This is a genomic window from Microcoleus sp. POL10_C6 (assembly GCF_036701585.1).
Classification (GTDB): Bacteria; Cyanobacteriota; Cyanobacteriia; order Cyanobacteriales; family Microcoleaceae; genus Microcoleus.
Window position 1 is genome coordinate 13332 of sequence record NZ_JAUBRB010000045.1, and the last position, 43965, is coordinate 57296.

At 46.9% G+C, this 43965-nt stretch carries 33 protein-coding genes; 20 read left to right on the forward strand and 13 right to left on the reverse strand.

Annotation, left to right across the window (positions count from 1 at the left end):
- The 3 genes from QUA34_RS21890 to QUA34_RS21900 form a co-directional block, all read right to left on the reverse strand.
- Positions 1-1655, reverse strand: a 1655-nt coding sequence (locus tag QUA34_RS21890) for a DUF4347 domain-containing protein (RefSeq protein WP_333389223.1), incomplete at its 3' end; no start/stop codon positions are given.
- A gap of 205 nt (positions 1656-1860) precedes the next feature.
- Positions 1861-2553: a response regulator transcription factor gene (locus QUA34_RS21895; protein ID WP_333322695.1), complete on the reverse strand. Its 693-nt coding sequence runs from the start codon at positions 2551-2553 to the stop codon at positions 1861-1863.
- Positions 2550-3650 (reverse strand): HAMP domain-containing sensor histidine kinase, encoded by a 1101-nt coding sequence (locus QUA34_RS21900; protein ID WP_333322699.1) that lies wholly within the window; start codon positions 3648-3650, stop codon positions 2550-2552. Before QUA34_RS21900 ends, QUA34_RS21895 begins: the two co-directional genes overlap by 4 nt.
- A gap of 434 nt (positions 3651-4084) precedes the next feature.
- Here QUA34_RS21900 and kdpA point away from each other — a divergent pair, with 434 nt between their 5' ends.
- From kdpA to QUA34_RS21930, 6 genes are all read left to right on the forward strand, one after another.
- Positions 4085-5845 (forward strand): potassium-transporting ATPase subunit KdpA, encoded by a 1761-nt coding sequence (kdpA, locus tag QUA34_RS21905; RefSeq protein WP_333322700.1) that lies wholly within the window; start codon positions 4085-4087, stop codon positions 5843-5845.
- 69 nt (positions 5846-5914) lie between these two features.
- Entirely contained in the window at positions 5915-8008 is a 2094-nt protein-coding gene (gene kdpB, locus QUA34_RS21910; RefSeq protein ID WP_333322701.1) for a potassium-transporting ATPase subunit KdpB, read from the forward strand.
- A gap of 157 nt (positions 8009-8165) precedes the next feature.
- The gene (kdpF, locus tag QUA34_RS21915; RefSeq protein ID WP_333322702.1) at positions 8166-8435 is read left to right on the forward strand and encodes a K(+)-transporting ATPase subunit F; all 270 of its coding nucleotides are present in this window, start codon (positions 8166-8168) and stop codon (positions 8433-8435) included.
- Positions 8436-8476: 41 nt separating this feature from the next.
- Complete coding sequence (gene kdpC / locus QUA34_RS21920; RefSeq protein WP_333389224.1) at positions 8477-9106, forward strand: K(+)-transporting ATPase subunit C; 630 nt, start codon at positions 8477-8479, stop codon at positions 9104-9106.
- 174 nt (positions 9107-9280) lie between these two features.
- Positions 9281-10423 carry a universal stress protein gene (locus tag QUA34_RS21925; protein ID WP_333389225.1) on the forward strand — a complete coding sequence of 381 codons (1143 nt, stop codon included), beginning with the start codon at positions 9281-9283 and terminating at the stop codon, positions 10421-10423.
- A gap of 175 nt (positions 10424-10598) precedes the next feature.
- Entirely contained in the window at positions 10599-11837 is a 1239-nt protein-coding gene (locus QUA34_RS21930; protein WP_333322705.1) for a sodium:proton antiporter, read from the forward strand.
- A gap of 289 nt (positions 11838-12126) precedes the next feature.
- Here the strand turns inward: QUA34_RS21930 and QUA34_RS21935 are convergent, their stop codons facing one another.
- From QUA34_RS21935 to QUA34_RS21950, 4 genes are all read right to left on the reverse strand, one after another.
- A complete protein-coding gene (locus QUA34_RS21935; RefSeq protein WP_333322706.1) occupies positions 12127-15483 on the reverse strand; it encodes a Calx-beta domain-containing protein in 3357 nt (1118 codons plus the stop codon).
- A 351-nt stretch (positions 15484-15834) separates the two neighbouring features.
- A complete protein-coding gene (locus QUA34_RS21940) occupies positions 15835-16500 on the reverse strand; it encodes a class I SAM-dependent methyltransferase (RefSeq protein WP_333322707.1) in 666 nt (221 codons plus the stop codon).
- A gap of 6 nt (positions 16501-16506) precedes the next feature.
- Entirely contained in the window at positions 16507-16968 is a 462-nt protein-coding gene (locus QUA34_RS21945) for a cupin domain-containing protein (protein WP_333322708.1), read from the reverse strand.
- 45 nt (positions 16969-17013) lie between these two features.
- Positions 17014-17493 (reverse strand): hypothetical protein, encoded by a 480-nt coding sequence (locus tag QUA34_RS21950; protein WP_333322709.1) that lies wholly within the window; start codon positions 17491-17493, stop codon positions 17014-17016.
- 148 nt (positions 17494-17641) lie between these two features.
- Here QUA34_RS21950 and QUA34_RS21955 point away from each other — a divergent pair, with 148 nt between their 5' ends.
- From QUA34_RS21955 to QUA34_RS21965, 3 genes are all read left to right on the forward strand, one after another.
- The gene (locus QUA34_RS21955) at positions 17642-19096 is read left to right on the forward strand and encodes a folate/biopterin family MFS transporter (RefSeq protein ID WP_333322710.1); all 1455 of its coding nucleotides are present in this window, start codon (positions 17642-17644) and stop codon (positions 19094-19096) included.
- A 129-nt stretch (positions 19097-19225) separates the two neighbouring features.
- On the forward strand, positions 19226-20722 hold the full coding sequence (locus tag QUA34_RS21960; protein ID WP_333322711.1) for a carotenoid oxygenase family protein: 1497 nt from the start codon (positions 19226-19228) through the stop codon (positions 20720-20722).
- A gap of 231 nt (positions 20723-20953) precedes the next feature.
- Positions 20954-21853 carry a DUF4436 family protein gene (locus QUA34_RS21965; RefSeq protein ID WP_333389226.1) on the forward strand — a complete coding sequence of 300 codons (900 nt, stop codon included), beginning with the start codon at positions 20954-20956 and terminating at the stop codon, positions 21851-21853.
- Between the two features lie 116 nt (positions 21854-21969).
- Here QUA34_RS21965 and QUA34_RS21970 read toward each other — a convergent pair whose 3' ends face one another.
- Positions 21970-22824 carry an SGNH/GDSL hydrolase family protein gene (locus QUA34_RS21970; protein ID WP_333389227.1) on the reverse strand — a complete coding sequence of 285 codons (855 nt, stop codon included), beginning with the start codon at positions 22822-22824 and terminating at the stop codon, positions 21970-21972.
- Between the two features lie 361 nt (positions 22825-23185).
- Here QUA34_RS21970 and QUA34_RS21975 point away from each other — a divergent pair, with 361 nt between their 5' ends.
- The 8 genes from QUA34_RS21975 (at position 23186) to QUA34_RS22010 (ending at position 31698) form a co-directional block, all read left to right on the forward strand.
- Complete coding sequence (locus QUA34_RS21975) at positions 23186-23428, forward strand: DUF7219 family protein (RefSeq protein ID WP_190658612.1); 243 nt, start codon at positions 23186-23188, stop codon at positions 23426-23428.
- Between the two features lie 113 nt (positions 23429-23541).
- Complete coding sequence (locus QUA34_RS21980; protein ID WP_333081785.1) at positions 23542-24075, forward strand: RDD family protein; 534 nt, start codon at positions 23542-23544, stop codon at positions 24073-24075.
- A 38-nt stretch (positions 24076-24113) separates the two neighbouring features.
- Positions 24114-24302, forward strand: a complete 189-nt coding sequence (gene rpmG / locus QUA34_RS21985; protein ID WP_006631376.1) for a 50S ribosomal protein L33 — start codon at positions 24114-24116, stop codon at positions 24300-24302.
- A 168-nt stretch (positions 24303-24470) separates the two neighbouring features.
- Positions 24471-24686 (forward strand): 30S ribosomal protein S18, encoded by a 216-nt coding sequence (gene rpsR, locus QUA34_RS21990; protein ID WP_006631377.1) that lies wholly within the window; start codon positions 24471-24473, stop codon positions 24684-24686.
- Between the two features lie 313 nt (positions 24687-24999).
- Positions 25000-27006, forward strand: coding sequence for a ribonuclease R family protein (locus QUA34_RS21995; protein WP_333389228.1), 2007 nt, complete (start codon positions 25000-25002; stop codon positions 27004-27006).
- Between the two features lie 446 nt (positions 27007-27452).
- Complete coding sequence (locus QUA34_RS22000; RefSeq protein WP_333322715.1) at positions 27453-28895, forward strand: 1-acyl-sn-glycerol-3-phosphate acyltransferase; 1443 nt, start codon at positions 27453-27455, stop codon at positions 28893-28895.
- A 156-nt stretch (positions 28896-29051) separates the two neighbouring features.
- Positions 29052-29939, forward strand: a complete 888-nt coding sequence (locus QUA34_RS22005) for a histidine kinase dimerization/phospho-acceptor domain-containing protein (protein WP_333081781.1) — start codon at positions 29052-29054, stop codon at positions 29937-29939.
- A 298-nt stretch (positions 29940-30237) separates the two neighbouring features.
- Entirely contained in the window at positions 30238-31698 is a 1461-nt protein-coding gene (locus tag QUA34_RS22010; RefSeq protein ID WP_333322717.1) for an IctB family putative bicarbonate transporter, read from the forward strand.
- A gap of 286 nt (positions 31699-31984) precedes the next feature.
- Here QUA34_RS22010 and QUA34_RS22015 read toward each other — a convergent pair whose 3' ends face one another.
- Positions 31985-37633, reverse strand: a complete 5649-nt coding sequence (locus QUA34_RS22015; RefSeq protein ID WP_333389229.1) for an AAA family ATPase — start codon at positions 37631-37633, stop codon at positions 31985-31987.
- Between the two features lie 205 nt (positions 37634-37838).
- A complete protein-coding gene (locus QUA34_RS22020) occupies positions 37839-38582 on the reverse strand; it encodes a hypothetical protein (RefSeq protein WP_333322719.1) in 744 nt (247 codons plus the stop codon).
- A 736-nt stretch (positions 38583-39318) separates the two neighbouring features.
- Here QUA34_RS22020 and QUA34_RS22025 point away from each other — a divergent pair.
- Positions 39319-39489 (forward strand): hypothetical protein, encoded by a 171-nt coding sequence (locus tag QUA34_RS22025; protein WP_333081775.1) that lies wholly within the window; start codon positions 39319-39321, stop codon positions 39487-39489.
- 123 nt (positions 39490-39612) lie between these two features.
- Here QUA34_RS22025 and QUA34_RS22030 read toward each other — a convergent pair whose 3' ends face one another.
- The 3 genes from QUA34_RS22030 to smpB all read right to left on the reverse strand — a co-directional run bounded on the left by QUA34_RS22030 (position 39613) and on the right by smpB (position 41750).
- The gene (locus QUA34_RS22030; RefSeq protein ID WP_333081774.1) at positions 39613-39840 is read right to left on the reverse strand and encodes an Osc7112_2153 family protein; all 228 of its coding nucleotides are present in this window, start codon (positions 39838-39840) and stop codon (positions 39613-39615) included.
- On the reverse strand, positions 39837-40562 hold the full coding sequence (locus QUA34_RS22035; protein ID WP_333081773.1) for a tetratricopeptide repeat protein: 726 nt from the start codon (positions 40560-40562) through the stop codon (positions 39837-39839). Before QUA34_RS22035 ends, QUA34_RS22030 begins: the two co-directional genes overlap by 4 nt.
- A gap of 720 nt (positions 40563-41282) precedes the next feature.
- Positions 41283-41750 carry an SsrA-binding protein SmpB gene (smpB, locus tag QUA34_RS22040; RefSeq protein ID WP_006631384.1) on the reverse strand — a complete coding sequence of 156 codons (468 nt, stop codon included), beginning with the start codon at positions 41748-41750 and terminating at the stop codon, positions 41283-41285.
- A 127-nt stretch (positions 41751-41877) separates the two neighbouring features.
- On the opposite strand from smpB, the gene xrtO reads away from it, so the two are divergent.
- Both xrtO and QUA34_RS22050 read left to right on the forward strand, forming a co-directional pair.
- Positions 41878-43452, forward strand: coding sequence for an exosortase O (gene xrtO, locus QUA34_RS22045; protein WP_333389230.1), 1575 nt, complete (start codon positions 41878-41880; stop codon positions 43450-43452).
- Positions 43442-43924, forward strand: coding sequence for a hypothetical protein (locus QUA34_RS22050; RefSeq protein ID WP_333389231.1), 483 nt, complete (start codon positions 43442-43444; stop codon positions 43922-43924). Before xrtO ends, QUA34_RS22050 begins: the two co-directional genes overlap by 11 nt.
- The last annotated feature ends 41 nt before the right edge of the window (positions 43925-43965 follow it).

A 43965-nucleotide genomic window follows, 5' to 3' on the forward strand; every position in this document is an offset into this window, starting at 1 on the left:
AAGTCGCTGTCGGTGTCGTTGCTTAAGACTCCCGGAAATTGGCTGAGAACTTTATCGTGCAGAACCGTGTAGGTGTCAGGATTTGCTGTGGGCTGATTATTGGTAACGTTGATGTTCACCGTGGCGGGGACAGTTCTAGTATCAGTCCCATCGCTAACGGTGTAGGTGAAGCTATCAGTACCGACAAAGCCAGGGTTAGGAGTGTAAGTGAAGTCGCCGAGGGGGTTAAATATGATCGTACCTTTGGTTGGGCCTGTGACTAAAGTCGCACTCAGCGGGTCGCTGTTGGCGTCGGTGTCGTTGCTTAAGACTCCCGGAAATTGGCTGAGCACTTTGTCGTGCACGACGCTGTAGCTGTCATTGACGGCTACCGGGAAATTATTAACCGAGATGGGGCCGAGAGTAAAAGTGGCACTTGCTTGATCCGTGGCGTCGCCGAAAAATAAAAAGCTTGACTGGGTGTAGGGATTGAAGGGTAAAGCAGGCTGGCTGGTTGCTGGATTAAATGCTCCGTAGTTCCGCAGCGACTGATTTGTCAACAATGCTGTGCCGCCAGCAAACAGGCTGTAACTCGTGCCTTGAACCACCAGTTTGTAGTCGGTAGCATTGCTGATGTTAAAAGCTGCATTTTCCCCGCGAGTGAACAGGGGATTATCTTGCTGGGCAAAAATGCCTCCGTTAGGGCCGAGATTGCCGTTGGTGAAACCGAGTTCAATGCCTTTTGGAGCGTCGCTGCTAATAGCGATGATGCTGAAACCTGCTCGATCGTCACTACCACTGTTTTCCGCGGTAATTGCAACGTTGAAAGAGACGCTATAGCCGTTAGTAAGGTTGAGGGCCGGGAAAGTTGCGTTGACTGGAGTAAATGTTCCTGGCGCAGGAGTAGGAGTGTATCTGTAGTTGGTGTAGCCCGCATAGCCTGTAGTGTTATTGGCGGCGGTAACGCTAGCAGTATCAATGCCCGTGTTGGGCGAGAACGCACCAGTGGCAAGGGGAGCAGTACCCACTGGGGCAGGTAGAGGTATCTGCCCGTAAGCTAATTGAGTACCGGCTGCTGTCCCGATGCCTGGTGTGGTTGCTGATGTTGGTGGTAGTGGTGAATAGTTTGTGCCGTCGTAGAGGGTACGGCCGAAGGCAAATTGATAGGTGGCTCTTGTTGCTGGGTCGATCGCCAACCCAGATGACACCGCTCCCGTTGTATAATCTAATTCCCAATCTCCGCCTATAGCTGAACTGCCGATCGGCGATCTAGAAGCAGCAATTTTTGCGTTAGTTAGCTGACTCAGTTGCTGCACAAAGTTAGCGCCCTTTTCGCCCGCCGCTACATCGCACCCGTACAACAAAATCTCTCCACTGTCTGCCAGCGATCGCGACCAACGCTGCAATTGGTTAGCATAAGTTTTTAAATTTGTCAAGTTTAGATCGATCGCGCCTAGCAGCAAACTCGCGGGGCGACCGTGGGAGATGATATGAATACTTTTTATATTGCTGCGACTCGCTAGCGCTTCAGTAATTTGTGCTACTCCATCCCGGACCGCATCAAGGATAATTAATTCTGTCCCCGCTGCGATGCCGTTGCGGAGAGTTTGGGCATCTGGAACAGCAGAATCGAGAAAGGCGATCGAACTAAAAACTGAACTGGTAAAATTTTGCACAATTACACCTCTGGTTAGATGACCGTAGGAAAATTAAGATGTGTCGAGCTTAGCAAATTCACACATTAAATGTCATGAGTAAAATTAACAATCAAGACTGATATTAACTTTCCGTGAAGCTGCTACAGATTCATCTTGTAGAGGCGCGTTTAGCAAATAATTAATTATTTCAAAAACCGACAATCCCAGTACAAAAGTTGACCTTTTAGGGTTCGATCGCCAAAAGTTCTTCAGCAACCAATCCTTTCTGAATAGCGAGCACTGCTGCTTGAGTGCGATCGCGCACTTCTAACTTTTGCAAAATCGCGTGCACGTGAACTCGCACCGTCCCCGGAGCAATGCACAATATTTGTGCAATTTCCTGATTGCTTTTTCCCGCCGCAACTAAAGCTAATATTTCCTGTTCTCGCTTCGTCAGCGGATTCTCTAAAAGTTCCGATTTTAACCCATTTTTCACAGGTTCGGGATTAGCAAAAACCGCCCGAATTTCCGCAGTCGCGGCCTGATCCCACCACGAAGCGCCCGCCGCCACCGATCGAATTGCCAACACCAAAGTTTCCGCCGCAATTCCTTTGAGACAATAGCCCTGAGCACCCGCACCAATCAATCTTTCAATTAAGGATTTTTGCGAATGAGAAGTTAAGATTAAAACGGGAATTGCTGGATGTCGCTGTTTAATTTGGCGGCACGCTTCAATACCCCCAATTCCCGGCAAACCGACATCGAGAACCACTACATCGGGCAAGTGTTCCTGAGTCAGTTCTACTGCTGTTTCGCCATCTTCTGCCTCGGCAATTACTTGCAAGCAAATTTCTTGCTGCAACCGCGTTTGCAGCCCCAACCGAAACAGTTCGTCGTCTTCAACTAGGAGAATTCGCAATGGATAAGCTGGTTTCATTTCTCTGGGATAGCAGGGAGTCGGAATCCAAACAAAGCGCCGTGTGGCAATTTATTTTCTGCCCAAATTATACCGCCGTGCGCCTCAATAATTTGGCGAGATAAGTATAAGCCCAATCCCGATCCTTTGGCTTGCCGATCGCCGTTTCCTTGATAAAAACGTTCAAACAAGCGGGGCAGTTCCTCTGCAGTAATTCCTAACCCGCTGTCAATAACTTTCACCACCTGATAACTTGAATAAAATTCCATCACCACTTCTACTTTACCGCCGCGAGGAGAATGGTTAATTCCGTTTGTTAACAAATTAGCAAAAACGCGCTGAAGTTGCACTGCATCGCCGTTTACCCACAAAGAGCGGCGGAAATCTGACTCTCCGTAACTCATATTAATGTAAACCCGGCGCGCTGCCGATAAATCTATCAGGGTGGCAATTACTTCTTCTGCCAAAGCAACTAAATTTACGGGCGCAAGTTGCAGTTTTAAACCTTCGGCATCGTTGCGGTAAACATCCAGCAGCGTTTCTACTAATTGTAGAGACATTTTGTGCGATCGCGCCATTGTTTCGAGAACTTTTTGCTGACTGGCGGTGACATTCCCAAATTTTGCTGACTGAAAAGCTTTAATTGTTTCGATCGCCCCTAGCATCGGCGTTTTTAAGTCGTGACTCAAAGTAGAGACAAAATCTTCTCGGATGCTTGCTAGCTGCTGCTGCGACTGCAACTCAGCTTTAGCGATCGCGATCGCTTCTTGGTACTGGTGGTTGCGATCGCTCAAATATCCCGTCACCCCTAAAGCCATGACTGCGATCGATCTATTTGCAACTGTCGCTAGGGCGATCATTTCTCCAGGAGGAACACACAAATTTAACAGCGTCAAAGCTACTGCTACCAGCGTAATCTGTAACTTACCCAACCGACTCAAGCGCGAATTTGCCAGTAAAATCGGCCCTGTGTATAAATACCCAAACAGATACTCCGACGGCGTAGTAAATTCCAGCACTACAACGATCGCAAATAAACTTGCGATCGACCACATCCCCCGCAAATACTTCTCTTGAATTGCCTGGTTGTCTGTGATTTTCAATAAGCTGCTTAACATCCTTTATCCATCCATTTTATATTTTATATTTACACTCTACTCTCTGCCTTATTCCTGCGGTTTTTCATCGCCGAAATTTGGGGAGCATCTCAATGAAAGCAGCAAGATAAAAATTGGAGTTTTGAGGCTCTCTTGCTGCGAGGCAGGAGGGAAGAGTCAGAATTTAGGAGCCAGAAGAAGTGTTTTTACAAATATGAGATGCTCCCGAAATTTGTCTCTTTTGACGCAAAAACAAGCGTTTAGAGAACATCTATATCTGCCAGCATAGATACTGCTAAATAGTTAAACATTTGTCTGTCCGTAAAAATATATAGCAGCTAAGCATAACGGGTAAACGGCAACTTATACCTGCGGGCTGATTATCAAAAATCCTAATGGCAAGTATATTGATTTTTAAAAGCAGATTGCACTTTTAAGGAAGTATTGGCTCAGTTATGCTTGAAGGATTAATTCAAATCGCATTAACGCTAATCATTGTAGTAGCGATCGCCCCTATTTTTGGTAATTACCTGGCGCGGGTGTACATGGGAGAACCAACCATTTTAGACCCGGCTATTAAACCTCTAGAACAACTCATCTATAAATCCAGCAATATCCGGTCTATAGATTCGATGACAGGTTGGCAATATGCGCGATCGCTACTGTACAGCAATGCAGCAATGGGCATATTTGTTTTCCTAATTTTCATGCTTCAAGGAGTGCTGCCTTTAAATGCCACCGGCTTAACTGCCCCAACCTGGGATACTGCGCTGCACACAACTATTTCATTCCTTACCAATACCGACCAACAGCATTACTCCGGCGAGACAACATTCACTTATTTATCCCAGTTAACTCTGGGTTTTTTAATGTTTACCTCAGCCGCTACAGGTTTAGCAGTAGGGATTGCTTTTATCCGGGGATTAACCGGCCGTCCATTGGGCAACTTTTACATCGATTTAATTCAATCAATCACCCGAATCCTGCTACCCCTTTCTTTAATAAGTGCCTTACTTTTGCTAATGTCGGGAGTGCCAGAAACCCTAGCAGGGCCGGCGGTAGCTCGTACATTAGAAGGCGGCACGCAAATCATTGCTCGCGGCCCAGTAGCTCACTTTGAAAGCATCAAACAACTGGGAGAAAATGGCGGCGGATTTTTTGCCATTAACTCGGCTCATCCTTTTGAAAATCCCAACCCTTTTACAAACCTGCTGGAAACACTAGCAATGGTTTCTATACCAACAGCTATGATTCACACCTACGGGAGGTTTGCCAACAACAAAAAGCAGGGATGGCTGATTTTTTGGATGGTGTTTGGCATCTACGTTATCTTGATTGGGATTGCAGCATTTGGCGAGTACAGCGGCAACCCTGAAATTAATAATTTACTGGGCACACAACAACCAAATTTAGAAGGCAAAGAAGTTAGATTTGGCTGGGCAGAGACTGCACTGTGGGCTGTCACTACGACAGGGACAATGTGCGGCGCTGTCAACGGGATGCACGATTCTTTAATGCCTCCCGGTGGTTTTGCTACTCTGTTTAATTTGTTTCTGCAAATCGTTTGGGGCGGACAAGGAACGGGAACTGCTTACTTGTTTATTTACTCCATTTTGAGCGTGTTTCTCACCGGATTGATGGTGGGGAGAACGCCAGAATTTTTGGGACGCAAAATTGAAAAACGAGAAATTGTTTTAGCCAGCGTAGTTTTGTTAATTCACCCGATCGCAGTTTTAATCCCTGGTGCCATTTCCCTCGCATTTACCGACAGTTTGAGCGGCATCAGCAATCCGGGATTTCACGGCATTTCCCAGGTGATGTACGAATACGCTTCGGCTGCAGCCAACAACGGTTCTGGCTTGGAAGGATTGGCCGACTCTCAACCCGCAGCTACCGGACTTTGGTGGAATTTAAGCACCTGTTTTAGCCTGCTGTTGGGGCGCTACGTTCCGATTATTGCCCTACTGCTTTTAGCTGACAGCATGACGAACAAACAACTGGTTCCCGAAACAACGGGCACTCTCAGAACCGATTCAGTTTTGTTCACCGGCGTCACCGCAGGAGTAATTATAATTCTGGGCGCGCTGACATTTTTCCCAGTTCTAGCTTTAGGGCCAATTGCCGAAGGATATGAAATTAGCAGCGGCAAATTTGAACCGACACCGATAACTGCACCCACAACACCCTTAGCAACACCAACTCCTCCACCTCAGTAGCCAAAATTCTCAACCTCACTCTTCTCTTTCTCTGTGTTCTCTGTGGTTCATTAAAAATCCCCAATCGATATGACTTCTTCCCATACCCCTGATCCCCCAAAAAAACCTGCTAGAGGCTCTCGTGAGTCTCGCAAGCACACGCCAAAAGCAAATACAAAAGGTCTTTATCAAAGAGCTTTTAAACAAGCTTTTGTCAAGCTAAACCCACGGGTGATGCTGAAAAATCCGGTGATGTTTGTGGTGTGGGTTGGCACAATTGTGACTGCATTATTAACTATCGACCCGACGCTGTTCGGCCCGGTTCCCGGCGAAAATCAGAGAGTTTTCAACGGTTTAGTCACGTTTATTTTGTTCTTTACTTTGGTATTTGCTAATTTTGCCGAAGCGATAGCAGAAGGGCGGGGGAAAGCGCAAGCAGATGCACTGCGATCGACCAAAGCCGACACAACAGCCCGCAAACTCCTACCAGACGGTTCAATTCAAGAAGTTAGTTCGACATCTCTGAGACGCGGCGACCAAATTAAAGTGATCGCAGGCGATGTCATTCCTGCCGACGGCGAAGTGATCGCAGGTGTCGCGTCGGTGGATGAATCTGCGATCACTGGCGAATCCGCACCGGTGCTCAAGGAACCCGGATCGGACATCGCCAGTTCCGTTACCGGCGGGACGCGCATCCTTTCCGACGAACTGACGCTGCGGGTGATGGCAGATCCGGGTAAGGGGTTTTTGGACAGGATGATCGCGCTGGTAGAGGGCGCAGAACGCTCTAAAACGCCGAACGAGATCGCGCTGACGGTTCTGCTGGCGGTGCTGACTCTGGTGTTTTTGATTGTGGTTTCGACGATTCCGCCGATCGCAAATTATGTGAAAACTCCCGTGGGCGTGGTGACGCTGATTTCGCTGCTGGTGGCGCTGATTCCAACAACCATTGGAGGTTTGCTGAGCGCGATCGGCATTGCGGGCATGGATCGCGTCGCTCAGTTTAACGTGATAGCGACCTCTGGACGCGCTGTGGAGGCTTGCGGCGACGTGAATACGCTGATTTTGGACAAAACGGGGACGATCACGCTGGGGAACCGTTTAGCCGAAGAATTCATTCCGGTTAACGGTCACTCGCTGCAAGAAGTGGCGCAGGTAGCCTTGGATGGGAGCGTGTTTGACGATACTCCAGAGGGAAAGTCGATCGTCCGTTTGGCTCAGAATTTGGGCGCACAGGTGGATTTCGATCGCGCTAACGCCACTGGGCTGGATTTTTCTGCAAAAACGCGGATGTCTGGCACGGATTTGCCCGATGGGACGGAGCTTCGCAAGGGTGCGGTTGATGCGGTGAAGGGTTTTGTGCGATCGCGCGGCGGCAATTTCGGGCCGGATCTCGATGCAGCTTACGAGCGAGTTTCCCGCTTGGGAGGCACACCCTTAGCTGTTTGTCAAGGCAGCGACACCTACGGCATTATCTATTTAAAAGATGTCATCAAACCGGGAATTCGCGATCGATTTGACCAACTGCGAAAAATGGGAATTCGCACCATTATGCTCACCGGAGATAACCGAATTACAGCATCAGTAATTGCCGATGAAGCAGGGGTTGACGACTTCATTGCCGAAGCCACTCCCGAAGACAAAATCGACGTAATTCGCAAGCAACAAGCCGAAGGCAAATTAGTAGCAATGACAGGAGACGGAACCAACGACGCACCCGCACTAGCCCAGGCAAATGTAGGACTCGCGATGAATTCGGGAACCCAAGCAGCGAAGGAAGCAGCGAACATGGTGGACTTAGATTCAGACCCCACAAAACTAATTGATTTAGTTACAATTGGCAAACAATTGCTGATTACTCGCGGCGCGCTGACCACATTTTCCCTAGCCAACGATATCGCTAAATATTTTGCAATTATTCCGGCAATATTTTCCCCTGTTGGGGCTTTAAACGTCATGGGTTTAGCCAGCGGTCAATCCGCAGTTTTGTCGGCATTAATTTACAATGCTTTGATTATTCCCGCTTTGATTCCACTAGCATTAACTGGTGTAAAGTTTAGACCCTTGACTGCAAATCAACTGTTGCAGCGGAATATTTTAATCTACGGATTGGGCGGAGCAGTCGCGCCGTTTATCGCCATCAAAGTTATTGATGTTTTGATTACCGCCGTTGGGCTAGCATAGATCGGGAAAGCATGACAAGGATTTTGACACGGATACACGGATTAATCTCGTTCCCCGGCTCTGCCGGGCAACGCAGATCCAGAGGCTCTGCCTCGATTTTACCAAAAAAATCATCCAATAAAAAGACCGATATTTATTCCCAAAATCAGGAGAATTTATGAAACGAAATGATTTGCTAAAGGATGTTTTTCCCAGAGATTTCCAAGAAAATCTTGAGTTAACACAAAGGCTTTGGCAGCGCCACCCAATCCCGGTGCAGCTATTTCTAGTAATGTGTTTCAATGCTATAGTTGCCCCCGCTGTCTACGCTGCTGCGGGTGAAGATTTGACCCGAAAAGCTGTCTGGGGTTTAAGTCTCCTAGGTTTGGTGATTATCGCCCTTTCTATTTACTTGTTCGTAGTCATCTTTCAGCCGGAAAGATTTTAGTCAATAATTAACCCTTAGCAAATAACCGATCGAGGTAATTTATGAGAGAAATAATTAGAGCCATTCGCCTTACCCTGGTTTTGTGGGGAATTACAGCCCTTATTTACCCTTTAATCTTGCTAGTAATCGGCCAAATGGCCTTCAACTCCCAGGCAAACGGCAGCTTAATTACCAAGCAAGGAGTTGTAGTTGGCTCTGCTTTAATCGGTCAGCCTTTCTCCTCGGAAAGATATTTTTGGAGCCGTCCCAGCACCACCAATTACAGCAGCTTTGCGACAGAAAATTACGATCCGACAAAGGGAGAAAATGTTAGTCAAAGAACAGGCGTTTCCGGTGCTAGCAACCTTGCCCCCAGTAACTCGGTTTTGCTGAAGCGAGGCAATGAGAAAGATGGTTTTAAAGGGGTGCAAGTTGAATTAGATCGCCTTAACAAAGCTGGTATCAAACCAACTGCTGATTTAGTGTACACCTCTGGTTCTAGCCTCGATCCACACATTAGTGTAGAGGCAGCTCGCACGCAAATTCAGCGGATAGCAAAAGTACGATCGCTGAATTTAAATCAAGTAGAAATGTTGGTAGCCAAAAATACAGATGGCAGATTTCTCGGCATTTTCGGTGAACCGGGAGTTAACGTCCTGAAACTGAATTTGGCTCTCGATCGTTTACAATAGTTTACAGTCAATAGTCAGTAGTCCTTAGTCATTAGTCATTAGTCATTTGTTACTTGTTATTTATAGCAACCGCCAACTACCAACTGACAACCGCCAACTGACAACTGACAACCGACAACTGTCAACCGACAACTAACAACTGACAACTGACAACTCACAACTCACTACTCAGCTATGATTCACTCTAGCGAACTTACCAACAATCCAGACGCGGTTTACGCCCAACCGAACCGCACTTACGATCGCACTACCCGCCGGGGAAAGCACAAAATATTTATCGGCATGGCCCCCGGTGTCGGCAAAACTTTCCGAATGCTGGAAGAAGGACACAGGCTCAAATCTGAAGGCATTGATGTGGTAATTGGACTGTTAGAAACTCACGGCCGGAAAGAGACAGCAGCTAAAGCAGAAAGATTGGAGATAGTACCCAAAAAACCAATGCGGCGCGGCGAAAAAATGCTCACCGAAATGGATACAGATGCTGTCATCGAACGCCGTCCTCAATTAGCATTAATAGACGAACTGGCTCATACAAACATTCCGGGTTCTCTGAGAGAAAAACGATATCAAGATGTCGAACAAATTCTCAAGGCTGGAATTGATGTTTTCTCCACCCTCAACATTCAGCACATAGAAAGTCTCAACGATTTAGTAGCTCGAATTACCGGAGTTGTAGTGCGAGAGCGAGTGCCCGATCGCGTCCTCGAAGATGCTGACGAAATAGTCGTTGTCGATGTCACGCCGGAAACTTTAGAAGAAAGGTTGCTAGAAGGCAAAATTTATGCTCCAGAAAAAATTGAACAATCTTTAGAAAACTTTTTCCAGCGCCGTCATTTAATCGCTTTGCGAGAACTCGCCCTGCGAGAAGTCGCAGACAATGTGGAAGATGATGCTGCAACTTTAAAAGGTCAATCTTGCAACATTCACGAACGAGTTTTAGTGTGCATCTCAACTTATCCGAACTCCTTGCAACTGCTGCGGCGGGGCGCGAGGATTGCTAGCTACATGAATGCTCCATTTTATGCTGTGTTTGTCAACGATCCAGACCGATTTTTAACAAAAGCAGAAAGCTTGCACGTTGAAACTTGTGAGAAACTATGTCAAGAATTTAAGGGGCAATTTTTGCGGGTAAACGGGACTAATATAGCCAAAGTGATTTCGGAGGTAGCTAAACAGTATCGCATTACTCAAATTGTGATCGGCGAAAGCCAGCAATCCCGCTGGCATTTGCTGCTGCGGGGTTCTTTGACTCAACAGTTAGTGCGATCGCTCAAACACGTAGATTTGCACATCATCGCTACCGAAAAAAGTCAGTAGTCATTAGTTATTAGTCAGCAGTCAGTAGTCAGTAGTTGTGAGTTGTGAGTTGTTAGTCATTTAGCATAAAAACTGCAACTTTCGGAGGATAGCTGAATCTAGCGGGCGGTGGATGCGCCCGAAGATTTTACGTGCCAGAATCGCACTTAGTAACCTGATTAAAAATGCAATCGCTATGGTGGATGATTACATTCTCAACTTGCTAGTTATTGGCATCCTCCTGCTTACCGTTACCTTGGGTTCCGGCTGGATTTCGCGATTGCCTGTATCTTATGCCTTAATTTATCTAATTGTCGGTATCGGATTGGGACCCTACGGCGTCAAGCTGATTGACTTGCGTCCCGAAGCTGAATTTTTAGAAAGGCTTACAGAATTTGTAGTTATTGTTTCTCTGTTCAGTTGCGGCTTAAAAATGAATCGCCCGCTGCAATTTTGGGCTTGGAATTCCACAGTGCGGCTGATCGGTTTTTTAATGCCGATTTCTATTTTTGCAGTGGCCGCTATCGGTCATTGGTTTGTAAAATTAGATTGGGGCCCGGCGATTTTACTGGGAGCAATTCTCGCTCCCACCGATCCAGTTTTGGCCTCAGAAGTTCAGTTAGCTCATCTAGACGATCGCGATGAATTGCGCTTTGGTTTAACATCGGAAGGCGGTTTGAACGATGCTTTAGCTTTTCCCTTTGTTTATTTCGGCATTTATTCGCTAAAAGATAACAACTGGTCGAACTGGTTTGCGCAGTGGGTAGCAGTTGACTTGATTTGGGCGATCGCCGCAGGTATCGTTATGGGTATTTTAGTAGCTAAAGCCGTCACCTGGATCGATCGGCAACTCCAACACTATAGACCGGCCGATCAATTAATGGAAGATTTCATTGCCCTCAGCACAATTCTGCTTACCTATTCCCTCACAGAAGTAGTCAACGGCTACGGATTTCTCGCCGTTTTTGTAGCAGGAATTGTCGTGCAGCGGAGTTACCGCAACCCAGAAAAGCCGCTTTCCCAACTGCACTTTACCGAGCGTATAGAAAAGTTAATGGAAGTAGGAACTATTTTACTATTAGGTTCACTTTTGCGCTTAGAGCCTATGTTGGCATATGGAGGCTACGCCCTCCTAGTAGCTGGATTGTTGATTTTTATAATCCGGCCTGTGGGAGCTTGGATTAGTACGATCGGCAGTCCTTTGCACCCCGCCAGCCGCTGGCTCTGCGGGTGGTTCGGTATCCGTGGTGTCGGTTCTATCTATTATCTTACCTATGCTTTTGGTAACGGTTTAAAAGGCGAAACCGCCGAAAAAATTGCCTGGATTACCTTTACAACAATCATAATTTCTGTGGTTTTGCACGGCATTACTTCCACCCCGTTAATGAACTGGTACGAGCGCCAAATCAAACCTAAAGTCCCGGATTTAATTTAATTCATAGTCCTAGACGCATAAATACCTTTAAAAACAGGGTTTTTCGCTTCTATTAAAGATTAACCATGCAGTCTCTTCCTAAAAAAAACTGGTTTCTGCGTCCAGGACTAATTGAGTAAGGTGTGTGACTTTGAGTTCTTCACTTACCAGTGAGATGATTGAGAGTCACGCACCCTACTAAATCTTAATTCTAGATCGCCCCCAAAGCGCACACCGTTGCTTTCTGTGCGTGAGTTATTCCCTCACTCTTAAGTTGAAAGCAAAGGCATTGCAACGCATCTTACAGGTGTTAAGGGACAAGAGGAGACTCGAACTCGAAAGCGCCGATGTCAATAATTCCCCCGCTAACGCGATTAAAAGGAGAGATACCCCGCTGGTCGTAGAAGGGAGGACCGATAAAAGGTCCAGACGTTAAAACAAAAGCTGGGTCGCCACCATTAATAGCGGGACTAGCCGGTTGCAGTGCCAAAGTCTGAGTCGAACCGCCGTTATCTGCCAGGGGGTTTAGTAGGGGGTCAATAGGTGCAGCAGCAGTGCCAACTTGATCGCCAACAGCAGTAAAACCCGTGCTGCCAGTACCGTCGCCAATTAAGTTGTAGCCACCGCTGGCGAAGCTGCCGAAAACGTCAGGGTCAGTGGTGGCACTGTTGAGAGCGATGATAGTATTTTTGACATTCACCGTGCCGCCGTTCCATATACCACCGCCACTTGCAGGGGAAGACAACGAGGGAAATGATGGCACACTGTTGGAGGGGTTTGCTTTGTTGCCGGAGAGAGTGCTGTTTGTCAGCGTTACCGTGCCAGCTTTGTTATAGATGCCAGCACCCCTGCTACCTGCGTTGGTTGCTGTGTTTCCAGAGAGAGTGCTGTTCGTCACCTCTACTGTGCCGTTATCGTTATAAATGCCACCACCAAACAAACCACTCTCAAAAAAACTACCGACAGTGTTACCAGAAAGAGTGCTGTTCGTGACTTTGACTGTGCCACCCTCACGGTTATAAATGCCGCCACCACTGCCACCGCCCGCATCGTTGCCAGAAAGAGTGCTGCTTGTCACCTCCACAGTACCGCCTTGGTTAGAGATGGCAGCACCATTTACTCCTGCCGGAACCCCTAGGGTAAAACGCACTCCAACGTTGCCAGAGAAAGTGCTGTTTGCTACTTTGACTGTGCCTGGGCCATTGTTAGAGATGCCACCGCCATTGGTAGCGCGGTTGCCTGAGAAAGTGCCGTTCGTCACGTTTACTGTGCCGCTATTGTTTGAGATGGCACCGCCTCTGCTTGGTGCGAAGCCACTGTTGCCTGAGAAAATGCTGTTAGTCAAATTTACTGTGCCACCCTCATTGTGGATGCCACCACCACTGGGGATGGGATTCAAATTGGGGTTAAAGAAATTGCTCAAACGGTTGTTAGAGAAAGTGCTGTTGGTCGCATTTACTGTGCCGCCATTGTTGTAGATGCCACCACCCCTGCCACCTGTCACAGTGTCACCTGTCACAGTGTTGTTAGAGAGAGTGCTGTTGGTCACATTGACTGTGCCACCGTCGTTATAGATGCCGGCGCCGTCTCTTGTATAACCATTGGCGATGGTTAATCCATCAAAAGTCGCACTGACTCCACTGTTTACCTTGAAAATCCGGTAAATTCCGCCCGTATCCAGCCGTACTGTCAAGTTGCTAGAACCAGTGTTATTAGTAATAGTGACATCGCCACTAATCTCAGGTAATACTCCTGTGAGATTGATTGTCTGTGGCCCGGCTGGCAGATTGAAAGTAATAGTATCATTCCCAGTAAAAGCGTTAGCATTCAGCAGTGCTTGTCGAAACGAACCTTCTGCCAGACTGTAGTCTATCAGGCTGTCATTGCTATTGACAACTACAGTATCATTGGCTGCGATCGCGACAGTAGTATTGTTTTGGTTAGCATCAACTTGGTAATTCCCATCTGCTAGTTTCAGCTTCAGCGTCTCCTGTGCCTCAGCATGGATATCATCGACAGCCGTGAGGCTCACATCTACAAAATTTTGTCCCTCAGGGATGGTGACAGTGACATTTGAACTGTTGACAGAAAAGCCACCACCGCTGAGGGTGTAGTCGCTAGGTTTAGTTGGATTGTTGCTACTACCGTCTATTGCTAGGTTGACTGTTAAGTTGCCGCCACCCTCACCCGTGCGACTGATGCGAAAAGTGGCTGGATTGTTGCCTGTTTCTGATGCTGCCTCATCTATAGCAGCGATGCTGACCGTTGGCAAAATGTCATCGTTAATAATAGTGAAGCTAGCAGTTTGCTGACTTCCTAAAATTCCCCTGCCTACTGGATTAACTAATTTCAAATTAATCTGTTCGTCTGGTTCGACAATCGTATCTCCCACAAGAGGAATTGATACTGTTTTGGATTCTTCGCCACTGGCAAAGTTGATAGTAACTGGCAGATTGTTAATGTAGTCTTCGGTAACAGTAGCTGTGGAAGTTGTATCTAGTTCCACTTGGAGGCTGACTGCCCCCTCACGGCTGCCCGTGCGTTGAACTGTGGCGACAACTTGATTGGGACTGCCACTGTTGCCCTCGTTAGCACTGTAGCTAGAGGTGCTGAATGCTAAGAGACTGGGGATTGATATGTCATCGTTAATAATAGTTAAAGTAGCAGTTGGCTGACTTCCTAAAGTTACCCTACCTACAGGATTAACCAATTTCACTTTAATCTGTTCGTCTGGTTCGACAATCGTATCTCCCACAAGAGGAATTGATACTGTTTTGGATTCTTCGCCACTGGCAAAGTTGATAGTAACTGGCAGATTGTTAATGTAGTCTTCGGTAACAGTAGCTGTGGAAGTTGTATCTAGTTCCACTTGAACGCTGACTGCCCCCTCGGTGCTGCCAGTGCGTTGAAGTGTGGCGACTATTTCGGAAGTGCCACTCTTGCCCTCGTCGGCACTGTAGCTAGAGGTGCTGAATTCTAAGATACTGGGGGTTGAGTTTGAGGTAAGTGGAGTGAGTGAGGTGGTGAAATTGGCGGCTCGGATACTGCTGCTGTTAATACCTTTTAAAATAGCGAGATATTCGCCTGTCACGTTATCTCGAACGATCGTATCTCTGGCAAAATCGCCTGTTCCTTGAGAGATATTCAAGTCTTGAAATTCCAAGCCTCCATCGAGTCCTATTAAGTCTGTACCCAGGCTAAAGTCGGCAATCAAGTCAGCATTGGCAAGAGTAGAACTGCCGGTATTAACTGAATTATTTTGTACTCGCCCGATGACAAAAATGTCGTCACCCTCGTCACCCCTTAAGGTATCGGCACCGCTATCTCCAAATAGGACATCATTGCCTTCATTTCCAGATAGCAAATCATTTTCTTTGCCGCCGCGCACAAAATCGTTGCCCTGCCCTCCTTCGAGGGTATCATTACCGTTATCGCCAAACACCCAATCCTCGTTTGCGTCGCCTTGAACCTTGTCACTGTCTTTGCCGCCGTAGAGGGTATCATTGGCTTGGTTGCCCAAGATGTAGTCATTACCTTGGTTGCCAAAGATTTGATCGTCCCCTTCTGCGCCAAACAGCGTATCATCGCCTTGTTTGCCGGAGAGGGAGTTACTTCCAGGAAAGCCAATTAAAACATCGTTGTTGGGGGTACCTTCGAGTGTAGCCATTTTTTTTGATAGATGCTAACTGAGCGGAGTTGCTCTAGCGCGGATCTCGCGGGTTAGCGGAAGCGATCGCGATTTCCATCGCGCGTAGTGCGATATTGCAAATTAGAATCTATGACGCTACCAACTTTATTAAGTTCCACTGTTGGGCTGGCTAAAGGAAGTGCGTAGGCTTTGCAATCTACTAATGTTTTGTTTAGCTATGAAACTGGTTTCACCCAGCCCGTGTAGCTGGTGCGATCGATCAACTTTACGTCATCCTATCGGTTGCAGATCAATAATAAACAAAGTTTATTGTCTCGCGCGATTGAAAAAAATCAAAGCGAGTTTGCGGCTGCAACGAAATTTCAAGCATTAGGGAGCCTTCTGCACCACGTTGACAGGGGTGACTGGTTTCACCCCAACTAATAAAGCGAGTTCCCGCCACTTCCAATAACAATCTGCATCGGTAAAACCAATTTCTCTAAACCAGCGCAATTGCGTTTCTACATCAAGCAATTGATTAGACGGATCATCTGGCGAATCGCTAATACCAATTGCCTCTCGAAATTTATCATGCAAAGCGGGAGTTGCTGACGCTACGTGTTCCAAATTGCAAAAAATGCCTCCGGGCTCCAAAAGCTCGAAAATCTCGGTGTAAAGCGAACGTTTGCGATCGTCTGCTACATGATGAATCGCAAAACTAGAAACCACCGCATCAAACTTGCCCAAATCCGGCAGCGATTCGTCAAAATTGTGCTCGATAATCGTGACATTCGGGTCATCAGCAAAGCGAATTCTGGCTTTTTCCAGCATTGTCGGCGAAAAGTCGATCGCCACACATTCAACATTTGGTCGATCGCACTTAAGCAGACCCAGCAACCGCCCGTCTCCCGTGCCCACATCCAGAATTCGCTTCACATTTTTCGGCACTTCCTCCAACAAAATCGCTTCACCTTCAGTGCGGTGAGGAATTCCATCAGCTTTAGCAAGATACCACAAAGCGTGTTCCGCAGAAGTCCAAAGATTCACTTGACTCATAAATTTTTAATCCTCATAAATCTCGCCATTTTTACGAGTAAAAATCCAACCATTATCGCTAGCTTTGGCAATTAAATCATCATCGGGATATTCGGCACTATCTCCCGGAGTGCGATCGCCAATTTCCAGATAAACAACATCTGCATTGCTGCGGTTGACTAAATGATGCCCGTCTGCATCACCCGCCGGAAAACCCGCCGCCATACCCGGTTTCAGCACTTGCTCTCCCGAATTTGCAATCAGAGTAACTTCCCCTTCCAGAACATAGATTAACTCATCTTGACGAGTGTGCCAATGCCTGAGAGCAGAACAACTTCCCGGCGCAAGTCTCACCAAATTCACCCCAAAATTCTGCAACCCGGCAGCATCGCCCAATCGTTTTTTAACTCTCCCCGCAACAGCAGATTGGAATTGCTGAGGGTACTTGGAACCCGTAATTTGTGGCACATTTTTAGGATCGATAATCATAAAACATTCCTTTCACCAATTGCCCACTTTTATAAAAAAAATTAGCTATTCTAACGGTTTCAAAGTAGTAGGATTTTCCCGAATCGGTTTAATAAAACGGCTGTTAGCCCGCACAAAACAATTACCCTTATCAGTAGAAATCGGCAGCCAAGGTTTGCCCTGAGAGTCAGAAATCATAATTTGATTAGCATTATTTCCCGTCACCGCTTCCAAGCGCTGTCCCCGCCGAAAAACAGTCACCACAGGCCACTGCGAAACATTATGTTTATTTCTTTCAAACAACTCAGCAGGCGCATCCAAACCGTCTACAGAAATCGATCGAAATCTCTGAGCCATCCGGCAATTTAACCCTTTAGAATCAGAGTCAACAACCAACCAATTTACCTGCCTGTTGCCCCGCTGTCTCGCAGGTGGCACCGGATAATCACCTTGCTTGTTAGCAACGGGTATTGCTGAGGCTAAATTAGCCCCCATTCCTAAAATCCAAGTCGCTGCGAGAAAGACAATTCTAATCTCTGCTTTCATTGCTACCAAAAATCCTTTAATTCGAGCTCATCATAATTTTATATTACCTGCCACTTCCCCGTCACTTCCGCATCCCACCTCCGACAGTTCCCGCAAGCCATTAAGAATGTGTTATAAATATTGAGATTCATTAAGAAATATTGCTAAAATGCTCGTTTCCTCCTCCGGCGTCAGCAAACTCAAAGAATCTTTAAAAGAAAAAGTATTCTTTGGGAATGAGCCAACCCCCGAACTCATAGCCATCTTACTGATTTACTTCGTCCAAGGCATTCTCGGACTAGCCCGCTTAGCCGTCAGCTTCTTTCTCAAAGACGAACTAGGTATGAGTCCGGCAGAAGTTTCGGCAATGCTGGGCGTCGTAGCCCTGCCTTGGATTATCAAACCCGTGTTCGGCTTCATGTCGGACGGCTTACCGATATTCGGCTACCGCAGACGCCCTTACATCGTCCTCTCCGGGCTGCTGGGAACCTTAGCATGGGTGAGCCTCGCAACAATTGTACACACACCGCTTGCAGCTACAGGCGCGATCGCCCTGAGTTCCCTCTCCCTCGCCGTCAGTGACGTAATCGCCGACTCCCTGGTAGTCGAAAGGGCCAGAAAAGAATCCGTTACCGACGCCGGTTCCCTGCAATCCTTGTCTTGGGGCGCTGCAGCCCTCGGCGGACTAATTACCGCCTACCTCAGCGGTTCCCTGCTGCAACACTTCAGCACTCATACTATCTTTTTAATCACCGCATCTTTCCCGCTAATTGTATCAGCAACAGCTTGGTTAATTGCCGAAGAAAAAACCGACAAAAGAACCGACTTTGAAACAGTCAAAGACCAATTCAAACAACTGCGGCAAGCTGTTACCCAAAAAACAATTTGGCTGCCCACCGCCTTTCTCTTCCTCTGGCAAGCCACCCCAAGCTCAGACTCCGCCTTCTTCTTTTTCACCACCAACGAATTAGGCTTTCAACCAGAATTTCTGGGCCGAGTGCGCCTCGTTACCAGCATTGCCGCCCTCGCCGGCATCTGGCTGTTTCAACGCTTCCTCAAAACAGTTCCATTTCGAGTAATTTTTGGCTGGTCAACCGTCCTTGCGGCTACTTTGGGCATGACTACTTTATTATTAGTAACTCATGCCAACAGAGCTTTAGGAATTGACGATCAATGGTTCAGCATCGGAGACAGCCTGATCCTGACAGTAATCGGACAAATTGCTTATATGCCGGTGCTCGTACTCTCCGCCAGATTGTGTCCCCCAGGCGTGGAAGCAACTTTATTTGCCGTATTGATGTCAGTCACCAACTTAGCAGGACTTATTTCCCACGAAGGCGGCGCACTTTTGACCCACTTGCTAGGAATTACCGATCGCAATTTCGATAACCTCTGGCTGCTAATTGTTATCACAAACCTCTCCACACTTCTGCCCCTACCCTTCTTAAATTGGCTGCCCGCCGATAGTACAGAAAGCGCCGATCCAAATTCTCAAAAGTCTCTTCCCGTATTAGAACCAGAAATCGGCAGTTCCAAACCAGGCGGACAGCATTTCATGCCCGAATACTTTCCCGACTTAGTACCGACAGTAAGGTCACAAAGCCGCACCGCAGACAGCAAATAAAGGCAGGCACACACGGATTTTGACACGGATACACGGATGAATTTAACTGTGTTTCCAAATTCTCCGATTTTCCTTCTCTCTGCGCCCTCTGTGTTCTCTGCGGTTAAAAAATTCGCTCCCGTAACACCAATGCAAGACTTACAACTTTCCGCATCTCAAACCGCAGCTCAAAACGTATCATACGATCGCACAGACTGGCAGCGCGGTTACGAATCCCAACCCAACGAATCCGACTACTGGATTGACGACATAGAAGGCGAAATCCCCGCTGGCTTGCAAGGCACATTCTTTCGCAACGGGCCGGGATTATTGGATGTCAACGGCCAGCGCATCCACCACCCGTTTGACGGTGACGGGATGGTTTGTGCGATCGCAATATCCGAAGGTCGCGCCCATTTCCGCAACCGATTCATACACACAGAAGGCTATATCGCCGAACAAAAAGCCGGAAAAATCCTCCACCGAGGCGTTTTCGGCACACAGAAGCCAGGGGGCTGGCTAGCCAACATCTTTGATGTCAAAATCAAAAACATTGCCAACACCAACATCATTTATTGGGGCGACAAACTGCTAGCACTTTGGGAAGCCGCACAGCCCTACAGACTCGACCCCCGCACCCTAGAAACACTCGGCTTAGACACTCTAGACGGCATTTTACAACCCGGTGAAGCCTTCGCCGCCCACCCCAGAATTGAAAAAGGGAAAAATGGCAAAGGAGACAGATTAGTAAACTTTTCGGTCAAGCCCGGTTTGTCGAGTACCATCACGATTTACGAACTCGACGAAAGCGGCAAACTTTTGCAGCGTCACGCCCACGCAATACCGGGTTTTGCCTTCCTGCACGACATGGTAATTACCCCGAATTACTGCATATTCTTCCAAAATCCCGTCAGCTTCAATCCGCTGCTTTTCGTGTTAGGATTTCGGAGTGCATCCCAGTGCATTCAATTTTCGCCAAACAAGCCAACGCAAGCAATTTTAATTCCCCGCAACGGCACTGACGAGGTAAAGATATTAGAAACCGAACCTTGTTTTGTCTTCCACCACTGCAACGCCTGGGAAGAAGGAGACGAAGTTTTTGTTGACTCAGTTTGTTACGAATCATTTCCCACAGTAGAAGCGGACGGCGATTTTCGCGAGGTTGATTTTGAGAGCGTCCCCGCAGGCGAATTGTGGCGGTTTAAGTTAAATTTGCAAGACAAAACCGTGCAGCATCAAGTTGTTGAAACTCGGTGCTGCGAGTTTCCGACTCTGCATCCCAATAATGTCGGACAGCCTTACCGATATCTTTATATCGGTGCTGCTGATGCTCCCACGGGAAATGCTCCTTTGCAAGCTATCCTCAAAATTGATTTCGTGACTGGTGAAAGGCACATTTGGAGTGCGGCACCACGCGGTTTTGCGGGGGAACCGGTGTTTGTTACCCGTCCCGATGCTGTTGCGGAGGATGACGGCTGGCTGCTGGTTTTAATGTATGATGCAGCTAATCATCGATCGACCTTAGTGATTTTAGATGCTCGCGACATCACCAAAGGCCCGGTAGCGCGCTTGCATTTAAAACAGCACATTCCCTACGGTTTGCACGGAAGTTTCACACCAAATGTACTGCTTCCTATCGGTTCGTAGTTGCCCGTTGATTCGCCTGGTTCTTGCGCCGATGAGCGCCACAGCCCGCCGGGGGTTTAAACCCCCGGCTCACAGCGAAAGTCCTCTAAAAGAGGACTAAAACCAAGATTTATTATCGATCGAGTTTCTTTAGTCGGTTTCAACCGACTTTAGCTATGAGCCAGGGGTTTAAACCCCTGGCGGACTGCTGGGAGTGCTAACAACTATTCAAGATGTAAAATATCATAATAAATGCAAATTATCAACATATTTAATTTTAAAAAAATATTTATTTTAATTGGCACTTTCCTCGCAATTTTCGCAATCATCTTATCTATTTACTCTCACAATGCTAACGCTCAAGAGCCTTATAATCTATCTCCAGAAAGCACTGTAGCGTCCAAAGGCTTGGTTGAGGTCAAAATGACATTAATAGCCGTTGATCCCATTAAAAACGAATTAGAAGCCCGCTTGCAGTTTGAACTAAAAGGTATCTATAAAAAAGGGCCAACTTACCCAGCTCAAGACTTGTTAATGACAGTTAACGGCGCAAATGTACCGGATTCGGAAATTACCTTTAAAGAAGGTAAACCGATGATTGTCCCTGCATTGAAGTTTAACTTAGTCAAAGGAAAAATTAACAATTACCCGTTTGATAGGCACATTGCTAAAGTAGCTATTTCGATTGACCCGCTGCCTTCGATTGGGAAAAAGTTTGCTCCCTTTGAACTGAATCCCGTGCCGCTGGAATTTAAGTTTAATGCCGATGTTCCCGGTTTCGACATCAGCTATAAGCCGATGGAAGAGAATTCATCTATCTTTATTTATATCGATGTTTCTGCAACTCGATCGCTGCCGGTGAAATTCTTTGCGTTAGTGATAATTGTGATCATGTGGGTGCTGTCAATTATGGCGCTTTTGCTAGCATTGAAAGTGATGAAATCAGGCAAGTTGCCGGAAGTGGGAATGTTGAGTTGGACTGCTGTCATGCTGTTTGCTTTTCCCGCGATTCGCAACGCTCAACCGGGGGTGCCTCCCGTGGGAACTGCCAGCGATTTCCTTTCCTTTTTTTGGACGGAAATTATAGTTGTGGTGGCGTTGGTGATTATCGGTAGCTGTTGGTTAAAGCGGTATCATCCGCCGATTGAATGATTTTAGATTTTAGATTTTATATTGGAATAATTTACCCCCGATATAAATCAGGGGGCTTGTAGCTTTGATACTTTCAATTAACAGCCAACAGTCAACTGTTAACTAAATTCAAAGATTCAATTTTTGACTTCCAAATTCTCAATATCCTTTGCGGGTACGCCCAAACCGCGCAAGATAGTAAAAGCCATAATTCGATATCCCGATTGATTGGGGTGCACTCCATCTGCAGCCAACAAATTCAGAGTCTTGCCCGCGTGCTTTTGATACGTGCCGATAACTTCCCGAAAAGGCGTATTCAAATCAATAAACAAGCACTGATTCTCTAACGCAATTTCTCGCATCGCGGCAACATACTGTTGCAACCTGCGATTTTCTGGGCCGTCGATACTTTCCCCTATCAGAGTAGGAGAAAGCAGTACAACTCGAATTCCTGCGGCTTTTGCGGCCAGCACCATTTGAGTTATTTTCTCCCGATATTCTGCCACTTGCACTCCCGCGGACCAGTTGCCTTCCGGATAAAACTGATTGTTTGGGAAGTCTATGAAAGCGTTCCAAACGTCGTTGACTCCGACATTAATCATCACTAAACCTGGCTTTTGGTCGATCGCATCTTTCTGGAAGCGCGCTTGCATATCAGTCGATTTGTTACCGCCGATCCCGGCGTTGATGATTTCGATTTTGCGATCGGGATAAAGGGCATTCAGATAGCGTTCCAGCAGCCAAACGTAACCTCCGGGGTATTTCCCCGCCTCGGTGATGCTGTCGCCCACTATCACAATTTTGCGCTTGCCAGTGAGCAAGTTCTGGATTTCTGGTGCCGGCGTTGCTTGGGATACGGATTCTTTAAACACTGGAATTAAGGAGTGAGGAAGGTTGAAGGCGATAACAGCAGCAATTACGGCAATGGCAAGTCTAATTAAAAATTGCCTCAGCCGGGGTTTGGGACGGGGCGATAGCGCATTGGGAGACATTACGCAGATTCCTATTAAAACTCTAACTATTTATGTCTGCAATAATATTATCCATTGCAGGGGTTTTTGTCACTTATTTCAATAACTCAGTCATGGACTAACAAAAACCTGGTTTGGACGCCACATCCTAAGTTATAAGCCTTAAGGCAGAAACCTGGTTGTTGACCCCGCCTGCGTAAGTTGTACAGGTGAAATCACTGAGGTTTTTGTTGCCCCGATCAGTCCGTGTAATTCCCATCACAAAAAAGTTCGCCCAATGTCACATGATTTCTGCTACTTACGGCACAACTTGAGCAGGTGTTCGCAGTTTATAATATTATTGATTAGTTCAGGAAACAACTTTTCATGCGAGGTTAAAGCAATGGTAGCAAATTCAAATTTTTTATATCCTCAAAATCGCTATTACGGTGAGGTAAAACCAGAGAATTTGGTATTTAATGCGAATTTACAAGAGTTTTCTCAGCGAGTGGGTTACATCAGTTCCTTGACATCTAACGGTAAAATCTCTGTGGAACAGGCATTTACTCAGATCCAAACACTGTGGGAACAGGTGGAAAAGTCGAAAAAGCAGTTGGGAATTGGCGAAAATCCATTTTCAGCTTGAATAATTAGCGGTTGGCTTGGAAGTTGAGTTACGCGCCATTGATGCCGATCGATTAATCCACAGCTTAAGATGAAAAATGAAAAAGTAGCTAGTGGCGCTCGACCTTTTTGCCTATGAGTTCCGATTTAGTACCCCTCCTTCCCAAAGTATCCGTCGGCCGCCGCGCCGCGGCCCTCTGCATCGACGGAATCGCAGTTTGGCTGCCCAGTTTGCTTCTGGGCAATAATGCGATCGTCCAAACCATATTTTTTGTCCTGCTGTGGCTGATCATGCGCGTAGCCATCGTCAGGAAAAACCAAGGTCAAAGTCTGGGGCGCTGGGCCTTGGACATGAAAATTGCCGATACCAGATTCCACCGGACTCCCGGAGTGCAAGAACTCTGCAAGCGCGAAGCCTTACTGGGCTTTTGCGCCGCCTTAGCCTTCGCAGGTATAGGTGGACTCACATCTACCAACGCCGCCGTCTTGCTGCTGATGCTGCCCCTGGCGATCGACTGTAGCGTTGCCCTCACCTCCGCCGAAAGATTTCCCCAAGCTTTCCACGATCGCATCGGCGGGACGATCGTCGTCGGAACCCGCCGTGGCTACTCCCTCGACATCAAAGTTAGAAGATTGCTTGACCAAGTGCAGAGCAATGTGAGAAGATAATAAATTGTGTTTAAATTAGTCGAAATTTATTTAGAATTATGGCTAAAGGCGTCCGCATCATAATTACTCTAGAGTGTACTGAGTGCCGTACAAACGTAAGCAAACGCTCAAAAGGCGTGTCTCGGTACACCACCACCAAGAACCGTCGCAACACGACGGCGCGGCTGGAACTCAAAAAGTTCTGCCCCCATTGCAACAGCCACACTGCCCACAAAGAGATCAAGTAGTGATTAGTCATTAGTCCTTAGTCATCAGTCATCAGTTGTTGGCAATTGATATTGAGCCGCGAAAAGCAAATAACTAACCAATGCTTTCCTAACGGCTAGCAACTAACGGCTAATAACTAAAAACTCACAATCAACAGTCAACAAACAACAGTCAACAAACAACAAACCATGACTTATTTTCGCCGGCGCGTTTCGCCCATCAAACCAGGAGACCCGATCGACTACAAAGATGTCGATTTGCTCAAAAAATACGTCACAGAACGCGGTAAAATTTTGCCCCGCCGGATTACCGGTTTGACAGCAAAACAGCAGCGAGACCTGACCAGAAGCATCAAAAGAGCAAGAATTGTAGCTTTGATGCCCTTCGTAAACCAAGAAGGTTAACAGGATTTGGGATTTTGGGTTTTAGATTTTGGACTGGGAATAAGACTTGCGCGAAAAAAACGTCTTTCTGTAATTAGTAGTGCAGCAAGAATGCAGCGAAATAATCGCGAAATAGGGTTAAGAGTCGCCGCAGCGCAAGTCTTAATCACAAGTCAAAAGTTAAAAAAAAAGCAAGAAGAAAAAACAACTTTTTAGATTTTAACTTTCACAATTGACCAGAAAAATTGCCAATATCCAAAATCTAAAATCGCAAGCTCGAAACTCGATAAGTGGCTACTGTAAAAATCCAAAATCTCAAATATAAAGCTGGCAAGTGGAGAAGGGAACGTTAGTAGAATTTAGAGTGCACGGCGACCGCCGTCTGGCAGTTGCCGATCGCCCCGACGGCAAGAAAAACTGGGTAGTGGTAGACGAAAACGGTCAACCGCACAGCATACCGCCCAAACAAATCACCTACGAAGTAGTCGGAGAAACATACAAACCCTCCGACATTCCCAAATTTCTCAAAGAAGTAGAAGCCTACTCAGATCCGTCGAGTTTGGAAGTCGCTTGGGAACTTTTAGTCGGTGACGGAGAAACAGCAGATCCCGAATCCCTGGCAAAGCTGTTATTTTCTCAGAGTAGTCCCGCCCAGTGTTACGCGGCTTACTGTTTGCTATCAACAGACAAACTGTATTTCAAACAAAAGGGCGATCGCTACGAACCGCGACCCGCCGCCCAAGTAGCCGAAATTAAACACCAGCAAGAAGTAGAACAGCAGCGACACCAAGAATCCCAAGGATTTTGGGATCGAGTCAAACAGCGGCTGGCAGGGGAAAATGTAGATTGGGAAAATAGCGATCGAACTCGCCTCGACGCCCTAGAACGCTTTGCCCTCCTCGGAGAAGAAGCAACGCACCGCACCCCAGCCTTAGAAACTTTAGCCAGCTTACAACGATCCGAAAACCCTGAAGCAGCATTTGGTCTCCTAGTCGATCTCGGCCTCTGGAGTACCCACGAAAACCTGTTTTTGCGGCGCAGCCAAATTCCCCTACAATTCTCCGCAAAGGTATTAGAAGTGGCCCAACGCTGCCTAGAAAATCCCCCAACAGACTCCGACACAAATCGTCTCGATTTAACTCACCTCAAGGTTTACACGATCGACGACGAAAGCACCACCGAAATCGACGACGGCCTCAGCTTAGAATTCCTCGAAAACGGCCAGCAGCGGATCTGGATACACATCGCCGATCCCACCCGCTTGCTTTCCCCCGGAGACGAACTCGACCTCGAAGCCAGAAAGCGCACCACTACGGTTTACCTGCCCACGGGAATGATCTCCATGTTTCCCCCAGCTTTGGCAACCGGGCCAATGAGTTTAATTCAAGGCAAAGAGTGCAGCGCGCTCAGCTTCAGCGTCACCTTAGACGAAATCGGCGCGGCTTTAGATTACAGCATCCACATCAGCACCATAAAACCCACCTACCGCTTGACCTACGATGATGTAGACGAAATGCTGGAGTTGGGAATCGAAGCAGAACCGGAAATAGCAGCGATCGCCTCTGCGGCCAAACTGCGCCAAAAATGGCGGGAAGCCCAAGGCGCAATCAGCATTTTCATGCCCGAATCCGTCATCAAAGTCAACGGCGACGACATCAAAATCCACGTCATCGACGACTCCACAGCCCGGATGCTAGTAGCCGAAATGATGATTTTAGCAGGCGAACTAGCCGCCCGCTACGGTCAAGCTCACAGCCTGCCCATACCCTACCGCTATCAGCCACAGCCCGAACTCCCTCCCGATGAAGAACTGCTGGCCGTACCTGCAGGCCCCGCCCGCGCTTGCGCCGTGCGCCGCTGTATGCCCCGCAGCGAAATGGGCCTCACCCCCGGACGCCACGCCGGCTTGGGTTTGGAATTATACACTCAAGTTACTTCCCCGATCCGTCGCTATACCGACTTGCTGACTCACTTCCAAATCAAAGCCCACCTGCGGGGCGAACCACTACCTTTTTCCGCTGAAGAAATACAGGATATTGTGATGTGTCTCGGCACCGCAGTTAAAGAAGCATCCACTGTCGAACGCCAAACTAACCGCTATTGGGGATTGGAATATTTGCGGCGCAACCCCGATGAAGTTTGGGAAGCTTTAATGCTGCGCTGGCTGAGGGAAGACAGCAATCTCGGATTGATTTTATTGGAAGATTTGGGTTTAGAATTGGCAATGCGATTTGGTCGATCGGTCGCAATAGGCGATCGACTAGAAGTCAAAGTCACACACTGCGATCCGCGATCGGATGTCATTAACTTCCAGGAAATGATATTTGAAGCCGCACAATAGGATTTTAGATTTTAGATTTTAGATTGCAAAAAGCTGTGGTGAAGGCTGAAACTGAGGATAAATCTCGTTTTTAGTGGAGTTTCTGACCCCCTCGCATCCCCCTTGTCAAGGGTAGGGGGGTAAAAAAGATGATGGTTTCATATCTAGTCCTGTAAAATAATCCTAATTCTGGTCAAGGCTAGTTCACCCCCGATCTGTAATATAAGCCAGAAATCCCCTAAACCCGCCCCGACCAAAATATTGGGGTCGATCGACTGGACGTGATATTCAATCCAAGACGGGTAATACTTTTGACGTTAAATTGACACGCTTTGCTATCTCCTCTCTTCCTCCGTGTCCTCTGTGTCCTCTGCGGTTAATAAAAAAACTTCAGCATCATAAAAATTGGAAAATTTTACCGCAGCCTAGTAATCTAAAATCTAAAATCTAAAATTTAAAATCGCAAAATGCCCAATTCAATTAGCCAAGTTCAGCCGCCGCTGGAATTTATACCCCCAGCCTACAACCCGCTAGTGATGCAAGGTTGTAAGCAAATACTCCCCTGGTGGCTGCGATTTCGGACGAGTATCAGCCACGTTCAAGCCGAAAACGTCGAAACCCTCGCCGAACTATTCCACCAATTTCAAAATCAGAAAGTTCGCTTCTTGCTAGCCTTCCGCCATCCCAACTCAGACGATCCCTACTGTTTGGGACAACTAATTTGGAAACTCGTTCCCCAGGCAGCGCGCGCCAAAGGCATTCCCTTGCAATTCCCCGTACATTCCCACTTTATCTACGATCGCGGCATTCCCCTGTGGGCCGGTGCGGGAGTCGGCTGGTTGTATTCCCAACTCGGTGGCACTCCGATTGTTCGCGGTAAAATCGATCGCGTCGGATTGCGATCGGCCCGCAATTTATTTGCCAACAGCCAATTCCCGATCGCCGCCGCCCCAGAAGGCGCTACCAACGGTCACAATGAAATAGTTAGCCCCCTCGAACCGGGAATTGCTCAAATGGGCTTCTGGTGCCTGGAAGATTTGGTGAAAGCCGGACGCACTGAAAAAGTTTTAATTGTGCCGATCGGCATTCAATACCGCTATATCAACCCACCTTGGCAACCCCTAGAAAAACTTTTAACTCAATTAGAAATTGATTGCGGACTGCCACCATTAGATCGCACCGACATCGAAAATTTAAAGACTGCAAATTCCGATTCCGAAAACCACAATCACAAATTCCAATATCTGCGCCTGATTCGACTTGGCAGCCATTTGCTAGCAGTAATGGAAGAATTTTACAGCCGTTTTTATCATAAAACTTTACTGCCTGAAACATCTATTTTGACATCATTATCGCTACCAGAAAAAACGGGAAATGATTCGGGCAATGAAGTAATGATGGCTCGACTGAAAGCTTTGTTAGACGTGGGTTTGCAAGTAGCAGAAGAATATTTTAACTTAAAGCCCAAAGGCAGTTTAATAGACCGCTGCCGCCGTCTGGAACAAGCAGGCTGGGAGTATATTTATCGAGAAGATATCAAAGATATTGCAGCACTTTCTCCCTTAGAAAGAGGATTAGCCGATCGCCTCGCTGAAGAAGCAAGTCTTCGGATGTGGCACATGAGACTTGTAGAAAGTTTCGTGTCCGTCACGGGCAGGTACGTCGAAGAACAACTGACAGCAGAACGTTTGGCAGAAACAACTTTACTGCTGTGGGACGTACTGGCTCGCATCAAAGGGGGAAATCCTTTCGGTCGCCCCAAGTTGGGCAAACAGCAAGTACAAATGACCGTGGGCGAACCCATATCAGTGAGCGATCGTTGGGATCGATATCAAACCAGCCGCAGGTTAGCAGTTGCCGAACTCACTCAAGACTTGCAATCAGCTTTAGAAGCAATGATTAAATCTTAATTACTCAGATAAACAAGAGCTTTTAGGGAAGAAGGAATATATATGTTTATTCACTACGTTTTTTTTGGTGAATTATAAACAAATTGTTATAGACTTTTGGAAGAGGTCTAATGAACCGCAAAACCTCGCTCGACAATGAACCAATAAAAATTAGCGATGACTAACAAACCTATCGATTTGTCTACTAACTCAATTAAGGTAAAACTGCTAAATAATTTAGCGCAGGAATTGCTCACACCACTCACTTCTGTCCTCGGCATGGCAAGCGTGTTGAAACAAGAAATTTATGGCCCCTTAACGAGCAAGCAAAAAGAATATATTGACGTGATCCAAGACAGCAGCCGCTCTTTGCGATCGCTAGTTGAAGAAATTTTGGAACTGGCAGAACTAGATGATTCCGCTTTCACCTTAAAGCGAACCGCAGTCGATATAGAAACTTTGTGCCAGCAGGTTGTGACCATCCTGTCCTCCGCGGCAAGTAGACGAGAGCAAGAAATTAATTTGTCGATGGGGCCCGGGTCGCGCATCTGGTTGGTAGATAAAGATAAGGTTCAGCAAATGCTGCACCACTTAATTTTTAGCATTATTCAATCTGCTGGGGCAGGCAGCGTGATTCGAGTCCACGTTTCTCGGAAAGAAGACGGTATCAACATCGGAGTTTGGGTTTTTCATCCTTGGTTAGGGGAAAGTTTGCCCCATGCTAAACTCTACACCGACTACTTGTTGAATGCCGGATCTGGTAGCGGTTCGCCATCGAACTCCGAAACCGACTCCCTCGGACTCGAACCGCAATTCCCGACACAGGGTTCGCAGCGCTTAACGCTGGCGTTTTCTGAGTTGGCGGCTTTGGTGGCACAGAATGCAGAGGATAGCGCACCTGTTTTAGCTGGTTACGGGGCGCGGGAACGCTTGGGGTTGCTGCTTTGCTGCCAATTGGTGGAAATTCAAGGCGGTCAACTCTCGATTCAAGGAACCCCGGAATCTGGATATCGCTACGTGCTCTGGCTGCCCTGCACAAATGCTACGGAATTGTTGGAAGGCTAAAGAAGGAAGAAGGAAGTTCGGCAACGGATTTTCTAACGGATGTAACGGATGGAAAGAAGAAGGAAGAAGAAACAAGTCATTTGTTAATTAATACTGAGATGTTGCACCATTCTCAATAAGGCTTTTATGCGCGGGCTCGCGTGCCCCACCCACAAGAAATTTATTCTTTGTGGAGCCGACCAGAAAAGCCTTAAGGGAGAATGGTGCAAGATGGGAGTTACTACCAATTGTCGATGCTTTTAGACTCAATTCCTAATTCCCAATTCCCAATTCCCAATAACCAATAATCAATCTAAAAATGAATTCAGTTTGGCAACAGTTAACTCTGGCAAATTTGCCACTCTCTCAGTGGCAAAGTAGAAGTTATTTATTCAATTTGGCGATCGGCTCTTTACGCAGTTGGCGGCAGAGTAGCTGGCTGATGCAGTGGGCCGAACCCTTGGGCTTTGTTTTGCTGGCCTTGACTTTCGGTTTTGCGCCGTTTGTAAACAATGCCTTGGTGGGGGTGTTGATGGCGGCTAGCGCTGCATTTTGGGTGCTGCTGACTGTTTCGGACGATCGCGAGATCCCCTTCACGCCGATTCACTTGCTGGTACTGCTGTACTGGGGCATTGCCACCGTCGCAACCGCCATGTCGCCGGTGAAAGTCGCCGCTGCTACTGGTTGGAGCAAGCTAACGCTGTATTTGCTGTTTTTTGCGCTGATGGCTCGGATATTGCGATCGCCCCGTTGGCGATCGTGGTTAATTGCCGTATTTTTGAACGTCTCTCTAGTTGTCAGTTTCTACGGCGTGCGGCAGTGGATTGACAAAGTGCCGCCATTAGCTACTTGGAACGATCCGACTTCTACTCAAGCCAATGTCACGCGAGTTTACAGCTTTCTGGGAAATCCTAACTTGCTGGGTTCCTATTTACTGCCAGCTATTGCATTGAGCGCCGCCGCACTTTTTGTGTGGAAAGGATGGGGAACAAAAATTTTAGCGCTGACGATGCTGATAGTGAATTGCGCGTGTTTGCGCTACACGGACAGCCGGGGTGCTTGGATCGGTTTTGTGGCTCTACTGGTGGTATTTTTAGTGCTGCTGTGGTACTGGTACAGCCCTTTGATGCCTCGGTTCTGGCGAACTTGGGCGCTGCCGTTAGGGTTAGGAGGTTTGGCTGGGGCCTTAATTTTGGGAGTGGCTTTAGTGGAGCCTCTGCGCGATCGAGTTTCGAGTATGTTTATCGGCCGAGGTGACAGCAGCAACAATTTTCGGATTAATGTTTGGACGGCGGTGATTGACATGATTCGCGATCGGCCAATTCTCGGAATTGGGCCGGGAAACACTGCTTTTAATAAAGTTTATCCGCTTTATATGAAGCCGAGATTCACTGCTTTGAGCGCTTATTCCGTGCTGCTGGAAATTGCGGTGGAAACCGGTTTTATCGGTTTAATGTGTTTCCTTTGGCTGATGACTGTCACCGTCAATCAAGGTTTGTTGCAGATCAAAAATCTGCGGGATGCACAATTTAACATCTCTAATTTACAGGAAGAATCCCGAAATCCCAAATCTCAAATCCCAAATCTCAAATCGAATCAGGGGTTTTGGTTGATTGGGGCGATCGCAACTTTAGCCGGCATGATGGCCCACGGTTTTGTCGATACAGTTTGGTACCGGCCGGAAGTTAATATGCTGTGGTGGTTGATGGTGGCGATTATTGCTAGTTTTTACAGCAACTCGCACCATAAGGAAGATTCAGCTTTGACAGAGGGCGAGTAGATAGAATTGCTGGCGGGGCTTTCTCCCCGCCCGGTGCGGATGCGAGCAAGAGGGTGTTGCTCCTAACATCATCCGCTTTCGCAGCACTTGAAACCATTGTCCAGCAAGGATTCCACCCCTTATATCCAATCCGTTAGCATCGGAATAGTAAATTCAAGTTCGCTGTTGACGGTTGACGGTTGACAGTGGACAGTGAACAGTCAACCGTCAACCGTCAACATCATAAGGAGTGTAACCGGAAATGATATTATTTCTCAAATACCGCTCCTCCAAGCCCTACGAATACTCAGTTAGCCACGGCAGTACAGTCACTACTGCTTTGGCTAACAGGAATTTCAATCCAGAATTCAGCCCCTTGACCGGGTTCAGAAAAGCATTGGAGGGAGCCACCATGTTTAGCAACTACAATTTGATAGCTAATTGACAGTCCTAATCCAGTCCCTTTACCAATAGGTTTTGTGGTGAAGAAGGGGTCAAACAACTGTTGTCTAACCTGTTGCGTCATCCCCGAACCGTTGTCTTGAATTTGAATCACCACTCTTTTAGAATGACTAGGCTGAGTATTGTTAGTAAATAACTTAGTCCGAATTGTGATGCAACTTGGATTATTGAGTGCGTCTTTTGCAGAACGCTGAGCGTTGTAGTTATCTAAAGCATCAAGCGCGTTTGCCAGAATATTCATAAATACCTGGTTCAACTGACCTGCATAGCACTCTACCGTTGGTAAATCGCCGTATTCTTTGATAACTTCAATGGCAGGACAATCGGGTTTTGCTTTCAGCCGATTTTGCAAAATCATGAGTGTGCTGTCAATTCCCTCATGGATGTCAACAGGCTTCATTTCTGCTTCATCCAGTCGCGAGAAGTTTCGCAGGGATAGGACAATTTGACGAATGCGATCGGCCCCTACTTTCATTGAACTCAGTATCTTGGGCAAGTCTTCAATCAGGAACTCTAAGTCGATTTCTGTAATCTTCTCCTCAATTTGGCGGTTGGTCGCTGGATAGGTCTGTTGATAAAGCTCCACTAAGTCCAGTAAATGCCCCGTATACTCAGCAGTGTGGATCAGATTGCCGTAGATGAAGTTCACTGGATTGTTGATTTCATGGGCCACTCCAGCCACCAGTTGCCCCAACCCTGACATTTTCTCAGTTTGAATTAATTGGGTTTGCGTGCGTTGCAGTTGCTCTAGGGTGGCAGAGAGATGTTGATTTTTCTCGTGCAATTCCTGAGTTCGCTGCTCCACTCGCTCTTCCAGCGTGTGGTTTGCTTGCTCCAGTTGCGCTTTTGCCAGGGCAAGCTTGTTGTATAGCATTGCATTTTGTAGCGAGATCGCTGCCTGCGCCGTGAGCAACCGCAGAACTTCCATACGGCTGCGGGTGAAAGCGGCGATGGTCAAATTATTTTCCAGATACACCATGCCAATCAGGTTGCCACGATTACAGATTGGCATACACAGCAAGCTTTTGGGCTGTTGTTGAATCATGTAGGGATCGGTGGCAAAGGTCGTTTCCAGTCGGGCATCATCCAGCACTAAAGGCTCGGCAGTGCGGGAAACATAGTTGACAACGGAGTGGGGAATGTCGCGGCTCGATCGCAGGGGTCGCGAGCGCAAGCCAAACGCCGAATTTTCACCGAATTGGGAGCGCTGGGTCCCCACTTCTAACGGAGTTTCGATCTCAATATTGGTCGCGGTTTGGGCCGCAATCACCCAATTTTCCTCATGTCGCAGCAGCAGTACACATTTTTCGGCTCCGGCATTTTCAACCACTACCTGCATCAACGTTGCCAGTAGCTTCTCCAACTCAATTTCTCCGGCCAGCGCATGAGATGCTTTGATCACCGTTGCCAAATCTAGAGCTTCGGAAATGCTGGAACTGCTACTACGTCCCGCCCCGGTGGTGGTGGAGCGAACGGCCCGGATGGGAGAGCTTGCGTCCTCGCCCTGCACCATCGGAGCCAAGAGTTGGGGATAGCGGTGTTCCAGGTCATCTAGCTTTGCCTTCGCGCCCCAGCGTCCATAGGCATAATAGGCATTCGTCAGGTAAACCTGAGCGATCGCTTCTTTGCCCCAGTCTAGATAGAATCGAGCTGCAAGTTCGTTGGCAAGGGCTTCTTCTTGCGTGTATTCGTTGGCTTTGGCCGCCGCGATCGCGCGATCGTAGTGATCGAGCGCGACCGCCGTTTGACCCAACACCCGACACTGTTCCGCTGCCACCAACTCAAATTTATGCAGATAATTCATGGGCGCATGACTGGCCCAGGTTTGCATTTGTTGCTGGTTCTCAGTCACTCGTTGCAGCAATTCTGCCTGTTCAAACGGTGTAGCAGTAGGATAGGCAGCCAGCGCAGTGAGCGAATCATAAAACTGAAAGACCGGAATCGTGGCGTATCCGGTACCTCCTCCTAGATACTGTCTGGCTTGAGTAGCAGTTGCGATCGCCAAAGACAGATCCCCAAACAGATAGCAGAGAATTAGTTTATGAACGTAGAAATAGTGAAGTCCTGTAAATTCATTTGCAGCAATTAGCTGAGGTAATAATTCTTCCTCGTTCAATGCTTGACCAGTCAGAACACAAGCATTCTGGGCCTTGCCTAGTAAGTTAAGAACCGCTTGATGATAGATCCGGCAGTAGTTGAGGGTGGTAATTAGTTGGAAATTCTTCAGGACAAGACTATAAGCCTGCATATCTTCCTCTAGCCGAGGCAGTTCCCGCCCCAGGAAATAGGAATACTGACAAATATCTTTCGCATTGAAGCCGACGTAGTAGATATTTCCCGTGTCGAGCGCAATTTTATAGCCTTCCAACATCAACTGCACAGCATTCTGGAGATGAGATTTCAGATAGATGAGGAAAGCACCCACGACATATAAAACCGTGGGCTTGATGACGTTGATATTCAACTTGGCATTCAACCCTAACGCCAATTTGCCCACCCGATCGGCCACTTCAACGTCTTGCAAAATCCCGTTTAGAAGAATCCCGTAGCAGGCATAGCAGAACGCAGAAAAGGGCGCATTACCATACTGAATCGAGGCTTTCACCTGCGACAAAATGAGCAACGGAAACAGATTCGGGGTGGCAATATAAACAGCGGGAGCCACACTGGCCACAATTTGAACAACCGCCAGTTTGTCTGCCGCCGTCATCATCGGCAAATCGACCAGTTCTTCTGGATTACGCCCGCCCAGCAGAACAGCCGTTTCTTGGAGGGCTGCCTGAATGTCAGCCGGGGTGGGTTCAAGAGGAAAAACCAGGCCGAACTGTGCCATTGCTTGCCGAGCGATCGCGATCGCAGCCAGCACATTATTTTGGGCTGTATAGGCCTGAATTTTGATGTCGTAAATGCCCACGCGATCGAGCAAAGTCTTGGCTTGCTGCATCACGGCCTCACCCAGTTCCTCCATCTGCTCATAGGCTCCGCAGAGATAAGCCGCTTCAGCCGCTGACTCATGCAGAGACAGGGTTAACACATACTGACGATGCCAGCAGTCCGATCGCAGCAAGCGGATTCCCCCGGTCAAATACTCCATAGCAGCTTTGTGCGCGGTGGAAGCGAGAGCTTTTCGTCCTGCGATCAGGTTGAGTTGAGCGAGTTGCTCCCGCTCGTCCTGCGATCGAATCAACTCGATACCGATATTCAGGTGATTCACAATCTCAAAAACGTTGGCTTCTCGCTCGGCTTCTGGCACATTGTTCAACAGCCGTTGCCCGATTTTGATATGAGTCGCCTGTTTGTCATCGTCTGGAATCAACGAGTAGGCTGCTTGTTGGACGCGATCGTGAAGAAAGTGGTAGGAGACGATCGGTTTTTCCTGAGCGCTAGGGATGGGTGCATTTTCTGTCACAAGTGTCCAACCATCGGCCGGGAATAATTTGTATCCCTCGCCGCCCAAAGGCAAAATCACTCCTTCTTTGAGGGCTTGCCACAAAGCAGCAGCCGTCTCTGTGGGAGATTGCTCATACACGATCGCCAACGTTTCCAGGTCAAACTGGTTGCCAATACAAGCCGCCAGTTTCAAGACATTTTGGGTTTCCAGCGACAACTTCTGCAATTGCTTGGCCACAAATTCCACCACATCCTCAATCAGGCTCATAGCCCGGATTGGGGCGATGTCATAATGCCAACCGCCCACCGAGGCATCAAATATAATCAGTCCATCGTCATAAAGCGATTTAATAAATTGATTGCTGAAAAAAGGATTCCCCTGGGTCTTTTGATGCACCAACTTTGTCAAGGCCATTGCTTGCTCTGGTGAGGCATTTAGAGTATCGGAAATCAAGTAATTCAGGTGGATGGGGGTCAAGGGAGCTAGAGCAATTTTATTGACCGTGACCGATGCCTGCTGCAGTTCTTCGATCATCTGCATTAACGGATGCGCGGACGAAACTTCGTTATCCCGATACGCACCCACCAGCAGCAAATAGTGGCTTTTTGCTTCGCTCATCAGCAGTTGCATCAGCTTGAGCGAGGCGGAGTCTGCCCATTGCAGGTCATCCAGAAAAACCACCAGGGGATGCTCTTGCGTGGTGAAAACCTGGATGAACTTTTGGAACAACAGATGAAAGCGATTTTGGGCTGCACTGCCGGACAGTTCCGACGCAGGAGACTGTTCACCAATGATTCGTTGGAGTTCTGGAATTACTTCGATGATCACCTGGCTATTCTCGCCCAGTGCCGCCAGAATCTTGGTCTTCCATAGATCGATCTGGGCATCGCTCTCGGTCAGCAGTTGCCCCATCAAGTCGCGGAACGCCTGCACCAACGCCGAGAAGGGGATATTGCGTTGGAATTGATCGAACTTGCCTTTGATGAAGTACCCGTATTGGCGCACGATCAGCTTGTGCACTTCGTGGACGACGGCCGTTTTGCCCACGCCGGAAAAGCCTGCCACCAGCATCAGTTCGGTGGCACCCTGCTGCACCCGCTCAAAGGCTGCCAGCAGCATGGTCACTTCCGCTTCCCGACCATAGAGCTTTTCAGGAATCACGAAGCGATCGCAAGTATCCCGGTATCCCAGCTTAAACGGCACAATGATGGCCGTTGCGTTCCATTGATGCAAACAGGTTTCCAGGTCGTGCTTCAGTCCCCAGGCGGTCTGATAGCGATCTTCGGCATTCTTCGCCATCAGTTTGCTCACCACCTCCGAGAGGAGCTGGGGCACGGCAGGATTCAGGTTATGGACGGCGGGGGCTTGTTTGGCGATGTGGCAATGTATCAGTTCGAGCGCATCGTCCGATTGAAACGGTAACTGGCCAGTGAGCAATTCGTAGAAGGTGATGCCTAGCGAATAGAAATCGGTGCGGTAGTCAATGCCCCGGTTCATCCGCCCGGTTTGTTCGGGGGATAAATACTCCAGCGTCCCCTCCAGCACTGAAGGACTGGTCAAAAGTTGCGTTTCTCTGGGCAGCAGGGAAGCGATGCTAAAGTCAATCAGCTTAATCTGCTTGGTGGTGGGATGAATTAAAATATTGGCAGGCTTGATATCTTTATGAATAATGCGATGACGGTAGAGATTGTGGAGCGATTGGGCAAGGGCGATCGCAATCTGCAAAAATTCGGTGAGAAACAGTGGCTCGTAGCGAGGAGCCTTATCAAGTGAGGTGTTCACTTCAGACTGCTGGCCCCAAAGCGCTGCATACTCCTTGAGTGAAATTCCTCCGAAGTCCTCCATAATTAGAGCAAGCTGATTTTGGTAGGTTTCCAGACTATAGAAACGGACAACATCAGCCATGTTCAAACTTTGGGCGATCGCATATTGGTTCTTGAATTGTGCTAATTCAACCAGGCTGGGATAAGCCGTTTTTAGAAGTTTGATCACAACGGGGGTTTGATCCCACTCTCGCCAGCCCCGGTAAACCACCGTTCTGGAACTGGTGTAAATCATTTCATGAATTCGATATCCTGGAATTCCAATCAAGCTCTTTAGCATAAACCCTATTCAAGACAATGGATTCATTCTATCCACTCTCAAGGTTACTTTCACACTACACTCATATTTTTTTCAGCATAAACCGATGGAATAGATAGAGCACAAGCCATTTGTAAGTATAAAAGTAATACTACTGAAAAACGATGGTAGAACAGCAGCGTTATCCGTTCTACCATCGCTACAACAACTGACCAATGGCAATAAATTAGACGGCGCTCAACACTGGCTCTGAAAGAGCCGCCTTGCCAAACGGATTTTCGTAGGAATGAGTTTTGATGTAAACCAAAAATTCATTGACCAGTTCTGCAAAATAGTCAAAGGCGACATCAATAAACTCCATCGCTTGTTGGCGAATCTCCTCTGGCACTTCAATTTCTCTGATGGCTTGCAAAGAGGCTGGAGTATGGAGCGTATGGGTATTTTCAATGTGATTGTGGCACATACCAAAATAGCGTAATTCATCCCCTGTCATGGCTTGCAGTTGCATTGCCACCGGATTGGTTGCCCGGAAAAAAACATTGGCTGTGACTTCAGAAACCTCGATCGCCACCAGCTTCATGATCGGATCGGCTTGGTAGGTGTAGCGTTCAAACAGAGGAAGCATGGAGCGAGATACCTTGGTGTGCTCACTCCAAATGAATCGCACAACGTCGCTGAAAGGCATGGAATAATTCATGCCCATCTTCTCCATATCTTCCAGCAACCATTGCCAGTGAAAATGTTCTTCATAAGTGTGCCGATTCACGATTTCTTGAATCTTGTTTGTCGTGGGTTCCTGTCGCAAAACCCGCTTGCACAACTCGCTGAACTCCAGCGCCAGTGGGGTAATCACTGGCGCAAATGCCAGTTTTTGGCGAGGCTCCACACTTTCATCTTTCATATACTCGAAAAACGGCAACTGAGCAAACTCCTGATTCTTTTTCTCTATTATATCTAGAAGTGTTTTCATCTCAATTTTCCTCAAGTAATGGGCAACTATTTAGGAGTTGAATTTAGCTATACCCAAATTCCCCTCTTCCAAGGAATTTGAAGTAGCGGCTTATTCGTAACAGGAAATCCTTTAAAATCTCCTCACATTAAGGGCAATCAGTCAAATAAAATCAGACTGATGCAGTCACAACTTGGAGTCTCTAAAAATGAGTGAAGGCACTTTCATCGCTGCAAGCAATTGTAACTTAAAATTTTTGTTAGAGCCATCGGGAAAACTACTGTTTAGCCAACTGTCCAAACTGCTCATTCAATACTGAGTATTTCCCATTATTCAGTAATTATACGGAGGCTACTGATTGCTTTTTATCTATCTGAAGCACTTTGAAAATTAGAGGTTATCGGTAAAATTTGAATCTCAAATTTATATAATCCAGTTTCAGTCTAGGTTTCGTCCTGTCTAAATTTGTTAGCCTAACTAAGTAAATCTACGATTATGTAGATATACTGACACGGACTACTGTGATAGGAGGACAGAGACTGTTATCCTAGAGCAGACTCAACAAAAAAGTCTGGGTCATGTCAGATATTAAGTACATGGACAGAAATATTTACACAAATATAATTTTGCAAGGCTCACAGGAAGAGAATTTCCGATTCTATTTTGTGTAATTAATTCTGTCCAACTACTTACAGTAAAATATAGAGTCTTAAAGGTCGTAGAGGAAATCCCACCAGAGATTACTTTTGAGGAAGTTATGAATAGGGTTTACTTCCTTGACAAAGTTGACCGAGGTTTGAAGCAAGTTGAAGCCGATGATATTATTTCCGGCGAAGCAGCGAAAAAAGCGGCTCAGAAGGTGGGACGAGTAAATTGGACAAATCAGCCTTTAGCGGATATCGAAGTGATCGCTACATCGTGGCTGTAAGGACACAGCAATGATCGATAGTAAGGTGCGCAGTGCGCACCCTGCATACTACTACTACATACTACATACCTGTTTGTGTAAAGTGGTGATGGTACACTCTACAAAATTTATTGAAAATAACTCTTATTCTTCGCTCTCCGGAGTCATGATGAATCTCGGACACGCATATTTTCCACCATTTCTATCTCTGCACTGTCGCATCGACGGATTCGAGCTGAACAGCATTTCCACTGATTGATTAAGGGCAGGTTTAACAGTCGCAGGAGTTGGCACTGCTTTTGAGGCTTGACTTAGCTCCAGGACCGTTATAATTGCCAGTAGGGTTGATGAAAGCAAAACTGTGCGTTTCATTTATTTCTTTTTTCCTCGTTTAATCGTTGACGTGCCATCCCTATCCATATATCCTCATCGAATTCTTGAGAATCCGCATACTTTAGACAAATTTTCCACTGCGGTAGCGCTTCCTTAGTATTTTTCATCTTTTCTAAGACTTGCGCTTTTAAGCAGTAAGTTGCTGGTCCTTCACTATCAAGTTTAATCGCTTCATCCAGATGCTGCAATGCCTCTGAATATCGACCCTGTTCCAGGCGAGCCCATCCCAAGTTTTTGAGTAAAGAATATTTTACTCGATCGTCCTCAGCTAATTTCAAACCTTGCCACAGGAAGTGAACCGCAGCCGGATAGTTTTTTTGATCAACTATATATAACCTAGCCAGGTTGCTGTAAGCAGCAGGCAGACCGAGTTTGGCAGCTTGCAGATATTTTGCTCTGGCGCATTGTAAATCTTGCACCTCTTCGCAAAGCCATCCTAAATTGTAAAGAGCTGTTCGGCTTTTTGGATCTACCCAGAGCGCTAACTCATATGCTTCTTGAGTATCAGCGAATCGATTGGCTTTGTAGTTTTCAAAAGCCCTATTATTAAAAAAAGATGCCAGTTCCGGCAACCCAATTTGCCAGCCGCCAAAGCCTACTGCTAGCATCAGCAAGAAGGCTCCCCACTTGGAGTTGTGATGCTTTTTCGCTGGCTCTTTCATAGCATTGAAAATGTTAGCTAATGGTGTCATTTTTAGCATTTTTTAACTTGAGAGTTGGGCGATATTTTGTTTACCAGATTTAATTGCCACCCTAATGGCATCATAATCTTAAGAAATGACTCAGGTTTGAGCCTATTTCTCATAAGAGTTTGTCAGTCCACAGCCGAATGCTTGGGTAATGCTCCCACTAGCCAGAGGTATTCGAGCATAGGTTAATCATTCATGAGACTCCACAAGCCATCCGGATATTTTCAGGAAAAAGAAGCGGGAAGCAGGAAGAAGGTAGAACTCTTCCCCTCGCTTAAGTAATAATACTTAGTCAGCGGTCAGTCGATCGACTGTATGGGACTGTATGAGGAGATACAGCGTATTCCAGGTTTATGAAGTGTAGGGACTTACCCTGGGCCATGTCCCTACCGAGAGCGAACGAGCTGGGGTGTAGTTCATCAACCTGGTATCTTCTGTAAGATGGACTCCGGTGAAATAACTCTAATTAAGTTTGTAGTGACGATGGAAGTCCTCAAAATCCTCAAGGGAGGATTTTGAAAAATATTATGATGAGTAATTAACCGAACTAGATTTAAAATAGCCAATCATTAATGAGCAATCACCAATCATGAATCACTAATGACTCCTGACTAATAAACATCTCCATAAATTAACTTTCAACCTTCGAGGAGCAAAGGTTTTAGTTTATTTTTCGGAGATGTCTAATGACAAATGACAACTGACAACTGACAACTGACAACTGACAACTGACTAAAATTGCTTCATCGCTCTTTCCATATCCCGCTTGTCTTCGCGTTTCTTTAAATCTTCGCGCTTGTCGTACAGTTTTTTCCCTTTACCCAAACCGATATCAAGTTTTACCCAGCCGCCTTTCAAATACATTTTTAACGGCACTAAAGTCAAGCCTTTTTCTTCCACTTTGCCGATTAATTTGCGAATTTCCTGCTTGTGCATCAGCAATTTACGGGTGCGGCGGGGTTCGTGATTAAAATAGTTACTAGCACTTCTCCAAGGCGAAATGTGAACGTTGATTAGCCACAGTTCCCCGTTCCGAACTAAACCATATCCGTCCCGCAAATTGGCTTTTCCTTCCCGAATTGATTTGACTTCGGTTCCCTTCAATTCGATTCCCACTTGGTATGTCTCTATAATTTCATAGAGATGGCGCGCTTGTCGGTTATCGCTAACAATTTTGTATCCTGGGCTTTTTTCGCTCATTTTTACCTCCGCTAAAATTAATTATTATAACGCTAGCTTCTCTGTAGAGAAAATCGAAGCTTGACAAAACTTAAATAATCGGTCTGGACATTACCAATTTGGCTGAGCTAAGATGTCACCAACGTGAATGTCAAGCGGTATCATGCAGCGCACCAATATCACTGATTCTGCAATTCCAGATTCTGTTACTCCTCATCCTGCGGTTAATTTGGTTTGGCTGGCTCCTTTTTTGCTGGCGCTTGCTTGGTTTTGGGCCAATATCTCGGCTGTTAAGTGGCTGTTATCCTCGTTTGTTGAGATACCCACACTATATAAAATAGTAATTGGCTTTCTGATTGTAGCATTAGTAGTGCGATCGAGCGGGAACTGCGTTAGCGCAGCCCTCGAAGAAAATCGCCCGCCGGGATTTTCGCCAAATTTCGTTTTGAGGCGATATCCGCTGCTGTTGATGTTGAGTGCGGGTATTTGCTCGATCGCCCTTCAGTACATAATTGATATCAAACAAGTTACTGTCCTGCTATTTATCCTCGGAACTTACGGGCTGTGCGGCTTATTCGTCGAGCAGAACTTTTGGCAAAAAAACTTGCCTGTGGCGGGCTTGCTGGCTTGTATTTTACCATTCAACAGTCAGTTTAATAGCGGCTTAGGTTTGCCGGCGCGAGTGCTGACTGCTCAGGTAGTAGAACAGTTGCTGTCAATGCTGCACGTTGGCGCTATTTCTTCTTACGATATTATCGTTTTGGAAAACGGCATCGCTCACGTTGACGTGCCTTGTAGCGGCATTAAAACCCTCTTAGTCGGAACGCTATTTTTGCTAGCTGCTACCTGGCTGGAAGGGCGTAAATTAAGTTTAAGATGGCTAGCCGTCGGCGCTGCTAATCTCTTAATGTTAGTGTCTGCTAACACTGCCCGGGTTGCCGTGTTAGTCCTGGTTTCAGAAGTGTTTAACCAGCCAAACCTAGCACAAATTATGCACGTTCCTCTGGGAATTGTCGGTTTAGTATGTGCTTCTTTTGTAACCTGGTTAATGCTGCAACGAGTACCGAAATTTCAGCAAAAAAAAACCAGCGGTATTTCTGCAAAATCCAACTCAAAAATACTACAGAATCACCCTTTAGCCAAACCCGGAATAATTGCCGCAGTCATAGTTTTGGCAGTCATGGCTCAACTGTCTCATGTAGAAACGTCAAAAATGGCGATCGCACCTTTAAGATTGCCTGAATATATTAAATCAGAGTCGATTCCCCTGAATGCTAGCGAACAAAAATTCTTTGGCAACTATCCGGACACGCAAACACAAAAAATCAGATTTGTCGCCGGCAACTTGCGCGGTTCCATGCTCACAGTAGCCAGCACATCGTGGCAAACTTATCACGCCCCCGAGTTGTGTTTTGTAGCGAGCGGAATTCCCGTCAATCGCATAGAAAAAACACAGCTAACTCCTGCTGTAACGGGGCGCTGGCTGTCTCTCCAAGACAACCAACTATCCGCTACATACTGGCTGCAATCTGCACAGCTAACTACAGATAACTTCATGTCCCGTATCGGTAGCGACCTCACCCACAAAAATCACAATTGGGTGCTAGTTTCTATTTTATTTGACAGTCCGGTACAAGCACAAAATCATGAAGTAAAAGAGTTTGCTGGTAACGTATACGATACCATTAAACAAAGCTTACAAGGAGAAATAAATGAAAATTAAACAGGTATTTGATGGAATTTTTCAAACGATTTTTTGGGCGTGGAATTTGACGTTTTTATCGATTGTTTACTTGGGACTTTTGCCTATTATAGGAGTGCCATTAATTATGGCGACAATCGATGGCACCATCCCGCTAGAGTTTTCTTTGACCATGGCAGCTACGATCGCAGTACCCACTGTATGTACTGTAATAGGAGGTAGGCGTTTTGGCAAGCAACCCCTACAGCTAATGCGTTGGTTTTACGGCGTAGAAGCACCGCTATTTTTGCTTTGTTTGCTCCGCTTGTTCCTGCTGCGAGAACTCACTCCAGCTAGTTCTCTAATCATCGCTACTATTGTTTTGTGCATCGCGGCATTTTCAGTGGAAATGCTATACGGATATCTGGGTAAAAGAGAAAATGTTCACAATATCTCAGATTCTCAAACTTCTCATAATAAACGTAAGGATTCAGGTCTAAATTTGAGGAATTAAAGATGGTTCTTGCAGATCTGGATTAACCATCGCTTTTATAG

Excerpts from the sequence above, each read along its gene's own strand:
- QUA34_RS21895 (WP_333322695.1), bottom strand. The coding sequence starts at position 2,553 with ATGAAACCAGCTTATCCATTGCGAATTCTCCTAGTTGAAGACGACGAA.
- QUA34_RS21900 (WP_333322699.1), bottom strand. The coding sequence starts at position 3,650 with ATGTTAAGCAGCTTATTGAAAATCACAGACAACCAGGCAATTCAAGAG.
- kdpA (WP_333322700.1), top strand. The coding sequence starts at position 4,085 with ATGCTTGAAGGATTAATTCAAATCGCATTAACGCTAATCATTGTAGTA.
- kdpB (WP_333322701.1), top strand. The coding sequence starts at position 5,915 with ATGACTTCTTCCCATACCCCTGATCCCCCAAAAAAACCTGCTAGAGGC.
- kdpF (WP_333322702.1), top strand. The coding sequence starts at position 8,166 with ATGAAACGAAATGATTTGCTAAAGGATGTTTTTCCCAGAGATTTCCAA.
- kdpC (WP_333389224.1), top strand. The coding sequence starts at position 8,477 with ATGAGAGAAATAATTAGAGCCATTCGCCTTACCCTGGTTTTGTGGGGA.
- QUA34_RS21925 (WP_333389225.1), top strand. The coding sequence starts at position 9,281 with ATGATTCACTCTAGCGAACTTACCAACAATCCAGACGCGGTTTACGCC.
- QUA34_RS21930 (WP_333322705.1), top strand. The coding sequence starts at position 10,599 with ATGGTGGATGATTACATTCTCAACTTGCTAGTTATTGGCATCCTCCTG.
- QUA34_RS21935 (WP_333322706.1), bottom strand. The coding sequence starts at position 15,483 with ATGGCTACACTCGAAGGTACCCCCAACAACGATGTTTTAATTGGCTTT.
- QUA34_RS21940 (WP_333322707.1), bottom strand. The coding sequence starts at position 16,500 with ATGAGTCAAGTGAATCTTTGGACTTCTGCGGAACACGCTTTGTGGTAT.
- QUA34_RS21945 (WP_333322708.1), bottom strand. The coding sequence starts at position 16,968 with ATGATTATCGATCCTAAAAATGTGCCACAAATTACGGGTTCCAAGTAC.
- QUA34_RS21950 (WP_333322709.1), bottom strand. The coding sequence starts at position 17,493 with ATGAAAGCAGAGATTAGAATTGTCTTTCTCGCAGCGACTTGGATTTTA.
- QUA34_RS21955 (WP_333322710.1), top strand. The coding sequence starts at position 17,642 with ATGCTCGTTTCCTCCTCCGGCGTCAGCAAACTCAAAGAATCTTTAAAA.
- QUA34_RS21960 (WP_333322711.1), top strand. The coding sequence starts at position 19,226 with ATGCAAGACTTACAACTTTCCGCATCTCAAACCGCAGCTCAAAACGTA.
- QUA34_RS21965 (WP_333389226.1), top strand. The coding sequence starts at position 20,954 with ATGCAAATTATCAACATATTTAATTTTAAAAAAATATTTATTTTAATT.
- QUA34_RS21970 (WP_333389227.1), bottom strand. The coding sequence starts at position 22,824 with ATGTCTCCCAATGCGCTATCGCCCCGTCCCAAACCCCGGCTGAGGCAA.
- QUA34_RS21975 (WP_190658612.1), top strand. The coding sequence starts at position 23,186 with ATGGTAGCAAATTCAAATTTTTTATATCCTCAAAATCGCTATTACGGT.
- QUA34_RS21980 (WP_333081785.1), top strand. The coding sequence starts at position 23,542 with ATGAGTTCCGATTTAGTACCCCTCCTTCCCAAAGTATCCGTCGGCCGC.
- rpmG (WP_006631376.1), top strand. The coding sequence starts at position 24,114 with ATGGCTAAAGGCGTCCGCATCATAATTACTCTAGAGTGTACTGAGTGC.
- rpsR (WP_006631377.1), top strand. The coding sequence starts at position 24,471 with ATGACTTATTTTCGCCGGCGCGTTTCGCCCATCAAACCAGGAGACCCG.
- QUA34_RS22000 (WP_333322715.1), top strand. The coding sequence starts at position 27,453 with ATGCCCAATTCAATTAGCCAAGTTCAGCCGCCGCTGGAATTTATACCC.
- QUA34_RS22005 (WP_333081781.1), top strand. The coding sequence starts at position 29,052 with ATGACTAACAAACCTATCGATTTGTCTACTAACTCAATTAAGGTAAAA.
- QUA34_RS22010 (WP_333322717.1), top strand. The coding sequence starts at position 30,238 with ATGAATTCAGTTTGGCAACAGTTAACTCTGGCAAATTTGCCACTCTCT.
- QUA34_RS22015 (WP_333389229.1), bottom strand. The coding sequence starts at position 37,633 with ATGCTAAAGAGCTTGATTGGAATTCCAGGATATCGAATTCATGAAATG.
- QUA34_RS22020 (WP_333322719.1), bottom strand. The coding sequence starts at position 38,582 with ATGAAAACACTTCTAGATATAATAGAGAAAAAGAATCAGGAGTTTGCT.
- QUA34_RS22025 (WP_333081775.1), top strand. The coding sequence starts at position 39,319 with ATGAATAGGGTTTACTTCCTTGACAAAGTTGACCGAGGTTTGAAGCAA.
- QUA34_RS22030 (WP_333081774.1), bottom strand. The coding sequence starts at position 39,840 with ATGAAACGCACAGTTTTGCTTTCATCAACCCTACTGGCAATTATAACG.
- QUA34_RS22035 (WP_333081773.1), bottom strand. The coding sequence starts at position 40,562 with ATGCTAAAAATGACACCATTAGCTAACATTTTCAATGCTATGAAAGAG.
- smpB (WP_006631384.1), bottom strand. The coding sequence starts at position 41,750 with ATGAGCGAAAAAAGCCCAGGATACAAAATTGTTAGCGATAACCGACAA.
- xrtO (WP_333389230.1), top strand. The coding sequence starts at position 41,878 with ATGTCAAGCGGTATCATGCAGCGCACCAATATCACTGATTCTGCAATT.
- QUA34_RS22050 (WP_333389231.1), top strand. The coding sequence starts at position 43,442 with ATGAAAATTAAACAGGTATTTGATGGAATTTTTCAAACGATTTTTTGG.